The organism is Salipiger pentaromativorans (assembly GCF_024721115.1).
GTDB classification, from domain to species: domain Bacteria; phylum Pseudomonadota; class Alphaproteobacteria; order Rhodobacterales; family Rhodobacteraceae; genus Salipiger; species Salipiger pentaromativorans.
On record NZ_JAMDHK010000017.1, the window covers coordinates 1 to 54,330 of the forward strand.

General features: G+C 66.6%; 59 protein-coding genes and 1 tRNA gene (1 of these 60 only partly in view). 36 read left to right on the plus strand and 24 right to left on the minus strand.

Annotated elements, in window-relative coordinates; genetic code table 11:
* The 6 genes from M4578_RS20815 to M4578_RS20840 form a co-directional block, all read right to left on the minus strand.
* Window positions 1-420, minus strand: a 420-nt coding sequence (locus M4578_RS20815; RefSeq protein WP_258095154.1) for an acetyl-coenzyme A synthetase N-terminal domain-containing protein, incomplete at its 3' end; no start/stop codon positions are given.
* A gap of 158 nt (window positions 421-578) precedes the next feature.
* Window positions 579-1,334 (minus strand): ABC transporter ATP-binding protein, encoded by a 756-nt coding sequence (locus tag M4578_RS20820; protein ID WP_258095155.1) that lies wholly within the window; start codon window positions 1,332-1,334, stop codon window positions 579-581.
* A gap of 84 nt (window positions 1,335-1,418) precedes the next feature.
* Window positions 1,419-2,174, minus strand: coding sequence for an ABC transporter ATP-binding protein (locus M4578_RS20825; RefSeq protein ID WP_258095156.1), 756 nt, complete (start codon window positions 2,172-2,174; stop codon window positions 1,419-1,421).
* Between the two features lie 12 nt (window positions 2,175-2,186).
* Window positions 2,187-3,389 carry a branched-chain amino acid ABC transporter permease gene (locus M4578_RS20830; protein ID WP_258095157.1) on the minus strand — a complete coding sequence of 401 codons (1,203 nt, stop codon included), beginning with the start codon at window positions 3,387-3,389 and terminating at the stop codon, window positions 2,187-2,189.
* Window positions 3,390-3,393: 4 nt separating this feature from the next.
* Window positions 3,394-4,425, minus strand: coding sequence for a branched-chain amino acid ABC transporter permease (locus M4578_RS20835; RefSeq protein WP_258095158.1), 1,032 nt, complete (start codon window positions 4,423-4,425; stop codon window positions 3,394-3,396).
* A gap of 111 nt (window positions 4,426-4,536) precedes the next feature.
* Window positions 4,537-5,928 (minus strand): substrate-binding protein, encoded by a 1,392-nt coding sequence (locus M4578_RS20840; protein WP_258095159.1) that lies wholly within the window; start codon window positions 5,926-5,928, stop codon window positions 4,537-4,539.
* Window positions 5,929-6,149: 221 nt separating this feature from the next.
* On the opposite strand from M4578_RS20840, the gene M4578_RS20845 reads away from it, so the two are divergent.
* The 5 genes from M4578_RS20845 (at window position 6,150) to M4578_RS20865 (ending at window position 12,149) form a co-directional block, all read left to right on the plus strand.
* Window positions 6,150-7,460: a helix-turn-helix transcriptional regulator gene (locus M4578_RS20845; protein WP_258095160.1), complete on the plus strand. Its 1,311-nt coding sequence runs from the start codon at window positions 6,150-6,152 to the stop codon at window positions 7,458-7,460.
* Window positions 7,461-7,564: 104 nt separating this feature from the next.
* Window positions 7,565-7,939, plus strand: coding sequence for a response regulator transcription factor (locus tag M4578_RS20850; protein WP_258095161.1), 375 nt, complete (start codon window positions 7,565-7,567; stop codon window positions 7,937-7,939).
* Window positions 7,936-8,238: a hypothetical protein gene (locus tag M4578_RS20855; protein WP_258095162.1), complete on the plus strand. Its 303-nt coding sequence runs from the start codon at window positions 7,936-7,938 to the stop codon at window positions 8,236-8,238. Before M4578_RS20850 ends, M4578_RS20855 begins: the two co-directional genes overlap by 4 nt.
* Window positions 8,235-10,916, plus strand: a complete 2,682-nt coding sequence (locus M4578_RS20860; RefSeq protein ID WP_258095163.1) for an ATP-binding protein — start codon at window positions 8,235-8,237, stop codon at window positions 10,914-10,916. Before M4578_RS20855 ends, M4578_RS20860 begins: the two co-directional genes overlap by 4 nt.
* Before the next feature lie 90 nt (window positions 10,917-11,006).
* Window positions 11,007-12,149, plus strand: coding sequence for a FliM/FliN family flagellar motor switch protein (locus M4578_RS20865; protein WP_258095164.1), 1,143 nt, complete (start codon window positions 11,007-11,009; stop codon window positions 12,147-12,149).
* Between the two features lie 16 nt (window positions 12,150-12,165).
* Here the strand turns inward: M4578_RS20865 and M4578_RS20870 are convergent, their stop codons facing one another.
* The 4 genes from M4578_RS20870 to M4578_RS20885 form a co-directional block, all read right to left on the minus strand.
* Entirely contained in the window at window positions 12,166-12,597 is a 432-nt protein-coding gene (locus tag M4578_RS20870) for a protein tyrosine phosphatase family protein (RefSeq protein WP_258095165.1), read from the minus strand.
* Between the two features lie 10 nt (window positions 12,598-12,607).
* Window positions 12,608-13,045: a DUF6691 family protein gene (locus M4578_RS20875; protein WP_258095166.1), complete on the minus strand. Its 438-nt coding sequence runs from the start codon at window positions 13,043-13,045 to the stop codon at window positions 12,608-12,610.
* Between the two features lies 1 nt (window position 13,046).
* The gene (locus M4578_RS20880) at window positions 13,047-13,472 is read right to left on the minus strand and encodes a YeeE/YedE family protein (RefSeq protein WP_258095167.1); all 426 of its coding nucleotides are present in this window, start codon (window positions 13,470-13,472) and stop codon (window positions 13,047-13,049) included.
* Window positions 13,473-13,550: 78 nt separating this feature from the next.
* Window positions 13,551-14,414 carry an MBL fold metallo-hydrolase gene (locus tag M4578_RS20885; RefSeq protein WP_258095268.1) on the minus strand — a complete coding sequence of 288 codons (864 nt, stop codon included), beginning with the start codon at window positions 14,412-14,414 and terminating at the stop codon, window positions 13,551-13,553.
* A 174-nt stretch (window positions 14,415-14,588) separates the two neighbouring features.
* Here M4578_RS20885 and M4578_RS20890 point away from each other — a divergent pair, with 174 nt between their 5' ends.
* The 3 genes from M4578_RS20890 to M4578_RS20900 all read left to right on the plus strand — a co-directional run bounded on the left by M4578_RS20890 (window position 14,589) and on the right by M4578_RS20900 (window position 17,261).
* Window positions 14,589-14,885, plus strand: coding sequence for a TraR/DksA family transcriptional regulator (locus M4578_RS20890; protein WP_258095168.1), 297 nt, complete (start codon window positions 14,589-14,591; stop codon window positions 14,883-14,885).
* Window positions 14,886-14,920: 35 nt separating this feature from the next.
* On the plus strand, window positions 14,921-15,151 hold the full coding sequence (locus tag M4578_RS20895) for a hypothetical protein (RefSeq protein WP_258095169.1): 231 nt from the start codon (window positions 14,921-14,923) through the stop codon (window positions 15,149-15,151).
* 121 nt (window positions 15,152-15,272) lie between these two features.
* Window positions 15,273-17,261: an enoyl-CoA hydratase-related protein gene (locus M4578_RS20900; protein WP_258095170.1), complete on the plus strand. Its 1,989-nt coding sequence runs from the start codon at window positions 15,273-15,275 to the stop codon at window positions 17,259-17,261.
* A 48-nt stretch (window positions 17,262-17,309) separates the two neighbouring features.
* On the opposite strand, the gene M4578_RS20905 is transcribed toward M4578_RS20900, so the two are convergent.
* Window positions 17,310-18,563 (minus strand): YwqG family protein, encoded by a 1,254-nt coding sequence (locus M4578_RS20905; protein WP_258095171.1) that lies wholly within the window; start codon window positions 18,561-18,563, stop codon window positions 17,310-17,312.
* A 202-nt stretch (window positions 18,564-18,765) separates the two neighbouring features.
* Complete coding sequence (locus M4578_RS20910; RefSeq protein WP_258095172.1) at window positions 18,766-18,981, minus strand: hypothetical protein; 216 nt, start codon at window positions 18,979-18,981, stop codon at window positions 18,766-18,768.
* Between the two features lie 126 nt (window positions 18,982-19,107).
* Here M4578_RS20910 and M4578_RS20915 point away from each other — a divergent pair, with 126 nt between their 5' ends.
* Window positions 19,108-19,368: a DUF2312 domain-containing protein gene (locus tag M4578_RS20915; protein ID WP_207020608.1), complete on the plus strand. Its 261-nt coding sequence runs from the start codon at window positions 19,108-19,110 to the stop codon at window positions 19,366-19,368.
* A 114-nt stretch (window positions 19,369-19,482) separates the two neighbouring features.
* On the opposite strand, the gene M4578_RS20920 is transcribed toward M4578_RS20915, so the two are convergent.
* On the minus strand, window positions 19,483-20,364 hold the full coding sequence (locus M4578_RS20920; RefSeq protein ID WP_258095173.1) for a hypothetical protein: 882 nt from the start codon (window positions 20,362-20,364) through the stop codon (window positions 19,483-19,485).
* 84 nt (window positions 20,365-20,448) lie between these two features.
* On the opposite strand from M4578_RS20920, the gene M4578_RS20925 reads away from it, so the two are divergent.
* Together M4578_RS20925 and M4578_RS20930 are read left to right on the plus strand one after the other, a co-directional pair.
* Window positions 20,449-22,107, plus strand: coding sequence for an ABC transporter permease (locus M4578_RS20925; protein WP_258095174.1), 1,659 nt, complete (start codon window positions 20,449-20,451; stop codon window positions 22,105-22,107).
* Between the two features lie 49 nt (window positions 22,108-22,156).
* A tRNA-Thr gene (locus M4578_RS20930) sits at window positions 22,157-22,232 on the plus strand.
* A gap of 42 nt (window positions 22,233-22,274) precedes the next feature.
* Here M4578_RS20930 and M4578_RS20935 read toward each other — a convergent pair.
* Complete coding sequence (locus M4578_RS20935; protein WP_258095175.1) at window positions 22,275-23,171, minus strand: LysR family transcriptional regulator; 897 nt, start codon at window positions 23,169-23,171, stop codon at window positions 22,275-22,277.
* A gap of 85 nt (window positions 23,172-23,256) precedes the next feature.
* Here M4578_RS20935 and M4578_RS20940 point away from each other — a divergent pair, with 85 nt between their 5' ends.
* The 6 genes from M4578_RS20940 to M4578_RS20965 are packed head-to-tail and all read left to right on the plus strand — an operon-like array spanning window position 23,257 to window position 29,190.
* Window positions 23,257-24,396 carry an ABC transporter ATP-binding protein gene (locus M4578_RS20940; RefSeq protein ID WP_258095176.1) on the plus strand — a complete coding sequence of 380 codons (1,140 nt, stop codon included), beginning with the start codon at window positions 23,257-23,259 and terminating at the stop codon, window positions 24,394-24,396.
* A complete protein-coding gene (locus tag M4578_RS20945; protein ID WP_258095177.1) occupies window positions 24,389-25,336 on the plus strand; it encodes a carbohydrate ABC transporter permease in 948 nt (315 codons plus the stop codon). The genes M4578_RS20940 and M4578_RS20945 overlap by 8 nt, the downstream gene beginning before the upstream one ends.
* Entirely contained in the window at window positions 25,333-26,226 is an 894-nt protein-coding gene (locus tag M4578_RS20950) for a carbohydrate ABC transporter permease (RefSeq protein ID WP_258095178.1), read from the plus strand. Before M4578_RS20945 ends, M4578_RS20950 begins: the two co-directional genes overlap by 4 nt.
* A gap of 35 nt (window positions 26,227-26,261) precedes the next feature.
* Complete coding sequence (locus M4578_RS20955; RefSeq protein WP_258095179.1) at window positions 26,262-27,500, plus strand: ABC transporter substrate-binding protein; 1,239 nt, start codon at window positions 26,262-26,264, stop codon at window positions 27,498-27,500.
* Between the two features lie 59 nt (window positions 27,501-27,559).
* Complete coding sequence (locus M4578_RS20960; RefSeq protein WP_258095180.1) at window positions 27,560-28,414, plus strand: phosphodiesterase; 855 nt, start codon at window positions 27,560-27,562, stop codon at window positions 28,412-28,414.
* A complete protein-coding gene (locus M4578_RS20965) occupies window positions 28,414-29,190 on the plus strand; it encodes an HAD-IIA family hydrolase (protein ID WP_258095181.1) in 777 nt (258 codons plus the stop codon). Before M4578_RS20960 ends, M4578_RS20965 begins: the two co-directional genes overlap by 1 nt.
* Before the next feature lie 62 nt (window positions 29,191-29,252).
* Here the strand turns inward: M4578_RS20965 and M4578_RS20970 are convergent, their stop codons facing one another.
* Window positions 29,253-30,779 carry a cryptochrome/photolyase family protein gene (locus tag M4578_RS20970; protein WP_258095182.1) on the minus strand — a complete coding sequence of 509 codons (1,527 nt, stop codon included), beginning with the start codon at window positions 30,777-30,779 and terminating at the stop codon, window positions 29,253-29,255.
* Window positions 30,780-30,817: 38 nt separating this feature from the next.
* Window positions 30,818-30,928, minus strand: a complete 111-nt coding sequence (locus M4578_RS20975; protein ID WP_258095183.1) for a DUF2256 domain-containing protein — start codon at window positions 30,926-30,928, stop codon at window positions 30,818-30,820.
* Between the two features lie 77 nt (window positions 30,929-31,005).
* On the opposite strand from M4578_RS20975, the gene M4578_RS20980 reads away from it, so the two are divergent.
* On the plus strand, window positions 31,006-31,407 hold the full coding sequence (locus M4578_RS20980; protein WP_258095184.1) for a DUF2177 family protein: 402 nt from the start codon (window positions 31,006-31,008) through the stop codon (window positions 31,405-31,407).
* A 6-nt stretch (window positions 31,408-31,413) separates the two neighbouring features.
* Here the strand turns inward: M4578_RS20980 and M4578_RS20985 are convergent, their stop codons facing one another.
* The 5 genes from M4578_RS20985 to M4578_RS21005 are packed head-to-tail and all read right to left on the minus strand — an operon-like array spanning window position 31,414 to window position 36,078.
* Window positions 31,414-32,115 (minus strand): hypothetical protein, encoded by a 702-nt coding sequence (locus M4578_RS20985; RefSeq protein WP_258095185.1) that lies wholly within the window; start codon window positions 32,113-32,115, stop codon window positions 31,414-31,416.
* A complete protein-coding gene (locus M4578_RS20990; RefSeq protein WP_258095186.1) occupies window positions 32,112-32,849 on the minus strand; it encodes an SDR family NAD(P)-dependent oxidoreductase in 738 nt (245 codons plus the stop codon). The genes M4578_RS20985 and M4578_RS20990 overlap by 4 nt, the downstream gene beginning before the upstream one ends.
* Entirely contained in the window at window positions 32,842-34,014 is a 1,173-nt protein-coding gene (locus M4578_RS20995) for an SAM-dependent methyltransferase (protein ID WP_258095187.1), read from the minus strand. Before M4578_RS20995 ends, M4578_RS20990 begins: the two co-directional genes overlap by 8 nt.
* A complete protein-coding gene (locus tag M4578_RS21000; RefSeq protein WP_258095188.1) occupies window positions 34,007-34,795 on the minus strand; it encodes a DUF1365 domain-containing protein in 789 nt (262 codons plus the stop codon). The genes M4578_RS20995 and M4578_RS21000 overlap by 8 nt, the downstream gene beginning before the upstream one ends.
* Window positions 34,792-36,078, minus strand: a complete 1,287-nt coding sequence (locus M4578_RS21005) for an NAD(P)/FAD-dependent oxidoreductase (protein WP_258095189.1) — start codon at window positions 36,076-36,078, stop codon at window positions 34,792-34,794. The genes M4578_RS21000 and M4578_RS21005 overlap by 4 nt, the downstream gene beginning before the upstream one ends.
* Before the next feature lie 127 nt (window positions 36,079-36,205).
* Here M4578_RS21005 and M4578_RS21010 point away from each other — a divergent pair, with 127 nt between their 5' ends.
* Both M4578_RS21010 and M4578_RS21015 read left to right on the plus strand, forming a co-directional pair.
* Window positions 36,206-36,751 carry a sigma-70 family RNA polymerase sigma factor gene (locus M4578_RS21010; RefSeq protein WP_258095190.1) on the plus strand — a complete coding sequence of 182 codons (546 nt, stop codon included), beginning with the start codon at window positions 36,206-36,208 and terminating at the stop codon, window positions 36,749-36,751.
* Complete coding sequence (locus M4578_RS21015) at window positions 36,748-37,419, plus strand: anti-sigma factor (protein ID WP_258095191.1); 672 nt, start codon at window positions 36,748-36,750, stop codon at window positions 37,417-37,419. Before M4578_RS21010 ends, M4578_RS21015 begins: the two co-directional genes overlap by 4 nt.
* A 32-nt stretch (window positions 37,420-37,451) precedes the next feature.
* Here the strand turns inward: M4578_RS21015 and M4578_RS21020 are convergent, their stop codons facing one another.
* The gene (locus M4578_RS21020) at window positions 37,452-37,997 is read right to left on the minus strand and encodes a GNAT family N-acetyltransferase (protein WP_258095192.1); all 546 of its coding nucleotides are present in this window, start codon (window positions 37,995-37,997) and stop codon (window positions 37,452-37,454) included.
* Between the two features lie 312 nt (window positions 37,998-38,309).
* A complete protein-coding gene (locus tag M4578_RS21025; RefSeq protein WP_258095193.1) occupies window positions 38,310-38,582 on the minus strand; it encodes a hypothetical protein in 273 nt (90 codons plus the stop codon).
* A gap of 45 nt (window positions 38,583-38,627) precedes the next feature.
* Between M4578_RS21025 and M4578_RS21030 the strand changes: the two genes are divergently transcribed.
* Genes M4578_RS21030 through M4578_RS21040 form a run of 3 tightly spaced genes read left to right on the plus strand, consistent with a single transcriptional unit; the run spans window position 38,628 to window position 40,239 of the window.
* Window positions 38,628-38,909, plus strand: coding sequence for a hypothetical protein (locus M4578_RS21030; protein ID WP_258095194.1), 282 nt, complete (start codon window positions 38,628-38,630; stop codon window positions 38,907-38,909).
* Complete coding sequence (locus M4578_RS21035; RefSeq protein ID WP_258095195.1) at window positions 38,906-40,030, plus strand: WD40 repeat domain-containing protein; 1,125 nt, start codon at window positions 38,906-38,908, stop codon at window positions 40,028-40,030. The genes M4578_RS21030 and M4578_RS21035 overlap by 4 nt, the downstream gene beginning before the upstream one ends.
* Before the next feature lie 29 nt (window positions 40,031-40,059).
* Window positions 40,060-40,239 (plus strand): hypothetical protein, encoded by a 180-nt coding sequence (locus M4578_RS21040; protein WP_258095196.1) that lies wholly within the window; start codon window positions 40,060-40,062, stop codon window positions 40,237-40,239.
* A gap of 21 nt (window positions 40,240-40,260) precedes the next feature.
* On the opposite strand, the gene M4578_RS21045 is transcribed toward M4578_RS21040, so the two are convergent.
* The gene (locus M4578_RS21045) at window positions 40,261-41,229 is read right to left on the minus strand and encodes a hypothetical protein (protein ID WP_258095197.1); all 969 of its coding nucleotides are present in this window, start codon (window positions 41,227-41,229) and stop codon (window positions 40,261-40,263) included.
* A gap of 122 nt (window positions 41,230-41,351) precedes the next feature.
* Here M4578_RS21045 and M4578_RS21050 point away from each other — a divergent pair, with 122 nt between their 5' ends.
* The 13 genes from M4578_RS21050 to M4578_RS21110 form a co-directional block, all read left to right on the plus strand.
* The gene (locus M4578_RS21050) at window positions 41,352-42,605 is read left to right on the plus strand and encodes an RNA polymerase factor sigma-54 (protein ID WP_258095198.1); all 1,254 of its coding nucleotides are present in this window, start codon (window positions 41,352-41,354) and stop codon (window positions 42,603-42,605) included.
* Window positions 42,606-43,140: 535 nt separating this feature from the next.
* Entirely contained in the window at window positions 43,141-44,805 is a 1,665-nt protein-coding gene (locus M4578_RS21055; RefSeq protein ID WP_258095199.1) for an aromatic/alkene/methane monooxygenase hydroxylase/oxygenase subunit alpha, read from the plus strand.
* 79 nt (window positions 44,806-44,884) lie between these two features.
* Complete coding sequence (locus M4578_RS21060; protein WP_258095200.1) at window positions 44,885-45,943, plus strand: 2Fe-2S iron-sulfur cluster-binding protein; 1,059 nt, start codon at window positions 44,885-44,887, stop codon at window positions 45,941-45,943.
* A gap of 51 nt (window positions 45,944-45,994) precedes the next feature.
* On the plus strand, window positions 45,995-47,059 hold the full coding sequence (locus tag M4578_RS21065) for an aromatic/alkene monooxygenase hydroxylase subunit beta (RefSeq protein ID WP_258095201.1): 1,065 nt from the start codon (window positions 45,995-45,997) through the stop codon (window positions 47,057-47,059).
* Between the two features lie 23 nt (window positions 47,060-47,082).
* Complete coding sequence (locus M4578_RS21070; protein WP_258095202.1) at window positions 47,083-47,457, plus strand: MmoB/DmpM family protein; 375 nt, start codon at window positions 47,083-47,085, stop codon at window positions 47,455-47,457.
* Between the two features lie 87 nt (window positions 47,458-47,544).
* Window positions 47,545-48,567: an amidohydrolase family protein gene (locus M4578_RS21075; protein WP_258095203.1), complete on the plus strand. Its 1,023-nt coding sequence runs from the start codon at window positions 47,545-47,547 to the stop codon at window positions 48,565-48,567.
* Between the two features lie 4 nt (window positions 48,568-48,571).
* Window positions 48,572-49,375 (plus strand): iron-sulfur cluster assembly protein, encoded by an 804-nt coding sequence (locus M4578_RS21080; protein WP_258095204.1) that lies wholly within the window; start codon window positions 48,572-48,574, stop codon window positions 49,373-49,375.
* A 61-nt stretch (window positions 49,376-49,436) separates the two neighbouring features.
* Window positions 49,437-51,068, plus strand: a complete 1,632-nt coding sequence (groEL, locus tag M4578_RS21085; protein ID WP_258095205.1) for a molecular chaperone GroEL — start codon at window positions 49,437-49,439, stop codon at window positions 51,066-51,068.
* Between the two features lie 63 nt (window positions 51,069-51,131).
* Complete coding sequence (locus M4578_RS21090) at window positions 51,132-52,175, plus strand: NAD(P)-dependent alcohol dehydrogenase (RefSeq protein WP_258095206.1); 1,044 nt, start codon at window positions 51,132-51,134, stop codon at window positions 52,173-52,175.
* A 64-nt stretch (window positions 52,176-52,239) separates the two neighbouring features.
* Entirely contained in the window at window positions 52,240-52,674 is a 435-nt protein-coding gene (locus M4578_RS21095) for a Twin-arginine translocation pathway signal (RefSeq protein ID WP_258095207.1), read from the plus strand.
* 114 nt (window positions 52,675-52,788) lie between these two features.
* On the plus strand, window positions 52,789-53,196 hold the full coding sequence (locus M4578_RS21100; RefSeq protein ID WP_258095208.1) for a VOC family protein: 408 nt from the start codon (window positions 52,789-52,791) through the stop codon (window positions 53,194-53,196).
* Between the two features lie 54 nt (window positions 53,197-53,250).
* Entirely contained in the window at window positions 53,251-53,775 is a 525-nt protein-coding gene (locus M4578_RS21105) for a Twin-arginine translocation pathway signal (RefSeq protein WP_258095209.1), read from the plus strand.
* A gap of 15 nt (window positions 53,776-53,790) precedes the next feature.
* Window positions 53,791-54,330 carry the 5' portion of a GMC family oxidoreductase gene (locus M4578_RS21110; RefSeq protein ID WP_258095210.1) on the plus strand. Its footprint extends 1,032 nt past the window's final position, so the window shows 540 of its 1,572 coding nt (coding positions 1-540); it begins with the start codon at window positions 53,791-53,793; its stop codon lies off the right edge, out of view.

The window sequence follows — 54,330 nt, forward strand, 5'->3', positions numbered from 1 at the left end:
CATCGGCAGGTAGATGACGACGCGGTCGCCGCGCATGACGCCCTGGGAGAGCAGGACGTTGGCCATGCGGTTCACCTTGTCGTAGAGCTCACGATAGGTGATGTGCTGGGCGGGATCGCTGGGGTCGTCGGGTTCGAAGATGATGGCGGTCTGGTTGGCGCGGGTCTTGAGGTGCCGGTCGATGCAGTTATAGGCGACGTTGAGCACGCCGTCCTCGTACCATTTGATATCGACCTTGCCGAAGTCGAAGCAGGTGTTCTTGATCTTGGTCGGCCGCGCCATCCAGTCGAGCCGCTGCGCCTGTTCGGCCCAGAACCCGTCCGGGTCGCTCAGCGACCGCGCGTACATCTCATCGTACCGCGCCGCATCAATATGCGCGCCGGTCACAAACTCGGACGACGGGGGGTAGGTGTCGGACATGTGTGGTTCCTCCTCCACGAAATGCGATGCTCAAGGGAAGCGCGCTGCCGGAAGGATGGCAATAGGCATTTGGTGGAATGATTCAGCAACCAGCGCACAAATTTTACACAGACTCCCCGCCGGATGCGGAGGGCGGACCCTCCGCATCGTGAGCGCTATCAGATGGCGAGATATTCCGCCCGCAGGCTCTCGTTTTCCAGCACCTCGGCGGCGGTGCCGTCGAAGACGATGGACCCGGTGTCGAGGATGATTGCCCGGTCGGCGAGCTGCAGCGCGCGAACGGCGTTCTGCTCCACGAGGATCGTGGTCATGCCCTGCTCCTTGATGTGGCGCAGGGTCTTTTCGATCTCGTCCACGATCACCGGCGCCAGCCCCTCATAGGGCTCGTCCAGAAGCAGCACCTTGATGTCGCGGGCCAGTGCCCGGGCGATGGCCAGCATCTGCTGTTCGCCGCCCGAAAGCGTGACGCCCTCTTGCTTGCGGCGTTCGCCGAGACGCGGAAAGAGATCGTAGAGGCGGTCGATCGACCAGCCGACGGGCGGGGCGATCTGCGCAAGTTGCAGGTTCTCCTCGACCGTCAGGCCGGGGATGATGCAGCGGTCCTCGGGCACGAGGCCCAGACCGTTCGAGGCCGCCTCGTAGGAGCTCATATTGTGCAGCGGCTTGTGATCGAGCCAGATCTCGCCCTTCTGCACCTGGGGCGAATCCAGCCGGGCGATGGAGCGCAGCGTGGTGGTTTTGCCTGCGCCATTGCGGCCCAGCAGCGCGACGATCTCGCCCTCGTGCACATTGAAGGAGATGCCCTGCACGATATAGCTCTCGCCGTAATAGGAATGCATGTCCCAGACGGAGAGGAAGGCCGGGGCGGTCTCGGCCATGTTGGCGTTCTTGGAAAAATCCGGTCTGACGTTCATTTCTTCGGTCCTCCCGTCCCGGAGCGGATCCGGGACCTCCTGCGTGGAGCCCCCGGGGACAGGCCCGGGGCGCGTTGCTTGGGGTCAGGCATGTTCGCCCAGATAGGCTTCCTGCACCTTCGGATGGCCCTTGATGTTCTCGGGCGTGTCCTCGACCAGCGGGGTGCCCTGGGCCAGCACGGTGATCCGGTCGGCGAGCGAGAACACCACATGCATGTCGTGTTCGATGATGCACATCGTGATGTCGCGCTTTTCCTTGATCTCCTTCAGCAGGTCGATCGTGTTGTTGGTGTCGGCGCGCGCCATGCCGGCGGTCGGCTCGTCGAGCAGCAGCAGCCGCGGTTCCTGCACCAGACACATCGCCATCTCGAGCCGCCGCTTGTCGCCGCGCGACATCGAGGCCGAGTGCATATTGCGCTTGTCCAGCATGTTCACGTCGTCGAGCATCTGTTCGGCGCGGGTGATCAGCTCGGACTCGCTCTCCACCGCTTCGATGGCGTGCAGGCGGAAGATGCCGTCCCGCTTGGCGAAGAGCGGGATCATCATGTTTTCCATCACCGTCAGATCGCCGAAGATCTCCGGTGTCTGGAACACCCGTGAAATCCCCATCTGGTTGATCTCGAAGGGTTTGCGCCCCAGCACCGACTGCCCGTCGAACATCACCGACCCGGTGTCGGGGATCAGCTTGCCGACGAGGCAGTTGAGCAGCGTGGATTTGCCCGCGCCGTTGGGGCCGATGATGGCGTGCACCGTGTTCTCCTGCACGGAGAGGGTCACGTCGCTCAGTGCCTTCAGCCCGCCGAAGCGCTTGTTCACGTCCTTGACGTCGAGAATGCCCATAATCGCGTCTCCTTACTCGGCGGGGGTGGTGCTAGCGGATTTGGCGTCGTCCTTGGCCGGCTTGCGGCGCAGGCGTCGGGCGATGCGCTGCCCGCCCTCCACCAGCCCGCCGGGCAGGAAGATCACGATCAGCATGAACAGCAGGCCCAGCGTCAGGTGCCAGCCCTTGCCGACGAAGGGGTGGATGAGGCCGACCACCAGATCCTCGAGCCCATCGGGCAGGAAGGAGACCCAGCCATGCACCACCTGGTCGTTGATCTTGGAGAAGATGTTCTCGAAATACTTGATGAAGCCCGCACCCAGCACCGGGCCGATCAGGGTGCCCGCACCGCCGAGGATGGTCATCAGCACCACCTCACCAGACGCCGTCCACTGCATGCGCTCGGCGCCTGCCAGCGGGTCCATGCAGGCCAGCAGCCCGCCGGCGAGCCCGGCATACATGCCCGAGATCACGAAGGCCGCCAGCGTGTAGGGGCGCGCGTTGAGGCCGGTATAGTAAAGCCGGTTCTGGTTCGACTTGATCGCGCGCAGCATCATGCCGAAGGGCGAGCGGAAGATGCGGATCGCCACGTAGAAGGAGATCAGCATGATGATCGCGGCGAGGTAGTAGCCCACGGAGAACTGGAACTCCCAGGGGCCGAGCGTGAGCGTCTCGAAGCTGCGCATCTCCATCCCGAAGAGGTTGGTCACCGGGATGCCGCCATCGGCGGTAGCCGAGACGCCGAGGATACGCGGATCGTCCAGGGTGATCTGGAGCCCGGTCTCGCCGTTGGTGATCGGGGTCAGCACCGAATAGGCGAGGTTGTAGCTCATCTGCGCGAAGGCCAGCGTCAGGATCGAGAAATAGATGCCCGAGCGGCGCAGGCTCACATAGCCGATCACCACCGCGAAGAGGCCCGCCACGATCATCGACAGCAGGATCGCGGGGATCACGTTCATGCTCAGCAGCTTGAACATCCACACTGCCGCATAAGAGCCGACGCCGAGAAAGGCCGCGTGACCGAAGCTCAGATAGCCGGTGAGGCCGAAGAGAATGTTGAAGCCGATGGCGAGGATCCCGAAGATCACGAAACGCTGCATCAGGTCGGGGTAGCCCGCGTTGAACTGCGCCAGCCCGCTATCGGTGGGGAAGGGGTTCAGGATGAAGGGTGCGAACAGCGCCAGCACCGCGACGATCAGGAACAGGGTGACGTCTTTTTTACCAAGTCCGAGCATGCGCTTAGTCCTCCATCACGCCCTTGCGGCCCATGAGGCCCCGCGGGCGGGTCAGCAGAATGATGATGGCCACGAGATAGATGATGATCTGGTCGATGCCGGGCAGGATCGACTTGATCTCATTCATCGAGGCAAAGCTCTCCAGAATACCCAGGAGGAAGCCGGCGAGCACGGCGCCCGGAAGCGAGCCCATGCCGCCGACGACCACAACCACGAAACTCAGCACCAGGAAATCCATGCCCATGTGGTAATTCGGCGAGTTGATCGGCGCGTACATCACCCCCGCGAGCCCGGCCACGGCGGCGGCCAACCCGAACATGATGGTAAAGCGGCGGTCGATATTGATGCCCAGCAGCCCCACGGTCTCGCGGTCGGCCATGCCGGCGCGCACCACCATGCCGAAGGTGGTGAATTGCAGGAAGGCAAAGACGGCGCCGATGATCACCGCGGCAAAGGCGAAATACACGAGCCGCCAATAGGGGTAGATGATCGCGTTGGGATCGAAGCCCAGCAGCACGCCGAAATCGAAGGAGCCACGGAAGGCGTCGGGCGCCGGGGTCGGGATCGGGTTGGCGCCGTAGATCTGCTTGATCACCTCTTGCAGCACGATGGCGAGACCGAAGGTCACCAGGATCTGATCCGCATGCGGGCGCTTGTAGAAATGCTTGATGAGACCCCGCTCCATGATCACGCCGATGGCGATCATCACCGGGATCGAGAACAGGATCGCCAGCGGCACCGACCAGTCGATGATCGAGGCGCCGAGGCTTTCGCCGAAGAGGTCCTGCACATAGGGGACATCGACCTTGAGCGGGTTGCCGAGGAAATCGGTGCGGGTCTCGTCCACGACCTGGTGGCTGAGGGTCAGCAGCCGGTTCAGGGTGACGGCGCAGAAGGCGCCGATCATGAACAGGGCGCCATGGGCGAAGTTCACCACGCCCAGCGTCCCGAAGATCAGGGTGAGCCCCAGGGCGATCAGCGCATAGGCCGACCCCTTGTCGAGCCCGTTCAGAATTTGAAGGATGATTGCGTCCATGTCCCGGCCTTTACGGTCAAAGGAAGTGGGTGCGTTCCCGGCACAGAGGCCGGGAACGCTGGGGATACGACCGCAGGAAACGAGTCTGGCGGTCGTAACTGGCGCTGGAGATCAGGCGCCCGGGTTGCAGGACCCGAGCGAGCCGCCCGCGAACATCGGGTGATCGGGCTCGTACCAGACCTGGGCCACCGGGGTGACCTCGACCACTTCCAGAAGGTCGAATTCCGAGGTCGGGTTCTCTTTCCCGCGCACGACCAGCACGTCCTTGAAGCACTGGTGGTCGGCCGAGCGGTAAAGCGTCTGGCCGTTGCCGAGCCCGTCGAAGAGATAGCCCTTGTTGGCGGGCGAGGAGATGCCGGGCAGCGAACTGTCGCCGCCTTCCAGCGCCTCGACCACCGCGCAGGGATCGAAGGAGCCCGCGCGCTGCACCGCATCCGCGTAAAGCAGCGTCTGCACATAGCAGGTGTGGGCGGCCTGGCTCGGCGGGAAGCCGTATTTGGTGCCGAAGGACTTCACGAAAGCCTTGGTGCCCTCGTCCTGCAGCGACCAGTGCCAGTTGGTGGAGCCGAGGATCCCCTTGATGTTCTCACCGGCACCGCGTGCCATCAGGCGCGAGAACAGCGGCACGACGATCTCGAAGTTGCGGCCGTTCACCTGCTTTTCACGCAGGCCGAACTGCACGGCATTGGTGAGCGAGTTCACCATGTTGCCGCCGTAGTGGTTCAGGATCAGCACATCGGCGCCCGAGTTCAGCACCGGCGCGATATAGGACGAGAAATCGGTCTGGGCGAGCGGGGTCTTGACGGTCTCGACCGTTTCCCATCCCAGCGCCTCGGTGGCCGCCTTGATCGACTCTTCCTGGGTCCAGCCCCAGGTGTAGTCGGCGGTCAGGTGATAGGCCTTGCGGTCGCCGCCATATTGCTTGGCCAGCACCGGGGCCAGCGCTGCGCCCGACATATAGGCGTCGAAGAAGTGGCGGAAGCCGTTGGCCTTCTTGTCCTTGCCGGTGGTGTCGTTGGAGTGGGTGAGCCCGGCCATGAAGATCACGCCCGCCTCCTGGCAGAGCCCCTGAACGGCCACGGCCACGCCCGAGGACGAGCCGCCGGTGATCATGATGGCGCCGTCTTTCTCGATCATCGACTTGGCCGAGGCGCGGGCGGCGTCGGATTTGGTCTGGGTGTCGCCGGTGACGTATTCGACCTTCTTGCCGAGGATGCCGGTGCCGTCCAGCGCCTTGGAGCTGAAGGTGTTCAGCATGCCGCCGTCGCCGCCGCCGTTCAGATGCTCGACCGCCAGCTCATAGGCGCGCAGCTCGTCGGCGCCCTCGTCGGCATAGGGGCCGGTCTGCGGCACGTTGAACCCGAGCGTCACCGAGCCGCCGGTGGGCGCGTTGGTGAAGGCGCGGGCCGACGAGGCGGTAAAGATCGTCGGCAGCGCGACGCCGGCGCCGGCCACGGCACCCGTCTTCAGCACGCCACGGCGAGTCAGAGTCGTCTTGGACATAAAATCCTCCCATTTTGCAAAGCTGCGCGAGAGGGCTCCTCTTCCCTCTGGCGCGAGCACGAAATCGTGCAAATCCAGTATTTGCGATGGAGTGAAAATCACGCAACAACTGCTTTTTGGTAAACAATTTTTTTGTCAACGACTGAACAGTATACTATAGTCTTCTGTAAAGTGTTTTATGTCGCGCCGCAGAAAGGCGTTGAAAGGACAGGAAAAGCGTCATGGCCCGCGACACGCTCACCGGCTCGCGCATTCGCGAACGCCGGGTCATCCTTGGGATGAAACAGGCGGAACTGGCGCGCCGGGCCGATATCTCTGCCTCTTATCTTAACCTCATCGAACACAACAGGCGTAGAATCGGCGGCAAGCTGCTGCTCGATATCGCCGAGATTCTGGGGGTCGAGCCCTCGGTCCTGACCGAAGGGGCCGAGGCGGCGCTGATTGCCACTCTGCGCGAGGCGGCGCTGCGCACGCAGGCCAGCGGCGCCGAGCTGGACCGGCTCGACGAGTTTGCCGGGCGCTTCCCGGGCTGGGCCCGATTGCTGGCCGACAACCGGGCGCGGATCGACACGCTGGAACGCTCGGTCGAGGCGCTGACCGACCGCCTTGCGCATGACCCGCATCTCGCCGATGCGCTGCACGAGATGCTGACCATGGTGACGGCGATCCGCTCGACGGCCTCGATCCTCGCCGAGCCGGGGGATCTCGATCCCGATTGGCAGCGCCGCTTTCACCGCAACATCTATGAGGACAGCGCGCGGCTGGCGGAGAGCAGCCGCAGCCTGGTGTCCTATCTCGAGGCCGAGGGCAAGGCGGCGGCGGAAAGCGGCACGCCGCAGGAAGAGGTGGAGGCGCTGTTCGAGGCGGCGGATTATCATATCGCGCTGCTCGACGCGGGGGCGGCGCCGGAACGGGCGGTGCAGGAAATGGGCGGCGCGCTGTCCTCCACCGCGCGTGCGCTGCTGCATCGCGCCTTCTCGCGCTATGCGGCCGATGCGGCGGCGATGCCGCTGGCCCAGGTGCTCGAGGCGGTGGTGGGCACCGGGACCGATCCGCTGGCGCTGGCCCGGCGGTTCGGGACCGATCCCGCCCGCGCCATGCGGCGGTTGGCTTCGCTGCCCGCCGATGCGCCCTGCGGGGCGGTCGGGCTGGCGATCTGCGATGCCTCGGGCGTTTTCACCTTCCGCAAGCCGCTGCCGGATTTCCCCATTCCGCGCTTCGGGGCCGATTGTCCGCTCTGGCCGCTGTTCCCGGCGCTCAGCCGGCCGATGTCGGTGCTGAGCCGCGTGCTCCACGCCGCCGGGCGGCAAAGCGGCGCGGTCACCGCCATCGCCTTTGCTCAGCCCGCGGGCCCGCCCGAGCTGAACCGCGAGCCGGTCTTCGAGGCGCATATGATGATCGCGCCCGCGACGCGCCGCTCTACTGACGAGGCCGAGGAGGTCGGCATCACCTGCCGCATCTGTCCGCGCATCGCCTGCCGGGCGCGGCGCGAACCCTCGTTGCTGGGGGATCCGGCGCAGCAGGGGTTTTGATCTTTTGACACCCGGCGCCGCATTGGCGATAAGTTCTTTACTAAGGGGGAGGATAACCACGGACTCCCGGGCCGCAGGGCCCGGTGCCGGGGGAAAGGGGCGACATGTCGAAACGTGTGATGCTGATCGAGGATGAGCCGAATATCATCGAGGCGATCAGTTTCATCCTGTCGCGCGAAGGGCTCGCGGTCGAGACCCATTCCGATGGCACCACCGCCAATGAAAAGCTGCGCGCCTGCCGGCCCGATCTGCTGATCCTCGATGTGATGCTGCCGGGCAAAAGCGGCTATGACATCCTGCGCGAGCTGCGCGAGGATACCGCCACCGCCGAACTGCCGGTGCTGATGCTCACCGCCCGCGGCCAATCGCGCGACCGCGAGATGGCCGAGCGGGCAGGGGTCTCGGCTTTCATGACCAAACCCTTCTCGAACGCCGAGATGCTCGAGACGGTCCGCGCGCTCGTGGCCGGAGGCGCATGAGCGAGGCCGGCCCCCCGCGGCGGGGCGTGCCGCCGGTGTTTCTCGAGCGGCAGTCTTATCGCCGCCGGCGCGTCATCGACGCGGCGCGGGTGTTGCCGCTGATCGGGCTGATGCTCTGGCTGATCCCGCTGCTCTGGCGCGAAGACGGCGCGGCGGCGGTGCGGTCGTCGAGCGCCATCGTCTACCTGTTCGGGGTCTGGGCCTTTCTGGTGCTGGGCGCGGTGATCTTGTCGACGCGGCTCGCGGCGCAGGGCCGCGACGGTGGCGAGGGCGAGGCCGGCGGCGGAGAGGCGCCATGACCATGCTGAACACGCTGGTCGCGGTGTGCAGCGCCTATGCGCTGTTCCTCTTCGCGGTGGCCTTCGGGGCCGAGCGCGCGGCGCTGCGCGGTCAGGCGACCTGGCTGCGCTCGCCCATGGTCTATACGCTGTCGTTGTCGATCTACTGCACCGCCTGGACCTTTTACGGCGCCGTCGGCTCGGCGGTGCGCACCGGGTTCGAATATCTCACCATCTACCTCGGCCCGTCGCTGGTGCTGATGGGCTGGTGGTGGATCCTGCGCAAGCTGGTACGCATCGGACGCAGCCAGCGCATCACCTCGGTGGCCGACCTGATCTCGTCGCGCTATGGCAAGTCCAACCTGCTGGCGGTGGGCGTCACGATCCTCGCTGTGGTCGGCACCACGCCCTATATCGCGCTGCAACTGCAATCGGTGACGCTGAGCTTCGAGGTCTTCGGTGTGGGCGACATCGCCACCGGCGAGGAAAAGGGCCATACTGCGCTTTGGGTCGCCGCCGGGCTGGCATTGTTCACGGTGATCTTCGGCACCCGCAACCTCGACGCGAACGAGCGCCACAACGGCGTTGTCATGGCCATCGCGGTCGAGGCCGTTGTGAAACTCGCGGCGCTGCTGGCCGTCGGGATCTTTGTGGTCTGGGGCCTGTCCGGAGGGATCTCGGGGGCGCTGGAAAAGATCGACGGCTCGCCGCTCGGGCAATGGCAGATCGACGGCGGGCGCTGGGCGGGGCTGATGATGCTGTCCGCCGCCGCCTTCCTCTGTCTGCCGCGGATCTTTCAGGTGCTGGTGGTTGAAAACGACAACGAGACCCATCTGCGCACCGCAAGCTGGGCCTTCCCGCTCTATCTCGGGCTGATGAGCCTGTTTGTCGTCCCCATCGCCGTGGTGGGGCTCGAGATGCTGCCCGAGGGTTCCAACCCCGATCTCTTCGTGCTGACCGTGCCGCTGTCGCAGGGGCATGACGGGCTGGCGGTGCTGTCCTTCCTCGGCGGTTTCAGCTCGGCCACCTCGATGGTGATCGTGGCGGCCATCGCGCTCTCGACCATGGTGTCGAACCATGTGGTGATGCCGCTCTGGCTGCGCTTCGCCGGCGGCGGCGCCAAGGTGTCGGGCGATGTGCGCCATGTGGTGCTGCTGGCGCGGCGGCTGTCGATCATCGGCGTGGTCATGCTGGGCTATCTCTATTACCGGCTGTCGGGCGGCGGTGCGGCGCTGGCCTCGATCGGGCTGGTGAGCTTTGCCGGCGTCGCGCAGGTGCTGCCGGCGATGCTGGGCGGGATCTTCTGGCGCGGTGCCTCGCGGCTGGGGGCGCTCACGGGGCTGACGCTGGGCTTCGGCTGCTGGGGCTATACACTCTTCCTGCCGAGCTTTGGCGCCGGGGTCTTCCTGCCCGAATCCTGGGTCACCGGCGGGCCCTTCGGCATCTTCTGGCTGCGGCCGCAGGCGCTGTTCGGGATCGAGGGCATGGATCCGCTGCTGCATGCGGTGTTCTGGTCGCTGGTGCTGAACACCGGCGGCTTCGTCCTCGCCTCGCTCGCCAGCTTTCCGGCGCCGCTGGAACGGTTGCAGGGGGCGCAATTCGTCAATGTCTTCGAACATTCGACCGGGCCGCGAAGCTGGACCGGCAAGGTCGCCCAGGCCGAGGATCTGATGGTCATGGCGCAGCGCATCCTGGGCGCGCGCGACGCGCAGCTTCTCTTCGAGCGCGAGGCGCAGCGGCAGGGCAAACACGGCATGCTGCCGGAACCGACGCCGGACTTCCTGGAAACGCTCGAACGCGAACTGGCGGGGTCCGTGGGGGCGGCGACGGCCCACGCGATGGTCGGGCAGATCGTCGGCGGCATGTCGGTTTCGGTCGAGGATCTGATGGCGGTGGCGGACGAGACCGCGCAGATGATGGAATATTCCGCCCGGCTCGAGGCGCAGTCGCAGGAGCTGGCGCGCACCGCCGCGCAGCTTCGCGAGGCGAATACCAAGCTCACCCGGCTTTCCGTGCAGAAAGACGCTTTCCTGAGCCAGATCAGCCACGAGCTGCGCACGCCGATGACCTCGATCCGCGCGTTCTCCGAGATCCTGCGGGACAGCACCGGGCTCAGCCCCGCAGAGCAGAGCAAATACGCCTCGATCATCCATGACGAGGCGATCCGGCTGACCCGGCTGCTCGACGATCTGCTGGATCTGTCGGTGCTGGAGAACGGCCAGGTCAGCCTGAACCTGCGCGAGGGGCTGCTGTCGGATGTGCTCGACCGGGCGGTGGCGGCCGCGGCGGCGGACGAGCATGGCGCAAGGCTGCGGATCGCGCGCGATGCGGTGGCGGAACAGGTCTGGCTGAACACCGATCTCGACCGGCTGAGCCAGGTCTTTATCAACCTGGTCGCCAACACGCGGAAATATTGCGATGCCGCGATGCCCGAGCTTGAGATCCGCGTTTGCGCTTCCGACCGGCTGACCATCGACTTTGTCGATAACGGGTCTGGGATCTCGCCCGAGGCGCAGGACGTGATCTTCGAGAAATTCAGCCGGGTCAGCGATCAGAAGGCCGGCGGCGCCGGGCTGGGGCTGGCGATCTGCCGGCAGATCATGCGCCGGCTCGGCGGCGACATCTCCTATCTGCCGGGGCAGGGCGGGGCGGCGTTTCGGGTGGTGCTGCCGGCGGATATTGCCGTGGCGGCGCAATAGGCGGGGCGAAATCTACACCGGCTAAAGCGGTTGGTAACCAAATCGGGCCATACAGATCCGGAGTCCGCCGGAGAACAGGCCAGATCACGTATGGGAGAGCCCGCAAGACAGGATGACGTTCTGGGCCAGAAGGCCAGCGCCGCCCGGCGCGCCTTCGAGGCGCGGGCGATGTCGCCGGCCAAGGCCCTGCGCCGGGCGCTGTCGCGCACGGCGGATGTGCTGTGGGATCTGGCACTGGTGACCCATGGCGTCAGCCAGGAGATGCTCGATCAGGACGGCGTGGTCGAACGGCTGCCGGCGAACACGCTTCTTGTGCTGCTCGACGGGCCGGAGGGGGCGCTTGGGCTCGCGGTGATCGACCGCGAGGTCATGACCGGGGTGATCGAGGTGCAGACGCTGTTGCAGGTCACCCAGATGCCGGTCGAGGACCGACCGCTGACCCAGACCGATGCGGCGATGACGGCGCCGCTGATCGACGGCACGATGGAGCGGCTGGCATGCTATCTCGAAGGGCATCCGCTGCATGCGCAATTCGCCGGCTACCGGTTCGGCGCGATGGTCGAGGATGCCCGCAATGCGGGGCTGTTGCTGAACGCCGCCGGCTATCGCAGCTATCGCGTTGCGGTCGATCTGGCGCTGGGCCGGCGCAAGGGGGATCTTGTCTTGGTGTTGCCCGACCGGCCGCATGCAGAGGAGGCGGAGCTTGCCGCGCAGGTGGCGCCGGGTACGCCCGGGCCGCATGAGCAGAAGATGAAGCTGCTGCCGGTGCGGATGGAAGCGGTGCTTTGTACCCTCACCCTGCCGCTGCGGGCGGCGCAGCGGCTCCAGCCCGGCGATCTGCTGCCGCTGCCGCCCGAGGCGCTGGACGGGGTGGCCTTCCTCGCCGGTTCTGGTGCGGCGGTGGCGGGCGGGCGGCTGGGGCAGATGAACGGCATGCGCGCGGTGCGTCTGGCCTGGCCCGAGGGCGCGCCGCGATCCGAGCAGGCGCCGGAGCCGACCGAGCGGGCCGAGCCCGCGCCGCTGCCCGCATCCCCGCCCGAGGTTGCGGCGCCGGAGCAGGCGCCGGATCTCGAGGTTTCCGAGATGTCGGAGGCGCTGCCCGAGCTTCCGCCCATGGCGTTCGATACCGGCGATTTCAGCTTCGATGCGGCCCCCATGGAAGAAGAGGCATCAGAGGACGAAACGCTTGATTTCGATTTCGCGGCGGCGCCGCTGGACATCGAGGAGTCCTGAGCCGCGCGGGGCGGGTTCAGCCGCGCTCTTGCGCCAGCGCGTCGAGGGTGGGGCGCAGCCCGTCGAGCTGATAGCCCGCTTTCGCGGCGGTGGCGAGGATGGCGTCGGTCTCGCGGTGCCCGGCCTGTCCCAGCGCCCAGACGATTGTGCTGCGGGTGCCGGAGTTGCAATAGGCCAGCACCGGCCCGCCGGCGCCGGCGGTCAGCTCCGCCTGCCGCGCCACCTCGTCGAGCGTCAGGCCGTGATGCGTGACCGGGAGATAGGCAAACGCCATCCCCGCGGCGCGCACGGCCTCTTCCATCGCCGGGCTCTGATGCGAGGGCGGCACCTCGGCATCGGGGCGGTTGCAGATCACAAGCGAAATGCCCGCCTCTGCGAGAGCGGGCACTTCCTCCACCGCGATTTGCGGGGACACGAGATAGCCGGGGGTGAGTTCGATCATTGCCATGATGGCAGGATCACTCGGCAGGCACCATCTTGTCCAGACGTGTCCGTACAAAAGGTGCCAGCGCCATGCCGGTCAGCATCGCCGCGACGAAGATATAAATCCCCGTGCCGCCATAGCTGAGCGAGGCGATGGACGGCCCCGGGCAGATGCCCGCCAGGCCCCAGCCCGCGCCGAACATCACCGAACCGATGACCAGCTTGCGGTCGATCTTGTTGGAGGGCTTTGGCGGCAGCGGGGTGCCCAGAGCCGAAGTGGTCCGCTTGTTGGCGAAGAACCAGGCGATGAACATCGGGATCATGGCGCCGCCCATCACGAAGGCAAGCGTCGGATCCCAGGCGCCGAACACGTCGAGCCAGCCCTGCACCTTGGTGGTGTCGGTCATGCCCGAGACGAAGAGGCCGGCCCCGAAAAAGCCGCCGGCGATGAAGGCGAAGATCAGCCGTTTCATATCAGATCACCCCCAGGAGATGGCGGAAGATGACGACGCCGACGCCGCCCGCGAGAATGTAGCAGACCGTCGCCACGATGCCCCGCACCGACAGGCGCGAGATGCCGCAGACCCCGTGCCCCGAGGTGCAGCCATTGGCGATGCGTGTGCCAACCCCCACCAGAAGCCCGGCGGCCACCAGCACATAGAGGTTGTCGGTGATATGCGGGTTCACTTCGCGATAGACCGGGTACAGCAGGATCGGCAGCAGCACGACCCCCGCCAGAAACACCAGTTTTTCCCATTTCGTATCGCCCGCCGAGCCGTCCACCAGCGAGCCGATGATGCCGGAGGCGCCCATGATCCGCCCGTTCACGAGCAGATAGAAAGCCCCTCCGGTGCCGATCAGCAAGCCGCCGATCAGGCCCCAGATCCAATCCTGTTCCATTGTGTGCGCGTTCCCTTAATCCTGTTGGGGTGGTCGTGATTGCGCCCCCGGTTCGCGTGCGGGGGCGCTGTCAGGTGCTCAGAGCTTGTTCACCGGCACCTTGAGGAAGACGTCGCCCTGTTCGTCTGCGGGCGGCATCTGGCCCGCGCGCATGTTCACTTGCAGCGACGGGATGATCAGTTTCGGCATCGCCAGCGTGGCGTCGCGTGTGTCGCGCATATGCACGAATTCATCTTTCGACTTGCCGGCGCCGACGTGGATGTTGGCGGCCTTCTGCTCGCCCACGGTGGTTTCCCAGGCGTATTCGTCGCGGCCCGGGGCCTTGTAGTCATGGCCCACGAAGATGCGGGTCTCGTCCGGCAGGGCGAGGATCTTCTGGATCGAGTTGAACAGCGTCTCCGACGAGCCGCCGGGGAAATCGCAGCGCGCGGTGCCGAAATCGGGCATGAACAGCGTGTCGCCGACAAAGGCGGCGTCGCCGATGACATAGGTCAGGCAGGCAGGGGTGTGGCCCGGCGTGTGCAGCACATCGCCGCGGAGCTGGCCGATGTGAAAGCTGTCGCCCTCCTGAAAGAGCTGGTCGAACTGCGAACCGTCGCGCTGGAACTCGGTGCCTTCGTTGAAGACCTTGCCGAAGGTGTCCTGCACGATCTTGATGCGGTCGCCGATACCGATCTTGCCGCCGACGGCCTCCTGGATATAGGGCGCGGCGCTGAGGTGGTCGGCGTGGACATGGCTTTCCAGCAGCCATTCGACCTTGTAGCCCTTCTCTTTCACGAAGGCGATGACCGCGTCGGCGGAGCGGGTATCGGTGCGGCCCGAGGAATAATCGAAATCCAGAACGGAATCGATGATCGCGCAGGACGAGCCTTCGGGATCGCGAACGACATAAGAGATGGTGTTGGTGGCGTCGTCGAAAAACGCGGTGACTTCAGGTGACATCATGGCGGTATCCTCCAGTTTCCGTAATCATATACGTAAAGGTGAATATGTAATCAAGGATTCGTTGCGCTTGACCTGCGTCAAGGCGGCGGGCCGCTGCCGGTTGCATCGTTCCGGGTGGATTGGCGCGCGCGAGGACGACTCATGTCATACGAAAAATACAGATCCGTGCTAATGAAACGGTTGGAGGAGCTGGGTGCGCGGCTTGAGGGAATCGAGGATTCGCTCGATGCGCCGCGTCCCAAGGACTGGGAGGAGAGCGCGGTCGAACGCGAAGGGGACGAGGTTCTGGAGAGCCTCGGCGCCAGCGGCCAGGCCGAGATCGCCCGGATCAAGGCAGCGTTGCAGCGCATGGACGAAGGCGAATACGGCTATTGTCTGAACTGCGGCGACGCGATTTCCGAAGCCCGGCTCGAGGTGCTCCCCGAGGCGCCGCTCTGCGCCGCCTGTGCTGGCGGCGCCAAACGTTAGGCCGGGGTTCTCCCGGCCCCGATGAGAGGAGGACCATGCAGATGATCGAAGCCCTGAAAACCCGGATTGCCGAACTCGAGGCCGAACTGGCCCGGGCGGCAAGCGTTGGTGGCGGAACCGCCTATGAAGAGCTGATGGACGATCTCGAACGCCATGTGGAAGAGCTCGAGGCGCGCGGCGGCGATGTGCCGAAAAGCGCCCTGGCGTTGGTGCGCCCGGCAGGAGACGACGAGGTCGAGGACCAGTTCGACAATATGCCGATCTGAGGCCGTCCGGCTTCCATTCTTGCCATATCCGCGTGTTTCACGTCTAATACCGCAAAATCGCGCGTAAAAAGCGCGAAAACCTGAGGTGTCGGCCCTGTGGCCGGCTTGCGGGGGCGGGCAGATGGCAGAGGCGCGGGACGCGGTCGAATATTCCTTGCAGGACGGGGTCGTCTGGCTCGCCGTGGCGTCCGCGCTGACGCCGGCGGTGCGCAAGGAGGTGATGACGGCGCTCGACCGAGCCGCCGAAGACGCCGGCGCCCGCGCGGTGGTGATCCAGGGGCAGGGCGCAGGGTTTCCCGCCGGCGCCGATCTTGCCGAGCCCGGCACGGCGCTTCCCGGCCCGACCATTTCCGATCTTTGCGCCCGGATCGAGGCGTTTGCGCTGCCGGTGGTGGCCGCGCTGCACGGGCTCGTGCCGGGCGGCGGGCTGGAGATCGCCCTGGCCGCGCATTACCGTGTGGCCCATGGCGCGGCGCGGCTGGGGTTTCCGGAGGTCAAGCTCGGCCTGATCCCGGGCGCCGGGGGAACGCAGCGGGTGCCGCGCATGATCGGCGCCGGGGCGGCGCTCGACATGATGCTCGGCGGCGCGATGATCCCGGTCGGCCGGCCTCCGGCGCGCGGCCTGGTCGATGTCGTGGTCGAGGGCGATCTGCGGGCCGGAACCGAGGCATTCGTGGCCGCGCTGCTGGCCGAGGGGAAGGGCCCGCGCCGCAGTTCGGAGATGCGGCAGGGGTTTGCCGATGCCGTCGGGTATCAGCAGGAGGTCGCGCGCCGCCGTTCCAGCCTGGCGCAGCAGCCCGAGCTGGCGCCGCGCGAGATCGTCGCGGCGGTGGAGGCGGCGATGCTTCTGCCCTTCGAGGCGGGGCTCGCCTTTGAAAGCGATGCCTATGAAACCTGCCTGGGCTCGGACCAGTCCCGCGCGCTGCGTGGCGTGTTCCTGGCCGAGCGGCGGGCACCGCGCTTCGGCGTGCCCGCGACCGTTCCGCTTCCCGATCTCAAACGGGTGACGGTGCTGGGAGGCGGGCCGCTGGCGGCGCAGATCGTGTTTGCCGCGCTGAACGCCGGGCTCGGGGTGAACTGGGGCACGCGCGATCCGGTCCGGCTGCGCAGCGGGGTGCCGCAGGTGCGCGATGCCTTCCGGCAGCGGGTTGCGCGCGGCGGGCTGACGGAAGCACAGGTGCAGGAGCGCATGGCGCTGCTGCGCGTGGGAGACAGTGCCGAGATGACCGGCGAGTCCGACATGATCCTGCACGCGGCGCGGGGGCAGGGCAACGTGCCCGCCCCGCACGATGTGGTGCGGGCGGTGGCATTCCCGGGCCGTGTCGAGGCGCTGGGTTTGCGTTTCGCGCAGCCGGTTTATTCGGCCCGGCTGATCGAGGTGATCTCGGGGCCATCGGTGACGCCCGAGCAGCTCGCGGCGGCGCTGGCGCTGGCGAGGGCGCTGGGCAAGGTGGCGGTCAGGGTGCGCTCCACCGGCAAAAGCCTGGGCGGGCGGCTCATGGTGGCCTGTCAGCGGGCGGCCGATGCGCTGGTGGATGCGGGGCAGGATCCTTACGAGATCGACCGCGCCTTCCGCGACTGGGGCTGGTCCCGCCCGCCGTTTCAGAGCCGCGACCAGATCGGTCTGAACGATTTTGCCGAGCAGCCCCGGGCCGAGGGCGCGCAGAACTGGTCCGCGCTGCTGGTCGAGCAGGGCCGGACCGGGCGGGCCGCCGGAAAGGGTGTCTATGACTGGTCGTCCGATCCTGGGCATCCCGGCGAGGACGCGGCCCTGCGCGCTCTGGTCGAGGGCGTCCGCGCGCCTGCGGCGCCGATGCCGCACGACCTGATTCGCAAGCTGGTTCTGGGCGCGATGGCCAATGAGGGGCTGCGCATGCTGTCCTCGGGCATGGCGGTGCGCAGCTCGGACATCGACTTGGTGTCGGTGCTGGCGCTCGATCTGCCGCGCTGGCGGGGCGGGCCCATGCATCTGGCCGGGGTCATGGGGCTGCTGTCGGTACGGCGCGCGCTGGAGGGGTTCGACCATCCCGACCGCGCCTTCTGGACGCCCGAGCCGCAATTCGCCGAGCAGATCAAGAATGGCGGCGGCTTCGACGATCTGACCGGCTGACACGCCGGCCGGCCGCGAAACCGCCGGTTTCGCCGCGCGCCGCGTGTCCTAGCTGGAGCGCAGCAGCAGGAAGCATGTCTCCCACGCGCCTTCGGCCAGATCGGATTTGCGGATCCAGAACTGGAGCTTGCCCATATCGCCCCACATCCACAGGAAAGAGCTGTTGAGCTCCAGCAGCAGCGTTGCGTCCTCGCGCAGCGCCTCGCTCACGGGGTTGATGTTTCCGTCGGCATCGACGCCGCAGAACATGTCATGGCCCTTCGGCGGGTATTTGAGCCGCGCGAGATCGCGCCAAAGTCCGGCACGAACGGTGTCGGGCAGGGCGGCAAAATCCGCATCCGAGCCGGTGATCATAGATTCATAGGCGCGTTGCGTGGCCCTGCCGTGATACCAGTAATAGGCGACATCCATATGCCCGCCCTTGCCGGGGCGATCATTGTGGCTGCCGACAAAACCTGACCTGATTTTCAACTCGTCAAGGACCGCCTTGATCTCGTCGAGGTCGTCCATCAGCGCCGCGCCGTTTTGCGGGCCGATGGCGGTGTTGAGGTCGCTGCGGTCCACGCGATCCAGCCAGGCGCCGATTTTCGTCTCGATCAACGGGCGCTTGTCGCGAAGCGCCTTCTCTTTCGCGGGCGTGTTCTCTTTTTTCGCATAGACGGTCTTCAACAGCCGTTCCTGGCTTGCGACCCCGGCCAGCACCTCGCGGCAGATGATCTCGACCGTGCGCCACAGGATCTCGGCCGGATCGGCGGGTACGTCGAAATCCGGCCGATAGGGAGAGTAGGTCGGTCCCGCTGCCCAATGCCGATGGACCTGATCCCGAAGAGTCTCCGATGTCGCGTCCAGTGCGCTGAACGCCACCGCGATTCTGTCGAATGTGCTGGGCGGGGTCTGTGGGTTTCCGCCGGGATAGTGATATTGCCAGTTCGTCCCGAAAACGGGATCCGCATCGGCGGGCAGCGGGGTGTCGTCTTGCGATGCCTGCGGAAAATACAATACGGCACAGGGCCAGTGGATCTCGCCGAAGTCCGCATGAGTTTTCGTTCTGTCCGGCTGGTCGAACCGGGTGTCGGCAAAGAACGCAAGATGGCCCTCTTGCGGGCTTCCGGGAAGACGTGCGGCCTGTGCCACCATCGACAGGTCGAGCTGCGCGAGGAAATGCAACGGCTTGCCATCGTCTCCCCTCGGCCAAGCGACGCCCGCGCCCAGCCGCGGCAGCCCGCCATACCAGGAGCGGACCGCCGGCCATTCGGAGTCTGCGGTACGACCGGTCGGGGAGATAAGCGAAATCTGAGCCATGGTTAGTGTCCCGTTCGAAACCTGAAACAACACCTCAACCGACATGGAACCCGCGACAGCGAAGCGTGTGGAGTTGGAGGGGCTTCTTTATCGAACATGCGGCCTCGGCACAGCCACGCGTTGTGCCCGGTTTCCGGTATGGGTCGCTCACACATACCGTCGGTCGGCGAAAGAGGCGCGCGCGCGGTGGGCGGCGCGGGGCTTAGCCCAGGAAGATGCCGATGATCACCATCATCAGGCCAAGCACCGACAGCATCAGCGCGCCCATGTTCAGCGGCACCGCCTTGCGCACCACCTCACGCAGCGCCTCGTCCGAAAGGCCCGCCCGGCGCGCGCGCCAGACCTTGGCGATGCTCCAGAACAGACCGCCGAGTCCCAGCGCCGAAACCAACGCGCCCAGCCAGATCAGCCATTCCATCGGGTCCGTCCCCCATTCGCTGCAAACGGGGCTTCGCGTAATCCATCGGCGGTGCTGCCGCAACCCCTTGATGGGAACGCGCCGCTTGGGATACTCAAAGCGCGATACCGGCAGGAGATAAAAACGATGCAAGACGAAGGATCGAGCAACAGCTACGGCGTTGCCGCGGGCGAGCTGCGCAGCTTCATAGAGCGCTTCGAGCGGCTCGAGATGGAGAAGAAGGAAATCGCCGACCAGCAGAAAGAGGTGATGGCCGAGGCCAAGGGGCGCGGCTACGACACCAAGGTCATGCGCAAGGTCATCGCCCTGCGCAAGCGCGACAAGGACGACATCGCCGAGGAAGAGGCGGTGCTTGAGATGTACAAGGCCGCGCTGGGAATGGAATAACGCCAAGCGGGCGCGAGCGCCGTTCGGCAGAGGGCTCCTGGCCCTTGCGACGCGGGCGGTCCGGTCTTCCGGGCCGCCTTTGCTTTTGCGGGCAAAGCGGCGCCGCCGGGCAGTCTAGGGGGTGATCAGCTTGACGCCGGGCATCTGGCCGATCTGCCAGACATCCTCGTCGTACAGCTCTGTCAGCATGTCGACATAGGTGTCGTCCCATCCCGGCAGGTCCAGCTCTTCCTCGATCGCGTCGTCCAGCGCGTATTTGTCGAGGAACGCCGTCATCACCCGGCGTTTCTGCGCCTCGTTGACCGTCGGGTTCTCTTTCAGGAAGATGCGAAAGCGCGTCATGCCCTCGGCGCTGATGATCTCGGAGAAGATGTCGAAGGAGCCGATGATCTTGCGGGTCATCTCGATCCCCGCCATCTCGCGCAGGATCTCGCCCCAGATCAGCGGGGTATCCTCGTTGCACCAGACGGTGATCGGCATCGACGGCAGTTCGGCCTGGATCCGGCGGATCATGTCGGACCAGCGCAGATGCATCGGATCGACACCGCAGAGCAGCTCTTCGAAACTCTGGACCGGAGAGGCCCGGAGCAGCGCCGGCAGGAAGGTCGCAAAATCCCGCAGCCCGACGAAAAGTTCGATCTCGTCACCCGGAAACAACCGCTGCATCGCCGCCAGCCGTTGTTCCAGCCTGCGGTAGAGCCGCCCGCCCACCAGCACCAGCTTGGGCACCGACAACAGTTTCTCGTGGCTCAGGATGAGCCGATCCACTTTGTCCGGATCGTCGTCCAGGATCGCGTCGAGCAACACCTCGCGCGCCTCGGCGGCAGGCTGGTTGTCGCCGAGATTGTTGATCGCGTCGGACAGCAGGTTGCGGTAGCGGCTGGGCCCCGGGATCGACACGCCGTCCTTGCGGAAGTCGTCGGCGTTGCGCAACAGCCCCTTCAGCAGCCGGTCTTCGTCTGTACAATGGACCCCGATGTGAAGACTGATCTGCATCGCCCGCTCTTTTGATTGGCCTGCCGCTGCACTATAAGCGCTTTCGCCGCGAGGAAAACCGCAATCACCCGAGAGGACAGCGATATGAGCCTGGCAGACCACAGCTCCCGCAGGCCGGTATCGGGCCTGCGCTGGCCAAGCCCCTGGTCGGCGGGGGCGGCGCTGATCGCCGCCGTTGTGGTGGCGCCGATCCTTGCGGTGATCTGGATCGCGCTGTTTCCGGCGCAGAATATCTGGCCGCATCTCGTCTCGACCACGCTGCCGCGCTACGTGACCAACACGCTGGTGCTGATGTTCGGGGTCGGCGGGCTGGCCGGGGCGGTGGGCTCGGGCGCCGCCTGGCTGATCTCGCGCTACGAGTTTCCGGGGCGGCGCTGGCTGGAATGGCTGCTGCTGCTGCCGCTGGCGATTCCGGCCTATGTGGGCGCCTATGCGCTGGTGGATTTCCTGGAATACGCGGGCCCCGTGCAGACGACGCTGCGTCAGCTCTTCGGCTGGCAGACCGCGCGCGACTACTGGTTCCCCGAGATCCGCTCGATGGGGGCGGCCATCGTCGTTCTGGCCGCGGCGCTGTTCCCCTATGTCTATCTGCTGGCGCGCAACGCCTTCCGCGAGCAGTCGGGCTCTTCGGAGGAGGTCGCGCAATCGCTTGGGGCAGGGGCGTTTGGCCGGTTCTGGCGCGTTGGCCTGCCGCTGGCGCGGCCCGCCATCGCCGCCGGCATGGCCATCGTGATGATGGAATCGGTCAATGATTTCGGCACGGTCGATTATTTCGCCGTGCAGACCCTGACCACCGGCATCTTCTCGGTCTGGCTGCAAAGCAACAACGCGGGCGGGGCGGCGCAGATCGCGTCCACCGTGCTGGCGCTGGTCATCCTGCTGGTGCTTCTCGAGAAAAGCTCGCGCCGCCGGATGCGGTTTTTCAACCTCTCCACGCGCCACCGCCCGGTGGCGCGCAAGGCGTTGCCGGCGCGCTCGGGCTGGCTGGCGACGCTGGCCTGCCTTCTGCCCTTCGCCATGGGCTTCGTGCTGCCCGCCGGGGTGATCCTGACCCATGCGCTGCGCAACGCGGCCAACTGGGCCGAGCCCGCGCTTTGGGAGGCGGGGCTACACACGCTTCTGGTCTGCGGTCTTGCGGCGGTGCTGACGGTGCTGGGCGGGGTTTTCCTGGTCTATGGCGTGCGCCTTTCCGGCAAGCAATTGCCGAGGCTCCTGCTGCCGGTCACCACCATCGGCTACGCCGCGCCGGGCGCGGTGCTGGGGGTGGGGATCCTGATCCCGCTCGCCGGGTTCGACCATGCACTGGCGGATACGGTCGAGGCGGTGACGGGGTTCGACATCGGGTTGATCCTCACAGGATCGGCCTTTGCGCTGGTGCTGGCCTATTTCGTGCGGTTCTTTGCCATCGCGCAGGGCGCGGCGGATGCGGCGATGGGGCGGGTCTCGCCCAATCTGGCGCTGGCGGCGCGGTCGCTGGGGCGCAATCAGGGCCAGACGCTGGCCGAGGTCTATTACCCGCTGATCCGCGCCTCCATCGCCTCGGCGCTGCTTCTGGTCTTTGTCGATTGCGTCAAGGAGCTTCCGGCGACGCTGCTGCTGCGCCCGTTCAACTACGAGACGCTGGCGACGCGGGTGCATGAGCAGGCGTCGTTGGAAAATCTGGGCGACGCGGCGCCGGCGGCAATGCTGGTGATCGCGGTGGGGCTGGCGGCGGTGGGGCTTCTGGCGCGGGCGAACCGCTAGATAGCGCTTGCACAGGACGGGGCCGCTGTCATATCCCTTGCGCCACGGTGCCCCTATAGCTCAGCTGGTAGAGCAACTGATTTGTAATCAGTAGGTCCGCGGTTCGAGTCCGTGTGGGGGCACCAGCTTTGATCGGCCTAACGCGCGACTGCGGTGCCTACCGTTCCCTAGCTCTGCTCCGGCTCCAGCGCGAAGAAGGCGTTGCTCAGCGGCACCGAGGTGGTCCGTAGGGCAAAGACATAATCCGAGCGTTCGCGGCTCATCTCCCGGCAGGGGAGCTGCCGCAGACCCGCCTGCCGGCTGGCGCCCTTGCTCCACATAAACCCCACGCCAAGATCGTGGCTGACCGCATCCAGCACGCCGTCGCGCGTGTCCATCACGATCGACGGGCGGGGCGCGATCCCGGCGCTGCGGAAGCCCTCGTCGACCACCCGCTGCGTCGAGCTGCCGGCGGTGCGGAAAATCAGCCGGTCCGCCGCCAGCTCGGCACAGCCGACCATCGGCCGCCCCGCCAGCGGGTGCTGCGGGTGGACAATGGCCACAACCGACTGGCTCTGGATCTTGCGGCGGCGAAAGCGGTCCTGTTTCGGCGGCTCGGGCAGCACCGCGACATCCACGCGCCCCTCGCCCACCGCCTCGACGATCCGGCCCCAGCTGCCCATCTCGATCTTCACCTCGACCCCCGGAAAGCGGCTTCGGAAGGCCCGGATCAGCGCCATGCCCGGCAGCGGCTGGCCGAGGCCCACGCGCAATTCGCCATCCGCCATCGTCCGGTGGCGGCGCAGGGTTTCCGCGATCTTCAGACTGCCGTCCTCGATCTCGCGCGCCGTGCTGTAGATCTGCCGGCAGAGCGCCGTGGGGATCATGTCATTGGCGCTGCGCCGGAACAGCTCTGCTCCCAGCGCGCGTTCCAGATCGCGCACCTGCTGGCTGACGGTGGCCTGCGACACGGCCATGCGCCGCGCCGCGGCCGAGAAACTGCCGGTTTCCGTGACCGCGTTCAGCGCCCGGAGGCGCGAGAAGGTCAGCGCCGAGACGGGATTTTTCGGGGGCAAGCCTTTCATGCGGTCCTCATAGGCATTGCCTGTAACTGTAACATGACTGTCGCAGAGACTTCCTATGAGGGCCGCATCCTATGCGAGAGGCCCCATGGCGACCCTGGAATTGAAAGACATCACCAAATCCTTTGGCGACACCGATATTCTGCGCGGCGTCAGCCTGGAGATCGCGGATGGCGAGTTTCTGTCGCTGGTGGGGCCGTCCGGCTGCGGTAAGTCCACCCTGCTGCGAATCCTCGCGGGGCTGGAAAGCCAGAGCGCGGGTTCGGTCCATATCGGTGAGGCCTGCGTGGACGGGCGGCGCGCGGCCGACCGCGACCTCGCCATGGTGTTTCAGAGCTATGCGCTTTACCCGCATCTGACCGTGGCCGAGAACATCGCCGTGCCGCTGACCATGCGCCGGCTGCGCCGCGCCGACCGCCTTCCGCTGATGGGCGCGCTGATGCCGGGCGTCCGCCGCCGCCGCGCCGACATCGTGCGCACCGTGCGCGAGGCCGCCGAGATTCTGGACATCGCGGCGCTGCTCGACCGCAAGCCGGGGCAGCTTTCGGGCGGGCAGCGTCAGCGCGTGGCGCTTGGCCGGGCGCTGGTGCGCGATCCGGCGGCTTTCCTGCTGGACGAGCCGCTGTCGAATCTCGATGCCAAGATGCGCGTCCATATGCGGGCCGAGATCGCGCAGCTCAACCGCCGCCTCGGCGCCACCTTCGTCTATGTGACCCACGACCAGGCCGAGGCGATGACCATGTCCGACCGCATCGCGGTGATGATGGACGGGGAATTGCTTCAGGTCGGCACGCCGGACGAGCTTTACGACGATCCGGCCGACATCCGGGTTGCGCGGTTTATCGGCTCGCCCGCGATCAACCTGCTGCCGGTCGAGACGGACGGCGCCGGGGTGATCCGGCTGACTGGACGCGCGACCGTGCTGCGCGCCGGGCCCGTGCCGGTTGCCTATCTTGGCATTCGGCCCGAGGCACTGGAACCCTGCGACCGCGATCCGCTGCTCTCGGGCCGGGCGCGGCTGGTCGAGAATCTCGGATCCGACCTCTTCGTCCAGCTCGACGTGCCCGAGATGCCCGAGACGGTGACGGTGCGTCTGCCCTCCGACGCCCGTGGCAAGATCGCCGCCGGAGATCTGATGCACCTGAGGGTGCGTCCGGACCGGGTGCGCGGCTTCGACAGCATGGGCCTTGCCGCCCCGTTCGGCGCCGAGGCCCTCGCCGATGCCTGACACCCCGCGCCTCAACCGTCCGGAACACCGGCAGGCCCGCGCCGGGAGTGCGCTGATCGCGCCGGCCGTCCTGCTGCTGCTTGTGATCCTCATCCTGCCCGTCGCCGTCGCCGCCATCCTGTCCTTCAGCGATTACACGCTGGGTCGCAGCGGCATCGGCTGGGTGGGGCTGAAGAACTATGCCGACATCTTCACCCGGTCGAGCTATCGCAAGATGATCACCGCCACGGTGCTGTACGTGCTGGTGACGGTCCCGGTTTCGGTGGCGCTCGGCCTCGGGGCGGCGCTGTTGATCCGGTCGGTCAGGATCGGCGCCAGCTTCTACCGGACCGTCTATTTCCTGCCCGTCATGGCCTCGCTTCTGGCCATGGCCATCGTGTGGGAATTCGCGCTGCACCCCTCGCTGGGTCTGGTGAACCGCACGCTGGCGCAAGGCTGCGGCACATGGCTGGAGGGCTGGCCCTGGTTCGCCCGGGGCTGCGCCGAGGGGTTCCCGCTATGGCTCTCGGATCGCGATTATGCGCTCTGGACGCTGGCCTTTATCGGCATCTGGCAGAGCTTCGGCTTCAACATGGTGCTTTACCTCGCCGGCCTGACCTCGGTCCCGCGTGACCTTTACGCCGCGGCCGAAATGGACGGGGTGCGCAGCGGCTGGGCGCGCTTCCGCCTGATCACCTGGCCGATGCTGGGCCCGACCACGGTCTTTGTCGTCACCATCTCCACCATCCGCTCCTTTCAGGTCTTCGACACGGTCGAGGCGCTGACCCACGGCGGTCCGGCCAAGTCCACCTATGTGATGATCTACGCGATCTACGAAAAGGGCATCGCCCAGAACCTCGTCGGCATGGGGGCGGCCATCACGGTGCTATTCCTCGGCTTCGTGATGCTGATCTCGGTCGCGCAGCGGCGCTTTGTCGAACGGAAGGTGCATTACGCATGACCCATCGCTTCTCGGCCCGTCAGACCCTAATCCACGCCATCCTGATCCTCGGCGCCCTGATCGTGCTGCTGCCCTTCTACGTCATGCTCGCCACGGCGCTGAAATCTCCGGTCGAGATCGCCTCGGGCACCGGCGGGCTCTTTGGCGCGCAGGCGCCCATGGTGAGCGAGGATTGTCTGATGCAGGGCGGCGCCGAGGCCGCCTGCCTGACACGCCCCGTCCTCGACAACTTCCGGCAGGCTTTCACCAAGGCGCCGCTCTGGCGCTACATGCTGAACGGGGTGATCGTGACCGCCGCGATCTTCCTGTTGCAGACGCTGATCGCGGTGCCCGCGGCCTACGCGCTGGCCAAGCTGAAGTTCTGGGGCCGCGACGCCGCCTTCGCGCTGGTGATGTTCTGCCTGCTGATCCCGGTCCACGCCATCGCGCTGCCGCTCTATCTGATGCTGGCGCATCTCGGCCTCACCAACAGCTATGCGGCGCTGATCCTGCCCTGGATCGTCTCGGCCTTCGGCATCTTCCTGATGCGGCAGTTCTTCCTCACCGTGCCCGACGATCTGATCGACGCCGCCCGCATGGACGGCATGGGCGAATTCGCGATCATCTGGCGCGTCATGCTGCCCACCGCCATTCCCGCTTTGCTGGCTTTCGCCATCTTCTCGGTGGTGGCGCATTGGAACGATTATTTCTGGCCGCGCATCGTTATCACCGGAGACCGCAGCCTCTTCACCCCGCCGCTCGGCCTGCGCGAGTTCAAGGGCGATCTCGACGGCACGTTCTATGGCCCCATGATGGCCACGGCGCTGGTCATCGTCACCCCGCTCGTCGCGGCCTTCCTGGTGGCCCAACGACGCTTCATCGACGGCATCACCCTCACCGGCATGAAGTGACCATCCTCCCCTCCCGACCAAACAAGGACTCCCCCATGAAACGCCTTCTTTCCACGGCCGCCGCCGTGTCCCTTCTGGCGCCCGCCGCCCATGCGACCGAGATCGAGGTCGCCTATGCCTATGCCTCGCTGTTCGACCCGACCTTCGCGCAGATCATGCAGGCCTTCGAGCAGGCCCATCCCGACATTCAGGTGACCTTCCGCGCCACCTACGAGGATTACGAGGATGCCACCAACACCATCCTGCGCGAAGCGGTGGCGGGCACCGTGCCGGATGTCTCGTTTCAGGCGCTGAACCGCCAGCAGATCCTTGTCGAGCGCGGCATCGCCCAGCCGCTCGATCCCTTCATCGCCGGTGAGGACGGTTTCGAGACCGAGGGCTATCACAAGGCCATGCTCGACCTGTCGCGCTTCGATGGCGCGATCTACGGGCTGCCCTTCTCGGTCTCCACGCCCATCGGTTTCTACAACATGGACCTGCTGCGCGGCGCCGGCATCGAAGAGGTGCCCACGACCTGGGACGCGGTCATTGCCGCCTGCAAGGCGGTCAACGCCGCCGGGCATGAGGCGCTTTACTGGCACTGGGACATCTCGGGCAACTGGATGCTGCAAACCGAGATGTGGAGCCAGGGTGTGCCGATGATCCGCGACGGCAAGCTCAACATGGACAATCCCGAGGGGCTGCGCGCGCTGGAAACCGCGCAAAGCATCTTCAGCGACTGCGAAATGAAGAACACCGGCGGCGGCGACGCCTCCAAGGCCTTCGCTGCGGGCGAGCTCGGCATGTTCTTCAGTTCCACCGCCTATGTGAGCTTTGTGGACCGCGCCAAGCTCGGCGAGTGGGACTTCGTGACCGCCCCCTATCCGGGTCTCGACGGTGCGCCGCAGGCGCTGCCCGCCGGTGGCAACGCCGCGATGATGACCTCCGCCTCCGACGACCCCGAGGTGCGCGCCGCCGCCTGGGAGTTCATCAAGTTCACCACCTCGGGCGAAGGCGCTGCCGCCGTGGCGCTGACCACCGGCTATGTGCCGCCGAACCAGAAGGCGAACGCGCTGCTGATGGAGGATTTCTACGCGCAGAACCCCAACAAGATGACGGCCGTCGATCAACTGCCGCTGCTGTCGGAATGGTTCGCCTATCCCGGCGATAACGGGTTGGCGGTGACGCAGATCATCCATGACAGCCTCGAGGCGATCCTCGTGGGCGATGCCGACGACATGGAAGAGCTGCGCGACGAGATGGTCGAGGAGGTCAACGCGCTGCTGCCGCGCTGACCCCTTTCCCCGGCGCGGCGGCTGCTCCTCCGCCGCGCCCTCTTTCCAAAGGATATGCCATGATCCCCGCTCTTCGCTTCGCCATCCTGACCGATCTGCATTTCGTGCCCGAGGGGCAGACGCTTTACGGCTTCGATCCGCGCGCCTGCCTGGCGCGGGCACTGGCCTTTCTGAAAACCCTGCCACGGGTCGATTTCCTGCTGATCGCCGGGGATCTCGCCGACCGGGGGGAGCCGGGCGCCTATGACAGTCTGCGCAAGGCGCTGGCGGATCTGCCCGTTCCGGTGATTTTTATGCTGGGCAACCACGACAGCCGGGGAGCCTTTCGCGCCGCCTTCCCGGATGCGCCGAATGACGGCAACGGCTTTGTGCAGGGACTGCATGTCTACGATCAGGCGAGCCTGATCACCCTCGATACGCTCGACGAGGACGAACCGGGCCATCACGGGCGGCTCTGCGCGCAGCGGCTCGCCTTTCTCGAAACCGCGCTGCGCGAGGCGCCTGCCGACAGGCCCGTGCTGCTCTTTCAACACCATCCGCCGATGGATCTGTCGATCCCGCCGATGGATGCGATCCGGCTGCGCGACGAGGATGCCGAGCTGGCGGCTTTTGCCCGCGCCGGGCGGCGGCCCGATTATCTGTTCATGGGGCACATCCACCGCCCGATCACCGGCCTGTGGCGAGGCATTCCCTATCATGTCCAGCGGGCGCTGATGCATCAGGTGCACCACGCATTCGACCAGCCGGGACGGATCATGGGCGCGGTGGAAGCGCCGGATCTGGCCTATGTCACCGTTGCCGGCGGCGATCTTCTGATCCACGACTGTTCCTTCACCTATGACGGGCCGGTGTTCGATCTGGAATCCCCCGAAGCCGCCGCCGTCGCCACCCCTGCCGATCTTGCGGCCCATTGATGCGGCTCGACGATTACGACGCCATCCTCTGCGATCTCGACGGCTGCCTGATTTCGGGCGATGTCGTGCTGCCGGGGGCGGAGGCGCTGCTGGCGCGCGCCGGAGCGCGCCTGACGGTGCTGAGCAACAATTCCACCGACACCGCCGACACGCTGAGCGCCCGGCTGGACGCTTTGGGGCTGGCGGTGCCGCCCGACCGCATCGTCTTGGCGGGGATCGCGGCGGTGGCGCATCTGGCGGCCTCTCCCGGCGCGCGGGTGCGGATGTTCGCAAGCCCGGCGCTCCGGGGGCATGCGGTGGCGACCGGGCTGGCCGAGGACAGCGCGGCGCCGACCCATGTGCTTCTGGCCAGGGATCTGGGCTATGGCTATGCCGAGCTGCACGAGACGCTTCGCCTGCTGTCCGGGGGCGCCCGGCTGGTCGTGGCCAACCCCGATGCCAGCCATCCGGGCCCCGACGGCCTGCCGGTGCCCGAGACCGGCAGCTTCCTCGCCGCGATCCTCAGCGTGCTGCCGGATCTGGCCTATGACGTCATCGGCAAACCGGAACCGGGTCTCTATCGCCGGGCGCTGAGCCGCTATGCGAGGCCGCCGCGCAAGGTTCTGGCCATCGGCGACAACCCCCTGACCGATGCGGAGGGGGCCGCGCGCCTCGGGTGCGATTTTGTGCTGGTCGGCCCGCAGGCGCCCCGCTGGCGGGATCTGGAAGCCTATCTGGCCAGCGCAACGGCCCCGCGTTCAACGCAATCCGCTGTGCAGCGGGTCCGGGGTGGCTGACGGGTGCCCCTGCGACCGTCTCCGCCGCAGATCCCGGTGCGGGGCAGGGGCCCCAGAGCGGCCTACCAGTCGTCCCCGTCGAGGAAGGCCCGCGCCGAGCGCATGATTGCCGCGCGCTCTTCGGGATCCTTCTTCGCGAGGTTGCCATAGATCAGCGACATGCGCCGGTTGTCGCGCAGCTTGTCCTCGTTCTCGATCAGGAAGTTCCAATAGAGGTAGTTGAAGGGGCAGGCGTCGGGGCCGGTCTTCTGTTTCAGATCGTAGCGGCACCTGCCGCAGTAATCTGACATCCGGTCGATATAGGCGCCAGAGGCCGCATAGGGTTTCGAGCCCAGGCGTCCGCCATCCGCATGCATCACCATGCCATGCACATTCGGCAGTTCGACCCAGTCGAAGGCATCCGCATAGACCGCGAGATACCATTCCTCGATCTGACGCGGTGCGATCCCGGCCAGCAGCGCGAAATTGCCAGTGACCATGAGCCGCTGGATATGATGCGCATAGGCGTTGCGCCGCGTGGTGCCGATGACCTCGGCCATGCAGCGCATGTCGGTCTCTCCGCCCCAGTACATCCAGGGCAGATCGCGCCCGGCGTTCAGAAAGTTGCTGTCGGCATAGCCCGGCATTTCGGTCCAGTAGATGCCGCGCACGAATTCGCGCCAGCCGAGGATCTGGCGGACAAAGCCCTCGACCGCGTTCAGCGGCGCCTGCCCGTCGCGCCACGCCGCCTCGGCGCGTTCGCAGACCTCGGCGGCGGTCAGCAATCCGATGTTGAGATAGGGCGAGATCAGCCCGTGGAAGAGGAAATCCTCTCCCGCCTTCATGGCGTCCTGATAATCGCCGAAACAGGGCAGGGCGTCGGAGATGAAATGGCGCAGGGCGCGCAGCGCATCCGCCCGCGTCACCGCCCAGCCGAACCCGTCGAGATCGCCGAAATTCCCGCCGAAGCGGTCGGCAACCAGCGTCAGAACCTCCTGCGTGACCGCATCGGGGCGAAAGCGCATCCGGTGCGGCAGGTCGAGTCCTTTGGGCAGGCGCTTGCGGTTCTGCTTGTCGAAATTCCAGGTGCCGCCCGCCGGGCCGTCACCTTCCATCAGCAGACCGCTGCGGCGGCGCATCTCGCGGTAGAAATACTCCATCCGTCCGGTCTTGTTGCCCGCCGTCAGCGCGGCGAAATCGCTCCGCGAGCAATAGAAGCGGTCGTCGTCGCGGATCTCGACCGGCAGGTCGAGGTCGCTTTCCCAGTCGCCCATCCTCTCCCAGACGCGCCACTCGCCCGGTTCGGTGGCGATGATCCGCTCCGGGCGGTGCCGCGCCACGGCACGGGCCAGCTCGCCCGACAGGCTGTGGCTGTTCTCGGGGTCGTCCAGCGGGACATAATCCACCGTCACGCCGCGCTCGCGCAGCTCCGCCGCGAAATGGCGCATCGCGGACAGGATCAGCGCGATCTTCTGCGGGTGATGCGGCACATAGGTGGTCTCGTCCCCGACCTCGGCCATCAGCACCACATCGCCCTCGGCCAGATCGGCCAGCGAGGCGAGGCCGTGCGTCAGCTGGTCGCCCAGGACGGGTCGCAGGGTGCCCGTCATCGCGCGCCCTTCGCCGTTCGCCGGCAGCGCTCGGAGCACTATTTCACCGCCTCCCAGTCGCGCGCCCATTTGCGGCGCCAGAGGAAGGGGCGCCCGCAGCAGGCGCAGGTCTTTGAGGGCAGCTCGGATTTGCGGCGCATGCGGGTCATGGGCGGGAAGATCCGCGAAGAGGGTGCAACTTTCCGGCGTACCATCCCGTATCTTCCGCAAAGAACGGAGGACCGATATGCAGATCCTGACGCTTTACGGGGCCACGCTGGCGCTGTTTCTCATCATCGACGTGATCGGCATCAGCACGATCATCAAGCCGGTGTTCGAACGCCATGTCGGCGACATGCTCGCCGACCCGCTGCGGCTGGGGCCGGCGGCGGCCTTCTACCTCTTCTATATCGCGGGGCTGCTGTATTTCGTTTCGGTTCCGGCACTCAATGCGGGCCGTCCGGCGCAGGCGCTGCTGGGCGGGGCGTTGCTGGGGCTCATGTGCTACGGCACCTATGAGTTCACCAATCTCGCCACGCTGCGCGGCTGGTCGTTTCAGCAGGTGCTGATCGACACAATCTGGGGCGGGCTGCTGACCGGAGGTTCGGCCTGGGCGGGGGTCTGGATCGCGCAGAAACTGCATGGCTGAGGCGGGTCAGGCCGAGCGGGGCCGCAGTGCCAGCGCGGCCAGAAGGACAAGCAGCGCGGCGCAAAGCGCGATCACCGGCAGGTTGCGCACCGGCAGGTTGGCGAGGATCACGCCGCCAAAGGCCCAGCCCACGGCGGCGGCATAGCTCAGCGCGCGCGGCCGGTGCCACAGCACCAGCGCCGCGATGGCGCCCAGCCCGGCGAGCAGCAGCAGCGCGGCGGCTTGCGGGCTCATCACGCCATAGCCGCTGAGCGTCGCGGCCACCGCCACGGCGCCCGCCGCCGTCAGCCACCCGGCGTAGAGCCCCACCGGCGCCCCGGCCCAGGGGCTGCGCGGCGCGCGCAGCAGGGCGTCGGTCGCGGCGGCGGCCATGAAGATGATCATCACCGTGGCCGCCAGCGGCGCGCTGTTCGCCACCGCGATCCAGAACACGCCCAGACCCAGGCTCACCGCCAGCGGCAGGCGCATCGCCTGCCACTCCGCATCGCGCCGGTGACGCCAGAGCCCGTAGCCCGCCCCCGCGATGAGCAGCAGAAAGATCGGCCCCCAGATCGCGAAGGCGGCGGGCAGGGGCTGCGCGGGCCAGAAGGCATGCACCAGCGGGAACTGTACCGGAGACAGCCCCGCGAACCCGCCGCTCAACCCCGGCGAAAGCGCAAAGCCCAGGCTCAGCACCAGCACCAGCAGGGCGCGCCCCGCGCCCCTCATCGCACCAGCCGCGCGGTCAGGCGCAGCGACAGCCCGTAGGACATCGACCGCAGCAGTTTCAGCGGCCAGGTGAGACGGCGGGGGAAATGCACCTCGAAGCGCCGCCCGTCCAGCCCGCGCAGGATCCGCCTCGCGGCCTCGTCGGGTTGCAGAAGGCCGGGCATGGCGAAATCGTTCCTCTCGGTCAGCCGCGTGTCGACGAAACCGGGGCTGATGAGGCGCACCGCGACCCGTGGCGCCAGCTCGGCCCGCAGGGTTTCGGCGAGGTTGATCACCCCGGCCTTGCTGGCGGAATAGATCTGGCCCTGCGGCAGCCCGACATAGCCCGCCACCGATCCGGTCAGCACAAGATCGCCGCCGTCACGCAGCAGCGGCGCGGCGGTCCGGGCGAAGTGGAAGGCGCCGGTCAGGTTCACAGTGACGATCCGGGCGGCGGTCTCCGGGTCGATCTCGGTCACCTTGCCGGGGTCGTAGAGCGCCGCCAGCGTGATCGCCTTGTCGAGCGGCCCGCCCTCGGCGATGCGCGCGGCGGCACGGGCAAGGCTCGTCAGATCCGCGACATCGACGGGCACCACCTCGGCGCGGCCGATCTCGTCTGCCAGCGCCAGAAGCGCCTCTTCCGACCGGGCCGACAGCACCAGCCGCGCGCCGCGCGCCGCATAGGCCCGCGCCAGAGCCGCGCCGATCCCCTGCGAGGCGCCGGTGATCCAGATCCGTTCCGTAGGATCAGGCATGCGCCAGCCGGTATTGATAGACATCCGTGCGGCCGGATTCGAAACCGGCGATGCAGGCGGCCAGATAAAACCGCCAGACCCGGATGAAACCGTCGTCGAAACCCAGCCCGCGCACCTCGGGCAGCCGCGCCTCGAACCGGCTCAGCCAGTCGCGCAGGGTGCGGGCGTAGTCGAGACCGAACCCGTGTGCGTCCTCGATCCGCAGCCCGGCCTTGCCCGCCAGCTCGCGAAAGACATCGGGCGAGGGCAGCATGCCGCCCGGAAAGATGAAGCTGCGGATCATGTCGCCGCCCGCGCGGTAACGGTCGAAATAGCGGTCGCCCACGGTGATGGTCTGCACCATGGCGCGGCCCTTGTCCGACAGCACATGCGCCAGCTTTTCGAAATAGACCGGCCAGAAGCGTTCGCCCACCGCCTCGAACATCTCGATCGAGACCACATGATCGAAGCGCCCGTATTCGTCGCGGTAATCCTGCAGGGCGATCTCGGCATTGCGGCCCAGTCGGTCGCGGGCAAAGCGCGCCTGTTCATGCGACAGCGTCAGCCCCTTGGGCGCGAAATCCCCGCGTTGCAGGGCGCGTTCGGCAAAGCCGCCCCAGCCGCAGCCGATTTCCAGCACCCGGCCCGAGCGGCTTTCCAGCCCGTCGATGATCCGGTCGTATTTGCGGGTCTGCGCCGCCGCGAGCGGATCGGGGGCCGCCGCATCCTCTGGCGCGTAGATCGCCGAGGAATAGGTCATCGTCTCGTCGAGCCAGAGCCCGTAGAACGCATTGCCCAGGTCGTAATGGGCCGAGATATTGCGCCGCGACCCGCGCCTGGTGTTGCGGTTGAACAGATACAGCGCGCGGATCATCAGCGCCTGCAGCGGGCGACCGTACAGGAACGGCTCCAGCGCCGCTTCGTTGCGCAGCCCGAAGATCAGGAAGGCGGTCAGATCGCTGCTGTCGCACCAGCCGTCGCGATAGGCTTCGGTCAGGCCGATGTCGCCCCGCGCGGCGGCGGCCACAGCCGTGCGCCAGTCGCTGATGGTGAGATCCGCCTCGGGGCCGGGAGTCTTTCCCTCGTAGACTCTGATCTTGCCGTCGGGTGTGGTCAGGGTCAGCCGCCCGCAGGAGATCCGGTCGAGGCAGTGCAGCAGCTTGGTTTCGATCTGGCGTTCAAACATCCTGTCTCACCCCGTCATTCGCCTCGGACACCGTCTGGGCGAGTTGCCTGGGTTTAGAATTAAATCGAACCCCGCGCAGAGCAAGTTTCAATGCCTGCCAATGGATCAGCGCAATCACCTTTTGCGCCTGAAACGCATGGCGCCACTGCGCCCGCGCCAGCCGCCCCGCCGTCAGCGGGCGCGCCGGGCCTGCCATAGAGGTTTGCAGCTTCACCTCGCCGCCCTCGCCGATCCAGTCGACCCAGGCGCCAAACCTGTCGGGGCCGGGATCGAAGCGGAACACATAGCGCCCCTCGCGCGGCAGGAAGGGCGAGACGTGAAAGATCTTCTCCCCCGAAATCCGGTCCGACCGCCCGATGGGCCGGTTGTCCGCGTGGCGGCAGAGGTAGAAATGCCGCTCGCCGAAGGTGTTGGAGACCTCGGCCAGCACCGCCCGCAGCCCCCGGCTGTCGCGCGCCAGCCAGAAGCTCACCGGGTTGAAGCCGTAGCCGGGGCTGCGCGGCAGGGTCACCAGCGTGACCTCGCAATGGCCGAGCCCCGCCGGATCGAGCTGCCCGGCGATAAAGCGGCTCAGCGGCTGCCCGTCGCGGTGGCCGTAATCGCGGGGACGGACCGACCAGAGCCCGCGCGCGTCGGGGCGGATCGGCAGCGCGCCCGCCTCGAACCGGGCGACCGGCAGGGCGAGGCAGGTCACGCTGTAGCGGAAGTCGCGCCGCACATCGCCCGAACGGGCATGCCAGACCCGGCAGTCCAGCAGCGCGCCATTCCAAAGGTCGGTCATTCCGCCGCCTCGAGCCATTGCGAGGGCGCGGGCCGTGGCGGCGCCTCCGCCGCCCAGGGGTCGGCGCCGAGCGGCCAGTCGATCCCCATGGCCTGCGCCACCCTCAGGGCCGACAGCACGCCATCCTCGTGAAAGCCGTAGCGCGTCCAGGCCCCGGCGTAGTAAACGCCGCCGCGGCCCTGCAGCGCCGGCAGGCGCGCCTGCGCCGCTAGCGTCGCGGCATCGAATTGCGGGTGATGCAGCACCGCCTCGTCATGGATGTCGCGCGGCTCGGTCTCGGGGTTCAGCGTCACGATCAGCGGGCGGTCGGTGTCGAGCGGTTGCAGCCGGTTCATCCAGTACGACAGGCTGATGGGCCGGTCGCTCAGCAGCTGCGGCGCCTGCGTGACATAGTTCCACGACGACCAGATGCGGCGACGTTTCGGCATCAGCGCGGTGTCGGAATGCAGCACCATGCGGTTGGCCTCGGTGCGGAAGGCGCAAAGCATGGCCCGTTCCTGCGCATCGGGCCGGTCGAGCAGGCGCAGGGCCTGCGGCGCATGCGTGGCCAGAACCACCCGGTCGAAGCGCTCGGGACCGCGCGGCCCCACCACCGTCACCCCGGTGCCGTCGCGCAGGACGCGCTGCACCGGGCTCGACAGCCGGACCTCGGCTTTGGTGGCGCGCAGAAGCGCCTCGACATAGCGCGCCGAGCCGCCGCGCACGGTCAGCCACTCGGGCTGGTCGTTCACCGTCAGCAGCCCGTGATTGTCGAAGAAGCGCACGAAAGAGGCGGCGGGAAAATCCAGCATGTCACGGGTCGGCGTCGACCAGATCGCGCCCGAGATCGGCATCAGAAAGCGGTCGCGGAATGCGCTGCCCAGCCCCAGCCGGTCGATCAGCGCGCCGATCGAGCCCGCGTCCTCCGCATGCGCGGGCGCCTGGCGGAAAAACCGCAGGATGTCGCGGATCATGCGCCAGTGTCCGGGATCGGTGAGCAGGCGCGGCTGGGCGAACATGTCGCGGAGCGTCGTGGTGCCGAATTCCAGCGCCCCGCCGCCGAAACTGGCCGCAAAGCTCATGTCGCTCGGCGCGAGATCCACGCCCAGATGCTCCAGCAGGGGGATGAACAGCGGATAGGTGCGGCGGTTGCAGACGATAAAGCCGGTATCGACCGCGACATCGCCCACCTGCGCCGTGCGGGCATGACCGCCGGGGCGCGCCCCGGCCTCGAAAAGCGTCACCTCGTGATGCGGTGCCAGCAGCCATGCCGTTGCCAGCCCGGAAATGCCGCTTCCGATCACGGCGGTTTTATTGCCCCTGGTTGTCACCCTAACCTCGCTCTGCCATTGTCACATCCGAAGTTACGAAGGCCGCGCCGAAAGAGTTGCGCGCGCCTGCAGAAAAACATCGCGGATCTGTTCACGCCCCATGACCGACGAGACCGAAGAGCTTTCGGCCCTGCTGGCCCGCGTGGCGCTGCGCGACCGCCGTGCCTTTCAGCGGCTCTACGATGCCGCCGCGCCGCGGCTCTTCGCGATCTGCCTGCGCATGCTCAAGGACCGTTCCGAGGCCGAAGACGCCTTGCAGGAGGTGTTTGTGCGGATCTGGCACAATGCCGGGCGCTACCGGCCCGAGCGCGGCAACGCCATGGCCTGGCTGAACACGGTGGCGCGCAATCACGCCATCGACCGGCTGCGCAGCGCCCGCCGTGGCGCGTTGGGGATCGAGGTCGCCGAGGTCGTGGCCGATCCCGGCCCCGGCCCCGAGGCCAGCGCGATCAGCCGCTCGGAAACCCGCCGGATCGAGGATTGCATGTCCACGCTCATGCCCGACCGGGCCGAGGCGGTGCGGCTGGCCTATCTCGACGGGGCGAGCTATCTTGAACTCTCGGAACGCTACGCGATCCCGCTCAACACGCTCCGCAGCTGGCTGCGCCGCAGCCTGCTGCAACTTCGCCGGTGCCTGACGCCATGACCGGATTGACCGAAGACGATATTGCGCTCGCCGGAGAATACGCGCTGGGCGCGCTGCCGCCCGAAGAGCGGGCGGCGCTGTCCCGCCGCGCCGAGACCGACCCGGCCTTTGCCGCCGAGGTCGCCGCCTGGGAAACCGCGCTCGACCCGCTCAATGCCGAGCTGCCCCCTGTCGCGCCGCCTCCGGCCGCGTGGCGCGGGCTTGAAAAGCGGCTGTTCCCGACCGCCGAACGGCCCGCCTCGCCCTGGCGCTGGCTGGCCGCCGCCTCGGGCCTGTCGGCAGCGGTTCTGGCGGCAGTGCTGTGGCTCGGGCAACCGGCGCCGCCGCGCCCCGAGGCGCTGTGGATTTCCGACATGGCCTCGGAAGACGGGTCGGTGCGGGTGGCGGCGCTCTACGATGCGGCACGCGGCGAGATGCGTGTGTCCATGGGCGGCGCCGGGCCGGGCGCGAACCGGGATTTCGAGCTCTGGCTGCTGGGCCCCGATGGCGGCGCCGTCTCGCTCGGCCTGCTGCCGCGCGACGGGCAGGCCGCCATGGCCATCCCCGAGGGGCTGCGCGGCGCCATGGCCGCCGCGACCCTCGCCATCACCGACGAGCCCGAGGGCGGTGCCCCGGGCGGTGTGGCCACCGGCCCGGTGATCGCCACGGCTGTGTTGCGCCGGATCTAGCAGGCAGCTTTCGAGCGCCTGTCGAACGCCCGTCAGGCGGATGGCGGCGGCACGTCCAGCGCAAGCCAGCGCGCCCGGGACATCCGGTACTCCCGGCAGGGGTGGCTGCATGCCTCGGCGTGGAAGAACCGCCGCCGGGTGTCCGGCGCCGGGACAAAGCCCAGACGGCGGAGCAGGGCGGCGGAGTTCGTGTTGTCCTCGCGGCAGGATGCGATCAGATCGGGGGCAGGGGTGCGGAAATAGAGCGGCAGGAGGTGGCGCAGCGCGCGGCTCATATGCCCCTGGCCCTGATACGGGGTGTCGAGCCAGTACCACAGGGTTGCCCCGAGGCTCAGGCAGCCGATCAGCGCGCCCCCGGCCTCCAGCGCGCGCACGTTCTGCGCGGGGTCGGCGGCGTAATCGAGCAGTTCCCGCGCGTCCGCCTCGGTGAAGGGCGCCCGGATCGCCGCCAGCCAGCGGGCGATGCCGGGGGTGCCGAGCTGGTGCATCAGCGCCGGGCCGTCCGCCGCCGTCAGCGGGCGCAGCCGGACCGCGCCGGCGCTCAGCGTTTCGGGCAGGAGAGGCGGCGCGATCGGCATGGCAGAGCGTCGTCGATGCGGCATGTGCGATTCGCTGCGGGGCGGCATTCCGGCTGTGCCGTCGCAGCATGAGATGGCGGGGCGAAACACATTTTTACGTCCTTCCTCGGACGGCGTAACAGAGGTTTACGATTTCCCCGTCCTTGGGAAAGTCTCGGTCAGAAATTCATGTATTTCAAAGGTTTTTTATTGCGTGCCCGAGGCGCGGAACTAGCCTGTTGCGACCGGCGACCACCGCATGGGGCACAGATGACCAGCCTTCCCGAGCCAGCCAGAAGAGACCGCCAGGCGCCCCGAGGCGCCCTGCGGCGCCTAGTGCCGGGCGGTGCTTTTCTGCGGGCCGGGAAACTGCTCCCAGATCGCCGAGAGGTCGCTGGCAAGCCTGTGATGGACCTGCCGGAGCAGCCGCAGGCGCTGCTCGTCGGGCAGCGCGTCGAGCGCCAGCCGGGCCGCGCGCAGGTCTTCGGGCGCGGCGCTGCGGCAGGCGCGCTCTGCCGCTTCCGTCGTGGGATCGGTCGCGCCGAGCTCGCTGCGGCAAAGCGCGGCGAGCGTCTCGAAGAAGCGTTTGTCGGTGGGGTCGAACATGCGGGGCCTCCCGTGGATCACGCGCTGCAAGGATAGGGGGAGGACATGACAGATCAACCGCAGACCATCGAAGAGATCCTGAAAGCGCGGCTTGCCGTCACGCAGGAGATCTCTGCCGTGACCGCCGAGCAGCTTCGTCTGATGCAGCTCATCGGCGGCATGTCGGTGCTCGAGATGGGCGGAAAGGACCCGGAGCGGGTCGGGGAAGAGATGGCGCGCCACCGCGCCGCGCTGGCGCGCTGCGAAGAGGAGATCGCGGCGCTCGAGGGCCGGATGGCCGCGCTGGACGGCAGGCTGGAACGCCGGATTGAGGGAGGAGAGACATGATCGAGACAAAACCGCCGCAGGCGGTGTCGCTGTTCGAGCTGATCGGGCGGGAATGGCGCCTTGACGAAGCGGTCACTGGGGTGAGCTTCAACGCCAAGGGATCGGCGCTGGCCTGTTCGCTGGCGAACGGCGCCCTGGCGCTGTTGTCGGTTGCCGATGCTGAACACCCCGAGCAGCGCATCCGCATGGAGTTGGAGACCGGGCGCAGCACGATCCGCCCGCGCGAAAAGCCGCTGCCGGCGCCGGTGCTGACCGATCCGCTGCGCGCGGAGGTCGACATCTGTGCCTATGACGATCAGGGCTTTGCCGTGGCCGGGCCGGAGGAGGAGCTGTGGCGGGTGACCGCGCGCGGGCAAAGCGTGCGGCTGGAAAAGACCGGCGTCGCGCCGGTCTCGGCGCTCTGCGCGCTGCCGGGCGGTCGTCTGGCCGTGGCGCGGGCGGGGCATCTGGCCGTGTTCGATCCCGGCGCGCGCGACCCTGCGGCAAGCTGCGGCCTGCCCGGGACGGTCACCCGCCTTGCCGCCTCGGCGGATGGCCGGCTTCTGGCCGCCTGCGGGGCGGGCCGCTTTGCGGTGCTGAGGAGCGAGACGCTCGAACCGGTGCTGACGCTCGATGTGCCGGGCGAGGTGGTGGCGCTGAGCTGGTCGCCGGACAAGCGCTGGCTGGTGGCGGGTTGCGAGGATCGGGCGCTGACACTGCTCGATCTGACGGCGGGCAAGGCCGACCGGATCGTGGATTTTCCCGCCCCGGTGCGCTCGGTCGGGTTCAACGCCTGCCCCGGTGCGCTGGTCGCCTCTGGGGCCTTCCGGCTGGTCGGCTGGCAGGGTCCGGATCTGCCCTTTGGCGATCACGAGGGCACGCCGCTCGAAACCGGGCGCGCGGGCATGACGCTGATCGAGCGCGTGGCGCCGCATCCGACGCGCGATCTTTGCGCGGCGGGCTATGCCAACGGGCTGGTGGTGCTGGCCCCGGTGGGCAAACGCGACGAGCTGATGCTGATCGAGGGGCAGGGCGCGCCGGTGAGCGCATTGGCCTGGTCGCCGGATGGTGCGCATCTGGCCGTGGGCTTTGCCGACGGTCGCGCCGCGCTCGTCACCTTTCCGAAGATCATGTTCAAGTGACTGAACGACAAGAAGACTGGGAGGATATCATGAAACCGGAACTTTCCACCGAAGAGCAAAGCAAGGACCGTTTCTTCGCCGAACTGGCGGAGGTCTCGAAAGAGATGGTCGAGGCGCATGGCAAGGATTTCGCCATGGGCGCTCTGGTGCTGGCCGCGCGCTGGATCGCCGAGGGCAAATTCGGCAAGGCCGAAGAGAACATCCATTGATGCGCGGCGGCGCGATGCGGCCTAGTGCCGTGTCGCGCCGCGGGCGGGGCGCGGTTGCGCGGGCTGGTGCAAGCTCTGGATCTGGCTGAGCAGCACCGTGCTGAGCGGCGCGGCCAATGCCGCGAGCCCGTCCCCCGTCATGGCAGAGCGCGCCGCCTCGTCCGCGGCGCGGTCCAACGCCTCGGTCAGTCCGGGGCGGATCAACTGGGCATAGGCGCAAAGCTCATGAATGCGGAAGGTCGAGAAATAGACGCTGTCGTCGTTCTGCAGCACCGTGCCCGGCGTGCCGGCCGGAGCGGGCAGCGACAGCGCGTTGCTGTGCACGGCGGCGCCGAGGATCGCCAGAACCTGCTGGCGCCACTGGGCGTATTCGGTGTCGGCGGAATAATCGAGCCCGACATCGTAGAGCTTTTCGGTGATCGCGCGGAAGGCGCGGCCACCGGCGATATGGCGGCGCCAGAACTCGTTGGCCTCGCCCACGTCGCGGCAGGCGGTGAACCGCGCGGCGAGCTTGCGGCGGGCCAGCAGCACCAGCATCATGTCCACGTCTTCCGAGACCGAGCGCGCGATCTGCATCGCGGGCATGGGCAGATCGGTCAGCGCCAGCAGCCGCAGCGCGGTGACCTGGTCGATGAGCCGGGCCGAGACGGCGGCCAGCCCGTGCCATTGCGCGGGATCCAGCCCCTCGGTCTGCTGCTGCCGGCCAAGGGCCGCGGCGGCGTGCAGGGTCTTTACCCAGATCACGCATTGGTCGAAGAGAAACATCAGATCGACCTGCGCGCTGCTCGGCGCGCCATCGGGGCGGGGCAGGGCGCGAAAGCCGGGCAGGCTGCGCACGGTCAGCGCCCAGGTCCGGTCGAAATCCAGCCCCTGCGCGGACCAGAGCTGACGCACCCGCGCCAGAAGCTGGGGCGAGAGGCCGGGATAGGACAGCTCCGGCGGGGCCTGGCGCAACGTGGTGACGGCGCCGATCAGGTCATCATGGCTCATGGATATGCTCCGCAGCGGCGGGATCCTGGAAGGATAGCGCGCCCGGGGGAAACCGGGCCAGCAATTTTTCATCCCAAATGCGTCCGATCGTTCAGATCGCGCCGGCTTGGAGGGGCGGCGGCATGACCCCGGGCATCGGTCTTGTCACCGCGCAGCGGCAGAGTTTCGTGCTTCAGCACTCGATGACCCTGCTGCGCATGTCGACGGCGGAGCTGACGGATTTCCTGCAGGAAACCGCCGCGCGCAATCCGCTGCTGCGGGTCGCCCGGCCGCGGCGGCTGTTCATCGGCAACGCGGCCACCGATGTGCTCGAAGCGGTGGCGGAGGCCGAGGCCTCCAGCCTCTATGCCCATGTGTCGGGCGAGCTGTCGGGGCTGCTGTCGAAAGGCGGGCTGCTGGCGCGGGCGGTCACCGCGCTGATGGAAGAGCTGGAACCGAGCGGCTGGTTCGGCGGCGATCTTGCGCAGATCGCGCAGCGGATCGGCATCGGCGTGCCGGTTCTGGCGCAGGTGCTGGCAGAAGTGCAGCGGCGGGTCACGCCGGCGGGGCTGTTCGCCCGCGATCTTGCCGAATGTCTGCGCCTCCAGCTCGAGGAGCAGGAGGCCCTGACTCCCGATCTCGAGGCTCTGCTGCCGCATCTCGGGGTTCTGGAACGCGGAACGCCTGCCGATCTTGCCCGCGCGGCGGGGCTGGCGCCCGAGGCCGTGCGCGCGGGGCTCGCGCGGCTGCGCGGGCTCGATCCCAAGCCCGGCGCGCGGTTCGTGACCGACCCGACGCTGGGGCGCGAGCCCGACGCGGTGGTCGAGCGCGGCGCGCAGGGCTGGGAGGTCCGGCTTTTGCGCGAGGCGCAACCGGCGCTGGCCGTGGTGCCGCTGCCAGGCCGGGGGCAGACGCAGGATTTGGCCGAGGCGCAGCGCCAGGCGCGGATGCTGAAACAGGCGCTGGCGCTGCGGGTCTCGGCGATGCGGCAGGTGCTGCGCGCGCTGGTTGCCCGGCAGCAGGGCTATTTCGATCATGGCGCCGAGGCGCTGGCACCACTCACCATGGCGGCGCTGGCCGAGGCGACCGGATTCCATGCCAGCACCGTGAGCCGGGTGCTGAACGGTTACCTTCTCGAAACGCCGCAGGGGATGATCGCCGCGCGCATGTTGTGTGCGGGGGCGGCCTCGAAAGGCACCGGCGCGCATTCCCGGGCGCAGGTCGTGGCAAGGCTGCGCGCGCATCTGGGCGCCGAGGATTCCGCCGCGCCGCTTTCCGATGCGCGGCTGGCCGAGATCCTACTCTCCGAGGGCATCACCGTCTCGCGCCGCATGGTGGCCAAATACCGGCAGCAGGCGGGCTTTGCTCCTGCTGCGCTGCGGCGCAGACGCGCCTGATTTTCCACAGTTTTTCTGCGATGCAGCGTGTCCGGGACAGCGCCCGGTGTAACATTGCGCGCTGTCCATCTGTAATGCCCGGCGCAACGGTTTCACGGGCGGTGTAACGCTTCGTAACGCTGCGACAGGCTGCCACAGTGGGCGCTAACAGGCCGGCGATTGCAGCGTCGAAAAAAAGTTAAAAAAGAATGAAGGTTTTTCAGCGGATTGCGCCGGGTCCGCCGCAAAACGGCGCGATTTCCTCCGTTCTGGAACAGCGCGTGCCTATTCGTTTGGCACAAGACGAACAGCCCGCAAACGGGATGTCCCAAGAACGAAGGAGAAGATGCCGCAGCGCGTCACGGACACAGGACCGGTCCCCATTCCGGTCTCTCAGGTCCCCCCAACGACCGCCCGTGACGCGCGGGGCTCTGCAACCTTTGCCGTGACCGACGCCCGCGACCATTCCGGTTGCCGGGCCATCAAACGGCGGCACATGCCGCCAGACCCTGCGGCCGGGACCCCCGGTCGCCGAGCTTGAAAGGAGGCTCATGGCATGACTTTGACGTTGAACAAGATCACGTCTCAGCGTGGCATTTCGGTCGGGGAGGCCACCAAGAAGATCTCGGATCTCGGTTGGAACCCCACCTTTGTCCAGGAAGCAAGCACCTTCCCCACGGACTACAAGATCACCAAGGCCCCGCGCGATCCGATGAAGCAGGTTCTGCGCTCCTACTTCCCGATGCAGGAAGAAAAGGACAACCGGGTCTACGGTGCGCTCGACGCGGCGCTGCGCGGCGACATGTTCCGCAACGTGGAACCGCGCTGGGTGGAATGGATGAAGCTCTTCCTGGCGATCATCCCGTTCCCCGAGATCTCGGCTGCCCGGTCGATGGCCATGGTCGCCCGCCTTGCTCCCGGCGAAGACCTGCGCACCGGCTTCACCATGCAGATGGTTGACGAGTTCCGCCACTCCACCATTCAGATGAACCTGAAGAAGTGGTACATGGAGAACTATATCGACCCGGCGGGCTTCGACATCACCGAAGAAGCCTTCGGCAAGTGCTACGCCACCACCATCGGCCGTCAGTTCGGCGAGGGCTTCATCACCGGTGACGTGATGACCTCGGCCTGCATGTACCTGACGGTGGTTGCCGAGACCGCCTTCACCAACACGCTCTTCGTGGCCATGCCGTCGGAAGCCGCCCGCAACGGCGACTACGCGCTGCCCACGGTGTTCCTGTCGGTGCAGTCGGACGAAAGCCGCCATATCGGCAACGGCCACTCGATGCTGATGGCCGCGCTGAAGGAGCCGGAGAACCACCTGCTTCTGGAGCGTGACCTGCGCTACGCCTTCTGGCAGAACCACGCCATCGTCGATGCCGCCATCGGCACCTTCATCGAATACGGCACCACCAACCGCGACAAGGACAAGGAATCCTATGCGGAGATGTGGCACCGCTGGATCTTTGAAGACTACTACCGGACCTACATGCTGCCGCTCGAGAAATACGGCGTGAAGGTGCATCACGACGACGTCCAGGAAGCCTGGAAGCGGATCACCGAAAAGAACTACGTCCACAAGGTCGCCCAGTTCTTCGCGGTCGGCTGGCCGGTGAACTTCTGGCGGATCGAGGCTCAGACCGAGAAGGACTTCGAGTGGTTCGAGCACAAGTATCCGGGCTGGTACGCCGAGTTCGGCGAGTTCTGGAAGTGGTACGACAAGCTGTCGCGCCCGGGCGAGAAGGTGCTCGTGTTCAACGAAGAGGTTGGCTACGTCTACCCGCACCGCTGCTGGTCGTGCCTGGTGCCCTGCCTCATCCGCGAGGACATGGTGGTCGATGAGATCGACGGCAAGCTGCACACCTTCGCGCATGAGCTGGACCGCTGGACCGCCGTCGAGGCATTCGCCGACGAGTACCAGGGCCGTCCGACGCCGGCGATGGGCAAGTTCTCGGGCAAGCGCGAATGGGAAACGGTCTATGACGGCTGGGATCTGGCCGACGCGATCGTCGATCTGAACTTCGTCCGCGAGGACGGTCAGACCCTCGTGCCGCAGCCGCACCTGCGCTTCGACGACAAGGACATGTGGAAGCTCGAGCACGTCCGCGGCCATACGCTGGCCTCGCCGCTCAACGCTCTGCGCGCCATGTCGCCGGCAGACCGCGAGGCGCATATCGCCGAGTACCGCAAGGGCTTCACCATCAATCCTTGCAACTGAAACTCGGGGGAGGCCGGCTGCCGGCCTCCCCACGCGACCCGCGCCGGGGAGAGGCGCGGACACCAGGGAGAAGATAAAAATGGCGGACATCCATACCGTCCGATTGGAGCCCGTGGGCGTGGAATTCGAAGTCGAAGAAGGGGAAACCATTCTCGACGCCGCATTCCGGCAGGGCATCGCGCTGCCACACGGTTGCAAGGAGGGGCAATGCTCTGCCTGCAAATGCGTGCAGCTCGACGGCGAATCCGAAATGCTGAAATATTCCACCTTCGCGCTGAACGACAGCGAGAAGGATAGCGGTCACGTCCTGATGTGCCGCACGCTGGCCTACAGCGACATCGAGATCGAACTTCTGAACTACGACGAGGAGGTGCTCTCCAAGTCCATTCCGGTAAAGCAATATTCCGGCAAGATCGTCGATTTCCAGAAGCTGACCCACGACATCCGGGGCGTGCAGATCGAACTGGATGCGCCTTTGAAATTCTGGGCGGGCCAATATGTCGACATCACAGTCAGGACGGAAAAAGGGGAGGAGATTACACGCTCGTTCTCCATGGCAAATCCGCCGAGCGAAACCCAGAAACTCTCCTTCATCATCAAGAAATACCCCGACGGACGATTCTCGAACGAGCTCGACGACGGCGGAATCCGAGCCGGAGCAGAGGTCTCTGTCGAAGGACCCTACGGAATGTGCTTCCGCCGGGAAGAACGCGAAGGACCCGTGATCCTCGTGGGCGCCGGGTCGGGCATGTCGCCGGTCTGGTCGATCCTCAACGATCAGGTGACCTGCGGCGAGGACCGTCCGATCTATTTCTTCTACGGCGCGCGCACTCAGGACGACCTGTTCAAGCTCGACGACATCGGGGCCGTGACCGAGGCGCATCCGAATGTGCAGTTCATCCCTGTGCTCAGCCACGAGGACGAGGCCAACGGCTGGACGGGCGAGCGCGGCTTTGTGCATGAATGCGTGGACCGGACCCTCAAGGCGCTTGGGATCGACGGCGAGGGCGATGTCTATGCCTGTGGCCCGCCGCCGATGATCGACGCGCTGACCCCGGTGCTCTTCATGCACGATTTCGACACGGATCGCATCTTCTACGACAGATTCACCCCCACTTCCGGTTCTTCGGGCCACTGAGACCGGCCCGAACGCAAGTGACGTGAAAACCAAGAGAAAAGGGAGGCTACCATGGTAGCAACATCAAGCTCGGTCGGATCCGGGGCGGCGGGCTCCGCCACCTTCGTCGGCTCCAAAAGCCGCAAGTACAACTACTTCGAGCCGCGCGGTAAGCGGGCGACCCATTACGAGGACGTCACCGTCGATGTGCAGCCCGATCCCGAGCGCTACCTGATCCAGAACTGGATCATCGAGTTCGAGGGCGGCAAGGGCGGCGGCGCCTACAAGAAGGACAACACCCACGCGCAATCGTCGAACTGGCACGCCTTCCGCGCGCCGGACCAGGAATGGGAACGCACCCATTACCAGCGTCAGTCGCGCATCGAGACCATGGTGCAGGCGGTCATCGCCAATGCCCGCAAGGCCGGCGCGCCGGCGGCGTTCGATGCCAACTGGGCGAAGATCCTGCAAAAGCATCTGGGTGCGTGGAAACACGCGGAATTCGGCCTTGGCACCTCGCTCATGCAGGCGCAGCGCTATGGCTACACCCAGATGATCAACAACGCCACGCTGACCAACTCGTCCTACAAGATGCGGCTGGCGCAGGACATCACACTCTATCTCGCCGAGATCGGCATGGATATCGAGGGCTGGGACGACGAGCTCGGCAAGAAGACCTGGCTGGAAGATCCGATCTGGCAACCCTGCCGCGAGGCCATCGAGACGATCATGGGCTGCGAGGATTATCTCGAGCAGTATTTCGCCATCAACATCATCTTCGAACCGCTGGTGGGCGAGCTGATCCGTTCGGGCTTCTTCATGCAGGCGGCGGCGGCGAACAACGATTTCATCACGCCCCCGGTGATCTCGGCGGCCGAGGCCGATTACGAGCGCAATCTCGCGAACACGATCGACCTGATCTACCTGCTGGCCAATGACGAGACCTATGGCGCCCAGAACAAGGCGCTGTTCCAGGCCTGGGTCAAGAAGCATGGCGATCTGGCCGACAAGGCCGCCGCCGCGCTGCAACCGATCTGGTCGCAGCCCCATTCCAAGCCGGTCTCCTTCGAGGATGTGAAGGCGGTGTCGCACGAGCGCATCGGCCAGATCCTCGGCGAACTCGGCCTCAGCCGCTAACGACAGGGAAGAGGAGACAGATCATGTCAACAGCCGCACGCGACGCCTCGAAGAAGAACATCTTCAAGTCGATGAAGGACATCGACCTCAGCAGCCGTGAAATCTCGCACGAATGCGGGGTCACCATGAACGACAGCGTCGAGGCCCGCGCCATCGCCGAGTTCATGGAAGAGAACAACCCCAATGTGACGGTCACCTACAACCCGGCGACCATCCGCATCGACGGCGAGGGCAAGCTGATCTTCAAGATGGACGAGATCACTGAGTTCCTGGGCCGCGAGATGACCGCCGAGATCTTCGAGGTGAACACCTCCACCCATTACGGGCGGATGGTCCGCATCGACGACAACACCGTGATCCTCTTCGGGGACATGGACGAGGTCATGGAATACATCTGATCGGCTCCCCCCGATCTTGCCGGGGCCGTCTTGGCGGCCCCGGAGCTTCCACAAAGCCATACCGACAGCGACATCAGGGAGGACACCATGTACAAGACACCGGACGGCAAGGAGATCTTCGTTCTCGACGGCCATACCCATTTCTGGGACGGCAGCCCCGAGAACCAGGCCAATATCCACGGCAAGCAGTTCATCGACTGCTTCTACGCCTATCACACCGGCTTCAGCCCGAAAGAGGTGCTCTGGCCCAAGGAAAAGTTCGAGAAATACACCGAGGACGACATCTATCGCGACCTGTTCATCGACGGGCCGGACGATATGGCGATCATCCAGTCGACCTATCTGTCGGATTTCTACAAGAACGGCTTTTCCTCGATCGAGCGCAGCTCGGCCATGGCGGCGCGGCATCCCGAACGCTTCATCGTCAACGGCACCTTCGATCCGCGCGACGGCGAGAAGGCGCTGGAATACATCCACTACATGAAGGAAGAGTTCGATATTCAGGGCGTGAAGATGTACACGGCCGAATGGAACGGCGCTTCCAAGGGCTGGCGGCTGAACGACCCGGATGCCTACAAATGCTTCGAGCTTTGCGACAAGCTCGGGATCCGGAACATCCACGTTCACAAGGGCCCGACCATCAAGCCGCTCAGCCTCGACGCCTTCGACGTCACCGACGTGGACGACGCGGCGACCGATTTCCAGAACCTCAACTGGATCGTGGAGCATTGCGGCCTGCCGCGTCTCGACGATTTCACCTGGATCGCGACGCAGGAATCCAATGTCTATGGCGGGCTCGCCGTGGCGCTGCCGCTGATCTACAACCGCCCGCGTCACTTCGCCGAGATCATGACCGAGCTGCTGTTCTGGATCGGACCGGACAAGATCCTCTTCGGCTCGGATTACGGCATCTGGACGCCGCAATGGCTGGTCGAGCGGCTGTGGAACTTCGAACTGCCGGAAGAGGTGGTCGCGGGCCGCGGCGTGGTGCTGGACGACGAGGCCAAGGAAAAGATCCTCGGTCTGAACGCCGCCAAGCTCTACGGCATCGACGTGGAGGCCAAGAAAAAGCAGCTTGCCGGCGCCCCGGTTCAGATCGCGGCGGAGTAAGGTCATGCTGACGGACATCATCAAGGCGGATCTCGAGACGGAAGTCTGGGAATGCCTCGAGATGGTGACCGACCCGGAGCTCGACGAACCCATCACCGATATGGGCTTCGTCGAGCGCGTGGAGGTCATCGACGCCCGTCGGGTGGAAGTCGAGTTTCGGCTTCCCACCTACTGGTGCTCGCCGAATTTCGCGTTTCTCATGGCCTTCGGCATCCGCCGCGAGATCGGTGCGCTGTCCTGGGTGCGCGAGGCGCAGGTTTGGCTCAACGACCATTGCTTCGGCGATCAGGTGAATGCGGGCGTGAACAGCGGCCGGGCCTTCAGCGATGTCTTTGCGGAATATTGCAACGGCGCCGATCTGGAGGAGGTCGTCGAGACCTTCATCGCCAAGGCCTTCGACCGGCGTCAGGAGGTCATGCTTCTCGGGCTCCGGAAACGCGGCCTGACGGCGGAGGAGATCGTGACGATGCGTCTCGGTGCCTTCGACCGCATCGTGTTCGGAGACGAGGACGAGATCTGGCAGAAGCCCCGGTATCGCGATCTGCTTCTCACCCAAGGTTTGGCGGAAACCCCGGAGGATCTGGCGTTTCCGACTTGGGACAAGCAGCCCATCGCCGCCGAGGCTCTGGACGGGCATCTGGCCCGCCAGAGAAACCTGAGGATCAACATGGAATTCAACGGGGCGATGTGCCGGGGACTGGCACAGACCCGCTACAAGGAGGTGGAGTTCGGAGAGGACGGACCCACGCTCGTGGATTTCATGATGGGACGGGTGCCGCCGCGCGAAGACGCGGTCGCGCGCAAGTAACGAACGGAAAAACACTTTTGGGAGGACGCCGGGGGATACCCCTTCGGCGAAGGAGGAAGACATGGCCAAACTGCTTGTACACGGTAAATTCGCCCGCAAGGCGCTGGCGCGCGGGGTTGCGCGGCTGGCGGCGGCGGTGGAACCCACGCTGGGGCCCAAGGGGCTCAACGCGATGGTGGACCGCCCGGTGGGCACGCCGCTCATCACCCGCGACGGGGTGAGCATCGCGTCCGAAATCGAGCTGACCGACCGCTTCGAGAACATGGGGGCGCAGGTCGTCCGCGAGGTCTCGATGCAGACCAACGAGGTCGCCGGCGACGGCACCACCACGGCCATCGTGCTGGCCAACGCGCTGATCCAGCGCGGCGTGGCGCTGACCGACAATGGCGTGAAGCCGGTCGATCTGTGCAAGGGCATCGACATGGCGGTGGAACGCATCATCAACGCCATCGACGAAAGCTCGCGCGATTGCGATGCGCATCCGGAATATCTCGAAGCGGTGGCGCGGGTCTCGGCGACCGATCCGGAACTGGGCGATCTGGTGGCCGAAGCCTATCGCCGGGTGGGCCGGGAAGGCGTCATCACCGCCGATTTCGGGGTCACCATCGAGACGACCATGGACGTGATGGAGGGCATGTCCTTCGAACGCGGCTATATCTCGCATCACATGGTCACCGACCGCGAGCATATGGAGGCGGTGCTGCGTCATCCGCTCATCCTGATGACGGATCAGAAGATCCTGCAACCGTCGGTGCTCGACAAGGCGATCTCGATCGCCGAGGGCGAGGGGCGGCCGCTGCTGATCATCGCCGAGGAGATCGCGCCCGAGGTGGTTATCCGCCTGCTGGAGAACGGCGGCGCGGGCAAGTTCCTGATCGTGCACCCGCCGGAATACGGCCACTGGCGCACGGCGATGATGGACGATCTGGCGATCATCACCGGCGGCGAGGTGCTGGCCCGCGATCTCGGCAAGAAGATCGAGAACGTGACCCGCGAGCAGCTCGGCGGCGCCGAGATGGTCCGCGCGACCGCCTCTGCGACCAGTGTGCTGCGTGGCGAAGGCGCGCCGGAGGCCGTCAGCGCCCGCCGCAACCAGGTGCAGCGCATGTACGATGTGGCGCCGCCGAACATCGAGCAGGACAAGCTGCGCGAGCGGCTGGCCAAACTCTCGGGCGGCAGCGCGATCATCTATGCCGGTGGCTTCACTCCGGTGGAGCAGAAGCGCAAGATCCAGCTTATCGAGGATGCGCTCTGCGCCGTGCGGGCTGCGGCCGAGGACGGGGTTGTCGCGGGGGGCGGCACGGCGCTGGCACAGGCCGCGCCGGTGCTTGAGAACCTCTCGGCCATCGGCGACATCGGCAAGGGGATCGACCTCGTGCGCTCGGTGCTGACCCAGCCGCTGCGCCGGCTTTCCGCCAACGCGGGCGCCGATGCGGAACAGGTGGTCGAGGCGGTGACCTCGAGCGCCGCGGGGCATGGCTATGACGCGGCGACGGGCGCCTATGGCGACATGTTCGCCGCCGGCATCATCGACCCGGCGCGCGTGCCGGCTTCGGCGCTGGTCAACGCGGCTTCGGTCGCCACGCTGATCCTGACCACCGAGACCCTGGTGGGTGATCTCGACGAGGGCGAGGCCGATCCGACCGAAGGCCCGGCCCGTGGTGGCGGTGCCGAACTGCTCGGCCGTCCCTGACCCCTGTCGCCGCCGCGCGCCGGGGAGGGCGCGCGGCTCTTCTTCCGAGAAAGGAGGCCGCAGATGAAAGCTGCGAGACTTTACGAATACGACCCCGCGATGAATGTCGAGCTGAAGATCGAAGACGTCGCTCCTCCTACGATCACAGGCCCGAACGAGGTGGTCGTCAAGGTCGGCGCGGCAGGGCTCTGCCGCACCGACCTGCACATCATCGAAGGCGTCTGGAAAGACATCATGGACGCCAATGGCTCGCTGCTGCCCTATATCATGGGCCACGAGAACGCCGGCTGGGTCGAGGATGTCGGCAGCGCCGTGACCTCGGTGAAACCCGGCGACGCGGTGATCTGCCATCCGCACCGGAGCTGCGGCATCTGCCTCAACTGCCGCTACGGCCATGACATGTATTGCGACCACGGGCTGTTCCCGGGGCTGGGGCTCGACGGCGGGTTTGCGGAGTATTTCAAGACCTCCGAAAGCTCGGTGATCAAGCTCAACACCGGCATCATGCCGCTGGATGTGGCGCCGATGGCCGATGCGGGCATCACCGCCTACCGGGCTGCCAAGAAGGCCGCGAAGATCTCGTATCCCGGCGCCTGGACGGTGCTGCTGGGGATCGGGGGGCTGGGCCATATCGCGCTGCAATGCCTCAAGCATATCAGCGGCGGGCGGGTCATCGCGGTGGATCGCGAACCGGCGGCGCAGGTGCTGGCCAAGGAGCTGGGCGCGGATGTGGTGCTCGACGGCGGGCCGGATCTGATCGAGCAGGTCAAGGACATCACCGGCGGCGGCGCCCATGTGGTCATCGACTTCGTCGGCGAGCTGGGGGTTGAGAACATCTGCTGGAAGCTGCTGCGCCAGGGCGGCGAGCTGATCATGGTGGGCTATGGCGGCAAGATCGAGATCCCGACGCTGGATCTGGTGGCCAGCGAGATCAAGATCGGCGGCAGCCTCGTGGGCGATTACATCGAACTGGTGGAGCTGATGGAGCTGAACGCCGACGGCAAGGTGAAGATGCACCAGACCGAGTACAAGCTCGCCAACATCAACCAGGCCATCGACGACTTCAAGAATCGCCGCTTCACCGGGCGCGGCGTGATCGTTCCGTAAGTGCAGAGCAGGCCCGGGCCGGGGCGGGATACCGCCCCGGCAACGAAGACAGAGGGAGGAGGCGATGAAACATCAGCAAGCGAGCGCGCTCAGCGGCGCGCCGGTGCCGGGGCGGCAGCCCCACGGGCTGGCGATCGGATCGGGCTTTGTGGCGGGGGCGTCCTGGGCGATGGAGCTGGCGCATCTGACGCCGGAATGCATGGCCAGCCTGATCCTGCTGGCCCGCGATCTCTACCCGCATGACGCGGTGCCCGACGAATTTTATGCGGTCGCGCTGCGCGACTACGACCGCCCGCGCGAGGTCGGGGCGGTCGGAACGGGGGTCGAGGCGCTGGATCTCGCGGCGCGCGGGCAGGGCTACGGCCGCTACCTCGACATGCCCGCCGACCGGCGGGCGGCGGTCCTGCGCGAGATGCCCGACAGCCCGTTCCTGCAACGCCTGCGGCTCGGGCTGGTGACGGGGCTCTATGCGCAGCCGCTGCTGCGTCCGCTGCTCTGATCCGTCGCCCGGCGCGCCCATCACTCTCAGCCGGCCCGGGGGGGGGGTAGTATATCCCTACTACCCGCGCCCGGGCGCGCCGGGGCTAGGCTGAGATCATCACGAACAAACCTCTTGGGGGATATTTTGGCCAAAGCCATCCACAGCATGATCCGTGTTCTCGACGAGGACCGCTCCGTCGCCTTCTATCGCAAGGCGTTTGGGCTGGAGATCGCAGATCGTCTCGATTTCAGCGACTTCACCCTGATTTATCTCAGCAATTCCGAATCCGGGTTCGAGCTCGAGCTGACCGTGAACAAGGGCCGGGCCGAGCCCTATGACCGTGGCGACGGCTACGGGCATTTCGCGGTTTCGGTTGCCGATCTCGATGCCGAGCACGCGCGTTTCGAAGCCGAGGGGCTGAACCCCCGCAAGCTCGTGAGCTTCGCCCCCGACGGCAAGCTCGTGGGGCGCTTCTTCTTCGTCGCGGACCCGGACGGGTACGAGATCGAGGTGCTGGAACGGAGCGGCCGTTTCAAGTGATCGCACCGGCGGGGGTCGGGCGCCCCCGCCGTCATTGTCCAAGGGAGGAGAACCATGGAAACCACCGCAAGCTGCCGGGGCCTGACCCGGCGCCAGCTTTTGTCGCGCGCCAGCGCGGCGGGCGCGTCCTTTGTCGTGGGGGCCGGCTTTGTCGCCGCGCCCGATGCGGCCTGGGCCGCCGAAACGGCCCATCTGGACGCCCGCGTCTTCGCGACGCTGGTGCAGATGGCGCGGGACATCTACCCGCATGACCGCATCCCCGACGAAAACTACGTTCTCGCTGTCAAGGGCTATGACAGTGCCGAGGCGGCGCCGGGCATCACCGCAGGGATCGCGGCGCTGGACGCCGCAGCCCAGGGCAAGGGCTTTGGATCCTATCTCGATGCCGGATGGGAACGCGACCGCGTCGATATCCTGCGCGGCATGGAGCAGAACGCCTTCTTCCAGCAGATCCGGGGCGGGCTCGTCACCGGGCTCTACAACCAGAAATCGGTCTGGCCGCTCTTCGGATACGAGGGCGAGAGCTACAGCCACGGCGGGTACATCCATCGCGGCTTCGACGACATCGCGTGGCTCTGAGGGGAGGAACGATCCATGGCTGCACCTTTTGAACTGAGCGACGACAGTGTCGTCGTCATCATCGGCACCGGCGCGGGCGGCGGCGTTCTGGCCAACGAGCTGGCCCAGAAAGGCATCAGCGTCGTCTCGCTGGAAGCGGGCGGGCGTTATCTGCCCGAGGATTACATCAACGACGAATGGGAGAGCTTTGGCCAGCTCGCCTGGACCGACGCGCGCAGCACCAGCGGCGACTGGCGGGTGGCCACCGATTTTCCGGGCCTGCCCACCTGGATCGTCAAGGCCGTCGGCGGCTCGACCGTGCACTGGGCGGGGGCGAGCCTCCGGTTCCAGGACCACGAGTGGAAGACCGCCACGACCTACGGCAACATCCAGGGCGCCAATCTGCTCGACTGGCCGATCGACAGCGCCGAAATGGCGCCGTGGTACGAAAAGGCCGAGAAGAAGCTGAACGTGACCCGGACCAACGGGCTTCCCGGGCTGCCGGGGAACAACAACTTCAAGGTTCTGGAGGCCGGGGCCAAGGCGCTTGGCTATACCGAAGTGCACACCGGCCGG

Bases quoted from the DNA above. Each gene is read 5' to 3' on its own strand.
- M4578_RS20820 (WP_258095155.1), bottom strand. From the start codon at position 1,334: ATGAACGTCAGACCGGATTTTTCCAAGAACGCCAACATGGCCGAGACC.
- M4578_RS20825 (WP_258095156.1), bottom strand. From the start codon at position 2,174: ATGGGCATTCTCGACGTCAAGGACGTGAACAAGCGCTTCGGCGGGCTG.
- M4578_RS20830 (WP_258095157.1), bottom strand. From the start codon at position 3,389: ATGCTCGGACTTGGTAAAAAAGACGTCACCCTGTTCCTGATCGTCGCG.
- M4578_RS20835 (WP_258095158.1), bottom strand. From the start codon at position 4,425: ATGGACGCAATCATCCTTCAAATTCTGAACGGGCTCGACAAGGGGTCG.
- M4578_RS20840 (WP_258095159.1), bottom strand. From the start codon at position 5,928: ATGTCCAAGACGACTCTGACTCGCCGTGGCGTGCTGAAGACGGGTGCC.
- M4578_RS20845 (WP_258095160.1), top strand. From the start codon at position 6,150: ATGGCCCGCGACACGCTCACCGGCTCGCGCATTCGCGAACGCCGGGTC.
- M4578_RS20850 (WP_258095161.1), top strand. From the start codon at position 7,565: ATGTCGAAACGTGTGATGCTGATCGAGGATGAGCCGAATATCATCGAG.
- M4578_RS20855 (WP_258095162.1), top strand. From the start codon at position 7,936: ATGAGCGAGGCCGGCCCCCCGCGGCGGGGCGTGCCGCCGGTGTTTCTC.
- M4578_RS20860 (WP_258095163.1), top strand. From the start codon at position 8,235: ATGACCATGCTGAACACGCTGGTCGCGGTGTGCAGCGCCTATGCGCTG.
- M4578_RS20865 (WP_258095164.1), top strand. From the start codon at position 11,007: ATGGGAGAGCCCGCAAGACAGGATGACGTTCTGGGCCAGAAGGCCAGC.
- M4578_RS20870 (WP_258095165.1), bottom strand. From the start codon at position 12,597: ATGGCAATGATCGAACTCACCCCCGGCTATCTCGTGTCCCCGCAAATC.
- M4578_RS20875 (WP_258095166.1), bottom strand. From the start codon at position 13,045: ATGAAACGGCTGATCTTCGCCTTCATCGCCGGCGGCTTTTTCGGGGCC.
- M4578_RS20880 (WP_258095167.1), bottom strand. From the start codon at position 13,472: ATGGAACAGGATTGGATCTGGGGCCTGATCGGCGGCTTGCTGATCGGC.
- M4578_RS20885 (WP_258095268.1), bottom strand. From the start codon at position 14,414: ATGTCACCTGAAGTCACCGCGTTTTTCGACGACGCCACCAACACCATC.
- M4578_RS20890 (WP_258095168.1), top strand. From the start codon at position 14,589: ATGAAACGGTTGGAGGAGCTGGGTGCGCGGCTTGAGGGAATCGAGGAT.
- M4578_RS20895 (WP_258095169.1), top strand. From the start codon at position 14,921: ATGCAGATGATCGAAGCCCTGAAAACCCGGATTGCCGAACTCGAGGCC.
- M4578_RS20900 (WP_258095170.1), top strand. From the start codon at position 15,273: ATGGCAGAGGCGCGGGACGCGGTCGAATATTCCTTGCAGGACGGGGTC.
- M4578_RS20905 (WP_258095171.1), bottom strand. From the start codon at position 18,563: ATGGCTCAGATTTCGCTTATCTCCCCGACCGGTCGTACCGCAGACTCC.
- M4578_RS20910 (WP_258095172.1), bottom strand. From the start codon at position 18,981: ATGGAATGGCTGATCTGGCTGGGCGCGTTGGTTTCGGCGCTGGGACTC.
- M4578_RS20915 (WP_207020608.1), top strand. From the start codon at position 19,108: ATGCAAGACGAAGGATCGAGCAACAGCTACGGCGTTGCCGCGGGCGAG.
- M4578_RS20920 (WP_258095173.1), bottom strand. From the start codon at position 20,364: ATGCAGATCAGTCTTCACATCGGGGTCCATTGTACAGACGAAGACCGG.
- M4578_RS20925 (WP_258095174.1), top strand. From the start codon at position 20,449: ATGAGCCTGGCAGACCACAGCTCCCGCAGGCCGGTATCGGGCCTGCGC.
- M4578_RS20935 (WP_258095175.1), bottom strand. From the start codon at position 23,171: ATGAAAGGCTTGCCCCCGAAAAATCCCGTCTCGGCGCTGACCTTCTCG.
- M4578_RS20940 (WP_258095176.1), top strand. From the start codon at position 23,257: ATGGCGACCCTGGAATTGAAAGACATCACCAAATCCTTTGGCGACACC.
- M4578_RS20945 (WP_258095177.1), top strand. From the start codon at position 24,389: ATGCCTGACACCCCGCGCCTCAACCGTCCGGAACACCGGCAGGCCCGC.
- M4578_RS20950 (WP_258095178.1), top strand. From the start codon at position 25,333: ATGACCCATCGCTTCTCGGCCCGTCAGACCCTAATCCACGCCATCCTG.
- M4578_RS20955 (WP_258095179.1), top strand. From the start codon at position 26,262: ATGAAACGCCTTCTTTCCACGGCCGCCGCCGTGTCCCTTCTGGCGCCC.
- M4578_RS20960 (WP_258095180.1), top strand. From the start codon at position 27,560: ATGATCCCCGCTCTTCGCTTCGCCATCCTGACCGATCTGCATTTCGTG.
- M4578_RS20965 (WP_258095181.1), top strand. From the start codon at position 28,414: ATGCGGCTCGACGATTACGACGCCATCCTCTGCGATCTCGACGGCTGC.
- M4578_RS20970 (WP_258095182.1), bottom strand. From the start codon at position 30,779: ATGACGGGCACCCTGCGACCCGTCCTGGGCGACCAGCTGACGCACGGC.
- M4578_RS20975 (WP_258095183.1), bottom strand. From the start codon at position 30,928: ATGACCCGCATGCGCCGCAAATCCGAGCTGCCCTCAAAGACCTGCGCC.
- M4578_RS20980 (WP_258095184.1), top strand. From the start codon at position 31,006: ATGCAGATCCTGACGCTTTACGGGGCCACGCTGGCGCTGTTTCTCATC.
- M4578_RS20985 (WP_258095185.1), bottom strand. From the start codon at position 32,115: ATGAGGGGCGCGGGGCGCGCCCTGCTGGTGCTGGTGCTGAGCCTGGGC.
- M4578_RS20990 (WP_258095186.1), bottom strand. From the start codon at position 32,849: ATGCCTGATCCTACGGAACGGATCTGGATCACCGGCGCCTCGCAGGGG.
- M4578_RS20995 (WP_258095187.1), bottom strand. From the start codon at position 34,014: ATGTTTGAACGCCAGATCGAAACCAAGCTGCTGCACTGCCTCGACCGG.
- M4578_RS21000 (WP_258095188.1), bottom strand. From the start codon at position 34,795: ATGACCGACCTTTGGAATGGCGCGCTGCTGGACTGCCGGGTCTGGCAT.
- M4578_RS21010 (WP_258095190.1), top strand. From the start codon at position 36,206: ATGACCGACGAGACCGAAGAGCTTTCGGCCCTGCTGGCCCGCGTGGCG.
- M4578_RS21015 (WP_258095191.1), top strand. From the start codon at position 36,748: ATGACCGGATTGACCGAAGACGATATTGCGCTCGCCGGAGAATACGCG.
- M4578_RS21020 (WP_258095192.1), bottom strand. From the start codon at position 37,997: ATGCCGATCGCGCCGCCTCTCCTGCCCGAAACGCTGAGCGCCGGCGCG.
- M4578_RS21025 (WP_258095193.1), bottom strand. From the start codon at position 38,582: ATGTTCGACCCCACCGACAAACGCTTCTTCGAGACGCTCGCCGCGCTT.
- M4578_RS21030 (WP_258095194.1), top strand. From the start codon at position 38,628: ATGACAGATCAACCGCAGACCATCGAAGAGATCCTGAAAGCGCGGCTT.
- M4578_RS21035 (WP_258095195.1), top strand. From the start codon at position 38,906: ATGATCGAGACAAAACCGCCGCAGGCGGTGTCGCTGTTCGAGCTGATC.
- M4578_RS21040 (WP_258095196.1), top strand. From the start codon at position 40,060: ATGAAACCGGAACTTTCCACCGAAGAGCAAAGCAAGGACCGTTTCTTC.
- M4578_RS21045 (WP_258095197.1), bottom strand. From the start codon at position 41,229: ATGAGCCATGATGACCTGATCGGCGCCGTCACCACGTTGCGCCAGGCC.
- M4578_RS21050 (WP_258095198.1), top strand. From the start codon at position 41,352: ATGACCCCGGGCATCGGTCTTGTCACCGCGCAGCGGCAGAGTTTCGTG.
- M4578_RS21055 (WP_258095199.1), top strand. From the start codon at position 43,141: ATGACTTTGACGTTGAACAAGATCACGTCTCAGCGTGGCATTTCGGTC.
- M4578_RS21060 (WP_258095200.1), top strand. From the start codon at position 44,885: ATGGCGGACATCCATACCGTCCGATTGGAGCCCGTGGGCGTGGAATTC.
- M4578_RS21065 (WP_258095201.1), top strand. From the start codon at position 45,995: ATGGTAGCAACATCAAGCTCGGTCGGATCCGGGGCGGCGGGCTCCGCC.
- M4578_RS21070 (WP_258095202.1), top strand. From the start codon at position 47,083: ATGTCAACAGCCGCACGCGACGCCTCGAAGAAGAACATCTTCAAGTCG.
- M4578_RS21075 (WP_258095203.1), top strand. From the start codon at position 47,545: ATGTACAAGACACCGGACGGCAAGGAGATCTTCGTTCTCGACGGCCAT.
- M4578_RS21080 (WP_258095204.1), top strand. From the start codon at position 48,572: ATGCTGACGGACATCATCAAGGCGGATCTCGAGACGGAAGTCTGGGAA.
- groEL (WP_258095205.1), top strand. From the start codon at position 49,437: ATGGCCAAACTGCTTGTACACGGTAAATTCGCCCGCAAGGCGCTGGCG.
- M4578_RS21090 (WP_258095206.1), top strand. From the start codon at position 51,132: ATGAAAGCTGCGAGACTTTACGAATACGACCCCGCGATGAATGTCGAG.
- M4578_RS21095 (WP_258095207.1), top strand. From the start codon at position 52,240: ATGAAACATCAGCAAGCGAGCGCGCTCAGCGGCGCGCCGGTGCCGGGG.
- M4578_RS21105 (WP_258095209.1), top strand. From the start codon at position 53,251: ATGGAAACCACCGCAAGCTGCCGGGGCCTGACCCGGCGCCAGCTTTTG.